Source organism: Dietzia aurantiaca (assembly GCF_021033825.1).
GTDB classification, from domain to species: Bacteria; Actinomycetota; Actinomycetes; order Mycobacteriales; family Mycobacteriaceae; genus Dietzia; species Dietzia aurantiaca.
Genome location: NZ_JAIFXZ010000004.1, coordinates 163,436 through 221,106 on the forward strand (window position 1 = coordinate 163,436; position 57,671 = coordinate 221,106).

Below are 57,671 nucleotides of genomic sequence, written 5' to 3' on the forward strand. Positions count from 1 at the left end.
CGCGGCCGACGACATCGTCACCGCGCGCCGGGACCTGCCCGCACTGATCGCCGAGGTCGACGAGGAGCTGGCGATCGCCGGCCGTCTGCTGGCCTCCACCGATGTCAGCGACGCCACCAGCCGTACCCTTTCCACGGTCGCGACGACAGCACGGGCGGCGGCTGATCAGGCGCGCGCGCAGGGCCAGTCGGACCCGCTGGGCAACTTCTCCCGGCTCATCGACGTGGACCGGAACCTCGACGAGGCCCTGGCCGCCGCAGGCCACGAGGCCGAGGCCGCCGGTCGCGCCCGCGCCGCCCGCAAGGCCGCGCTCACCCGCGCCCGGGGCGCCGTCCGCGAGGCCGACGACTTCATCGGTAGCCGCTCGGCCGTGATCGGACAGGCCGCACGCACCCGGCTCGCCGTGGCCAAGGACGCCCTGGCCACGGCCGAGGCGACCGCGGGCCCGGCCGCATTCCCCGCCGCCGATCGCGCACTGTCACTGGCCCGTGAGGCACTCCGTCTGGCGCAGTCCGACGCCTCCCGCCCCCAGTACGGCAGCGGTCCGTACGGCCGCGGCCCTCGAGGGGGCCGGGGCGGATCCAACACCGGCGCGATGGTCGGCGGGATGATCGCCGGCGCCCTGATCCAGGGCATGGCGCGCGGCGGCGGATCGAGCTTCGGCCGAAGCCGCGGTGGCTTCGGTGGCGGATTCGGCGGCGGCGGGTTCGGTGGCGGCGGCGGCTTCGGTGGCGCGGGCGGGCGATTCTGACGATGACGCGCCGACGCATCGCTCTGCTGGCACTTCTGGTCGTGATCGTGGTGGTCGCGGCTGCTCTCGTCGTCGTCGGATACATCTACCGACCGATGCTGCGCACCGGCACCGGGTACGCCGCGCACAACGCGTGCGCCGTCACCTTCCTCACCGGGCGCGCCGACCCGGAGACGGACCTGCCCCCCAACCCGTTGGTGCCGTACCTGCGGACCGATGTCGACGAGGAGGAGGGCACGGCCACCGTCTCGGTCCTGGGCGTGGCATTCCGGCAGACGGCGTACGTCTCGGAGTACGGATGCGCGCTCGGTGACCGTGTCGCCGGATCGCAGCAGTCCGCACCTCCCCCGGAGTTCATCGCACGGGGCCCCGAGGGCATCGATCTCCCCGTGGACGAGGAGTCCCGGGCTGACGTCGAGACCGCACTCGACGAGGCCGCAGCGCAGGAGGGAACGCGGGGTCTCGTCGTGGTCCACGACGGCCGGATCATCGGCGAGCGGTACGCGGACGGGTTCGACGCCGATACCCGGCAGCTCGGCTGGTCCATGGGCAAGAGCGTGGCCTCCACTCTCGTCGGACGCGCCCGACTCGAGCACCCGGACGCCGACCTCGACCCGGCCGGGACCGGGCTGCGCCCCGAATGGACCGACGAGCGCGCACAGATCTCGCTGAACGACCTGATGCGCATGACCTCGGGCCTGGAATGGGACGAGGAATACGACCTCGGCACCCCCATCACCCACATGCTCTTCGACGCGCCCGACATGGCCGCGTTCGCCGCCTCACAGCCACTCGCCCACGAACCGGGCACCTACCGCCAGTACTCCTCCGGTACCACCAACCTGATCTGCGACCTCCTGCACGAACGCACGGGCATGGGCCCCGGGATGGCCGAGGAACTTCTCTTCCGGCCCCTGGGGATGCGCAGCGCCGTGCTCGAGGCCGACGCCTCCGGCCGCTCCGTCTGCAGTTCATACCTGTGGGCCACGCCCAGGGACTTCGCCCGCTTCGGTCAGTTCGCGCTGGACGACGGCGTGGTGAACGGCGACAGGCTGCTGCCCGAGGGCTGGATGGAGTACTCGACGACCGTCGTCCCAGCCGACGGGGAGCCCGAGCCGTACGGAGCTCAGTGGTGGGTCAACGTCGCCGGAGACGGGACACCACCGCGGATGGACATGCCGGAGGACGCGTACTGGGCCTCCGGACACGACGGCCAGTACGTGGTGGTGGTCCCCTCGGCCGCCCTCGTGGTCGTGCGAACAGGGTTCACCCCCGGCGCCACCATGGACTCGCTCGAGGTGGACCACCTCGTCGACGTGCTCGCTCAGGCGGTCGGATAACCATGCCGGGTGTGATCGCCAGAACTCTGCATGCGCTCGAGGCGCGCGACCCGGCCCGGGAGAGACTGCGCAAGATGATCTCCGTGGTCACGGGAATCCTCGGCAGCCTCGCGCTGGGCTACGCGGTCGTGCACTTCCTCCACGTCGAGACCGGCATGCTGACCATCTCGGTGTTCCTGTCCATGATGTCCGGGCTCTTCATCAAGGACTCGACGGCACGGGCCCGGGTGGTGACCACCGCGCTCCTCGTCCCCACGGCCGTGGTCGTACCGCTGGTGGCCGTGTCCCTGTCCTCCCATCGCGTGATCCAACTCGCCGTGTTCGTCCTGATCTCCGGCGTCGCCGTATGGGTCAGGCGCTTCGGGCCGCGGGGGACCACGATCGGCACCTTCGGCTTCTTCGCCTGCTTCTTCACCTTGTTGATGCGGCCCACCCTGGCGGAGCTTCCGGCCTTCTGCCTGATCGCTGCCGGGGCAGCCACGTCGCAGTTGGTGGTGCAGCTGGTCCTGTGGGGCCGCCGACACCCCGAGCGTGAGCTCGGGGTGCTGCTCGGCGAGCTGCGGGTCGCCTCCGCCTCGGCGGTCGAGGCCGCCGCCTCGCCCGTCCACCCCCACGCACTGCGGGCCCGCCTCGCCCGGGTCGACTCGATGTGGCGCGCGATCACGGCGTGGCAGCAGAGTTTCCGCACCGCCAACTACACGGACTGGGACCACGAGACACTGGCAGTCCACGTGCTCGACGCGTGTGTCAACACCGACGAGGCCTGCCTCGAGTTGGCCGAGGACGGCGACGCGCACCACCGCGATTCCGCCGACCGTCGGCACGCCGTCTCCCAGACGCTGGCCGCGCTCGACGACCACGCCTCCCGTGCACGGCTCGCCGACGCCACATCGTGGGCGCAGGACGTGGTCGGAGACAAGAACCGGGGCGCAGACGCGCCATCCACCTACCGGCTCGCCGAGTGCGTGCTCGCCCACGCGCACCTACGGACCGTGGAACTGCACCGCCGACCTCCCGCCCGGCTGCTCGCCGGGCAGGCGACGTCGACGGTCACCCCTTCCACGGTGCCGGACCATCCCACGCCGGGGACTCCGCGTGCCGGGTCCTCTGCCGGTCGCCGCCCCATCCGGTGGACGCCGTGGCGACAGTGGGCTCCCACGAGCCGACTCGCGATCCAGGCCATGACCGCCACCGCGATCGCCTCGGCGGTCGGTGAGGCGATCTCCGCATCGCGGTGGTACTGGGCGGTCCTCACCGCATTCCTGGTGTTCTTCAGCACCACCACCCGCAGCGGAATTCTCACCCGCGCCTACCGACGGATCATCGGCACGGTGCTCGGACTGGCCGTGGGCATCGCTGTGACCTACCTGGCCCACGACGTCAAGATCGTTCTCCTGGCGATCTGCCTGCTGTGCGTCATGGGGATGATCTACTTCGGCCCGCTCAACTACATGTACCTGTCGTTCTTCGTCACGGTCCTGCTGATATCGCTCTACGCCGTCCTCGGCGTGCTCGACGGCCATCTCATGGAGGTGCGCCTCGAGGAGACCGTCGCGGGAGCCGGAATCGGTGTCCTGTGCGCCTATCTGCTCCTGTCGGCAACGTCACGGCCGGCTCTGGTCCAGAAGATCGACGCCTATTTCGACGCCGTCGACGCGCTGATGGCGGAGGCCTCCGACCTCGTGGCCGCGCCCGATCGCGATACCGCGATGCTCGACCGGGTCCATGCCGTGGAGGCAGCCCAGGCCGATGTCGACCAGACCATCTCGGCGATGTCCACGGCGTTCCTCTTCGCGGGGCGCGACCGCGTGGATTCGGCCATCAGCCTGATGTACCGCTCGTCACGGTCGTCGGTGCGTTTGGCGCAGATCGTGATGCTCGGCGCCGCTCACCCGGCCACGGCCGAGGGGCTGGCACGGGAACACGCCGTGGTGCAGGACGCGGTGGCCGTGGCCCGCGACGCAGCCGGCGGGGCTCGTCGCCGGATCGAGCGGCCGACGGAGCCCGCCGCCGGCCGCGACGAGCCGACCGATCAGTCCGCCGCGCGTCGGTCGTCCAACGGAGGCGATACGACCGTGACCGCGGCCCTGGTCGCACTGGACCGGTTCACCTGGGTCATGGGGCGACTCTGTGACGTCCTGGCACCGTCCGACCAGCGCGCGCGGGGCCGGGCCCGGACACTGATCCACAATCGTTAACCCCACGCCGCCTGAATGCCGGCGCTGGCCCGGTCGATCCGTTCGAGTCTGCTCTCGGTGTACAGCGCGATCTGGTCGACGATGACCCGCATCCGTGCGGCGTCGTCCACGGCGGCATCCCACAGCGGTCGTAGCACGGGGTCGAGCGCGGCGTGACCGGAATGTGCCAGGTACTCGGCCACCCGATGGATACGGTCGCGTTGGCGGTCCTGCCGGACCCGGTGGCCCGGGTCGCTCATCACGTAGCGCACGGCCATCGTCTTGAGCATCACCACCTCGGCCTCGACCTCCACCGGTACCTCCAGATCAGCGCTGTACCGGCCGTGCGGCGCCGCGCCGTGCACCTCGCGGGTGGTGTGGATGGCCGGCATGACGAAGCGCCCCACCAGTTCGCTGGTCAGCGCCTTGAGCGCCACCATGCCCCGGAAACTCTCGTCGAAGGGCTGGACGACCCGGACCACCTCCAGCGCGCCGAGTCGCTCGGCGGCCTGCTCCAACTGATCGGCGTCGGGGCCCCGGAATTCCGTTGCCCCCATCTCCGCGAGCGCGGCGACCTCCGAGGCGTCGGACAGCGAGCGCAGATCCAACCGTCCGGCGACGATCGCGTCCTCGACATCGTGGACCGAGTAGGCCACGTCGTCGGAGAAATCCATGATCTGGGCCTCCAGCGACCGGGTGTCACCGGGTGCCCCTCGCCGGATCCATTCCAGGATCTCGGCGTCCTCGGCGTAGGCCCCGAACTTGGTGGTGCCCTCGCGGGGCAACCACGGGTACTTGGTCGCCGCGTCCAGCGCCGCGCGGGTGAGGTTGAGCCCCACCCCCGTGCCGCGGTCGTCGACCACCTTGGGTTCCAGACGCGACAGGATCCGGATGGTCTGGGCGTTGCCCTCGTAACCGCCACAACCGCGCGCCACCTCGTCCAGGGCCCGCTCGCCGTTGTGCCCGTACGGCGGATGGCCGATGTCGTGGCTCAACCCCGCCAGGTCAGCGAGGTCGGGATCGCAGCCCAGGCCCGCGGCGATGCTGCGGGAGATCTGCGCTACCTCGAGCGAATGGGTGAGGCGGGTCCGCGGGGTGTCCCCGTCGCCCGGCCCGACGACCTGCGTCTTGTCCGCCAGCCGCCGCAACGCGGCCGAATGCAGGACACGCGCGCGATCCCGTTCGAAGGGGCTGCGCTCACTGGCCGAGGGCCGGGCTCGGCCAGAGTGCTCGTCGACACGGCGTTCCGCGTCCGCCCCGCTGTAGGCGTATCCCGTCATGCCGTCACTCCTAGTCGGGGAAGTCCACGTTGCTCCCGGCGAGCCGCTGGTACTGATACCAGAGCACCGCCCCGGTCTCCCGGATGATGCTCATGATCTGGTTCTCCCTGGTCCACACCGCGGGACCGTGTCGCGTCGGCGAGGTCCAGGCGTCGAGACCCACGTCGTGCGCCATCATCCGCGAACGATACGAGTGGGTGGGGTCACTGACCAGGACCACCGATTCGCCGCCCTGGTCCCGGACCGTCTGGGCGACTGCCTCCAGGCTTCCGACGGTGTTGGTCCCGGTCTCCACGGCGAGGATCGCCTCGGGCGGGACGCCCAGCTGGGTCAGGTAGGAGCGCCCCGATCCGGCCTCCGTGTACAGATCACCCGGCTGACTTCCGCCGACCGTGATGATCTGCGGCGCCACCCCCTCGTCGAAGAGCGTGGCCGCGTGCTCCAGCCTCGCCTGGAAGACAGGCGTGGGGATGCCGTTGTACTGCGCGGCACCCAGCACGACGATCGCATCGGCCGGCGTCCGGTCGTCTATGCGCGCCACATACCAGACGCGGAATGCGATGAAACCGGGAATGATCAGGCACGACAGCAGCGCGATGACCACGACCCATCCGAGGGCCCTGGTCATCGCGCTGCGTGGGGACCGGGTTCTACTCACCCGACCAGTGTGCCAGGAACCTGCATCAGCACCCGATGAGGCGCTGGGCGAGGTAACCCTCCACCTGATCGATCGCGACGCGCTCCTGCGCCATGGTGTCCCGCTCACGGATGGTCACGGCCTGGTCCTCGAGGGTGTCGAAGTCCACGGTGATACAGAACGGGGTGCCGATCTCGTCATGGCGACGGTAGCGGCGGCCGATGGCCTGCGCGTCGTCGAAGTCCACATTCCAGTTCTTGCGCAGCTGCGCCGCCAGATCCCGCGCCTTGGGCGACAGGTCGGCGTTACGCGACAGCGGTAGCACCGCGGCCTTGAAGGGCGACAGGCGACGGTCGAGCTTGAGAACGGTCCGGGTGTCGACGCCGCCCTTGGCGTTGGGCGCCTCGTCCTCGGTGTAGGCGTCCACCAGGAACGCCATCAGCGAACGGGTCAGGCCGAAGCTGGGCTCGATGACGTACGGGATGTACTTCTCGCCGGTGGCCTGGTCGAAGTACTGCAGGTCCTCCCCCGAGTGCTTCTGGTGCTGCGACAGGTCGTAGTCCGTGCGGTTGGCGATGCCCATGAGCTCGCCCCACTCGTTGCCCTGGAAGCCGAACTTGTACTCGAAGTCGATCGTGCGGGCCGAGTAGTGGGCGCGCTCGTCCTGCGGCACGTCGAAGCGACGCAGGTTGTCCGGGTCGATCCCCAGATCCACGAACCAGTTCCAGCAGTCCTCGACCCAACGGTCGAACCACTCCGGGGCCTCGTCGGGCTTGGTGAAGAACTCGATCTCCATCTGTTCGAACTCGCGGGTCCGGAAGATGAAGTTGCCGGGGGTGATCTCGTTACGGAACGCCTTGCCGATCTGGCCGATGCCGAACGGCGGCTTCCGGCGCGCCGTGGTCATGACGTTCTTATAGTTGACGAAGATGCCCTGGGCGGTCTCCGGACGGAGGTAGTGCAGGCCCTCCTCGTTGTCCACCGGGCCGAGGTAGGTCTTGACCAGGCCGGAGAAGAGCTGCGGCTCGGTCCACTTGCCCTTGGTGCCGCAGTTCGGACACGCGATCTCGGACATCGGGGCGTCCGCCGGGTCGTCCAGCTTCTTCTTGGCCGCGTAGGCCTCCTGCAGGTGGTCCTGACGCAGGCGGGTGTGGCAGGACATGCACTCGACCAGCGGGTCGGTGAACGTCTCGACGTGGCCGGAGGCCTCCCACACCCTGCGCGGCAGGATGATCGAGGAGTCCAGGCCCACCACGTCCTCGCGCGCGGTGACAAAGGTCCGCCACCACTGACGCTTGATGTTCTCCTTGAGCTCCGCACCGAGCGGACCATAGTCCCAGGCCGAGCGGGTACCGCCGTAGATCTCGCCGCTCTGGTACACCAGTCCCCGGCGCTTGCAGAGGTTGACGACGGTGTCGATGACGGAAGCTGAGGCTGCCACGTCGGGGGTTCTCCCTTTGGTGAGTCGGTGGGCGGAGGTGTCGGGGTGGATCACCTCGGCACGGGCCGGCGCCCGGGCACTTGTCCCCAGGGTATCCGGTACGGACTCCGGGTCTGGGATACTGGGGTCCCCTGCCCGAAACGACATCGGCTGCGACCTGCCGGTCGCCCAGTCCGGAGAGTGGAGAAGATGGCACCCGGATCACAGCGGACGGCCGGCGGAGAGCCGGTCACGGACGTGCACGAGTCCGGGCTCCACGCCACCCCAGTGCCGCTCCCGTCCGCGCCTGTGATGTCGGCGGCGGGCGATCTGCTCCGGGCCCTGTCCGCGCCGCTGCGGATCGCGATCGTGCTCCAACTGGAGGACGGCCCCCGCTGCGTGCACGAACTCGTGGACGCGCTGGGGGTGACCCAACCGCTCGTGAGTCAGCACCTGAAGGTGCTCAAGTCCTCCGGGGTGGTCTCCTCGCACCGGCAGGGCCGCGAGATGCGCTATGAACTGCTCGACGAGCACCTACTGAGTATCGTCGAGGCGGCGGTCGACCACGCCGGGGAAGGATGATCTCCAATGACCACCCCCGACAAACCGATCGGTGTGCGCTCCACCAGGCAACGCAGTGCGATCTCCGCCCTGCTCGACGAGTCCAAGGGATTCCGGTCCGCCCAGGACCTGCATGCGGAGCTGCGCGACAAGGGCGACGCGATCGGCCTGACCACCGTGTACCGGACGTTGCAGTCGATGGCCGATGCCGGCGCCGTGGACGTGCTGCGCACCGACTCCGGCGAACTGATCTTCCGGAAGTGCTCGGACTCGCACCACCATCATCTGGTGTGCCGGGAATGCGGCTTCACTGTCGAGGTCGAGGAGCCCAAGGTCGAGATGTGGGCGCGCAGCGCCGGCCTCGCCCACGGGTTCACCGACGTCACCCACTCCGTGGAACTGTTCGGCCTCTGCGCCGAGTGCGCCGCCCGGGCCGGCTGACCCGGTTCGGCCCGTGCCGGGCGTGATCGACCCGGGCCGACCACCGGGCGACCACGCCGGCCGGGGTCTCAGGGTGGGGTGACGCCGCCGAAGCGACGGTCGCGCTCGGCGTACTCCAGGCACGCGGCCCACAGGTCACGCCGGTCGAAGTCCGGGAACAGGGTGTCCTGGAAGACGAACTCGGCGTACGCGCTCTGCCAGAGCAGGAAGTTCGACGTGCGCAGCTCGCCGGACGGCCGCAGGAACAGGTCCACGTCGGGCATGTCCGGCTCGTCCAGGTACTGCGCGAAGTCGTCCTCGGAGAGGTCGTCGGGCGAGATCTCACCGGCCGCCACCCGTCGGGCGAAGGCCTGCGCGGCGTCGACGATCTCGGCGCGACCGCCGTAGTTGACGCACATCGCCAACGTCATCACCGTGTTGTCCCGGGTCAGCTCCTCGGCCTCCTCGAGTTCCGAGATCACCGACTTCCACAGTCGGGGGCGTCGCCCCGCCCACCGGACCCGCACCCCGAGCGCGTTCATCTCGTCGCGGCGCCGCCGGAGCACGTCCCGGTTGAAGCCCATGAGGAAGCGGACCTCCTCGGGACTGCGCTTCCAGTTCTCGGTGGAGAAGGCGTACGCGGACAGGTACGGGATCCCCATCTCGATGCACCCCTGGACCACGTCCATGAGGACGGCCTCGCCCCGCTTGTGTCCTTCGGTGCGTGGCAGTCCGCGCTCCTGGGCCCAGCGACCGTTCCCGTCCATGACCAGGGCGACGTGGCCGGGCACGAACTCCGCGGGGATCGCGGGAGGCGTGGCCCCGGAAGGGTGCGGCGTCGGCGGCCGGACGGCCGCGCGCTCCCCCGCGACCGCCGCCGTGGTGCCCGCGGTGGCGGAGCGCTTACGAAATCTGGGCAGTCCGGGCACTGGACTCCTCCCTGTGGTCACGGGCGATCGCGTGCGGCGCTGGGTGTCCCACGCCGCGGTCGACGAGGGGCAGGCTGCGCAGGTCACGCTCCAGATGCCACTGGAGGTGGGCCGCGGCGATCCCGGAGGCCTGCCGGACGACGGCGGGCGAGGACACCGCGACGGCGCCCCACTGCCCGGCCATCAGCGCCGCGAGATGCTCGGCGACGCCGGGCGAGAGCATCGCACATCCCTGCGGCCGGCAGTGCACGCACACGGTGCCGCCGGAGGGCACATGGAACGCCCGGTGCGGCCCCACCGCGCCGCAGCGCACGCAGCAGTCCAGGACCGGCTCCCAGCCGGACGCGGACATGGCGCGCAGAAGGAAGGCGTCGGCGACCAGCCCCGGGGAACGTCGCTGTTCCGCGAGGGAGCGCAGGGCGCCGACGGCGAGGCCGAGCAGCCGCGGGGTCGGAGCCCCCTCCTCGCCTGCGAGTCGTTCAGCGGTCTCGAGGACCACGCACCCGGAGGTGTACGAGGGATAGTCGGCCACGAGAGGGCGGGCCAGGGACTCCCGGCTCGAGGCCTGGCGGACCGTCCCCAGCCCACTACGGCCACGGCCGGGCGCGATCTGCACCTCCACCACGGCGAACGGCTCGAGACTGGCGCCCATACGTGAGCGGGTGCGGCGCACCGCCCGGGCGACCGCGCGGACCAGTCCGTGCTGCTCGGTCAGCAGCGTGACGACCCGGTCGGCCTCACCGAGGTCGTAGGTTCGCACGACGAGGCCGGTGTCGGTGAAGGGATGCATTCCGGTCTCCTCTCGGCATCGGTGGGGCGGCGCTCGGCGTCAGCGTGAAGGTTCATCATCCCACTGGCGGCGGCCGGAGCCTAGAAGCCGAGCCGCCCCAGCATCTTGGGATCTCGCTGCCACTCCTTGAGCACCTTGACGTGCAGGTCCAGGTAGACCCTGGTGCCCAGTAGCTTCTCGATCCCCGCGCGGGCCTGCGTGCCCACGTCGCGCATGCGGGCACCCTTCGGACCCAGGACGATCGCCTTCTGGCTCTGGCGCTCGACGTACACGGTCGCGTGCACGTCCACCATGTCGTCGCGGCCCTCGTGCGGCAGGACCTCTTCGATGGTCACCGCGATCGAGTGCGGCAGCTCGTCACGCACGCCCTCGAGCGCCGCCTCTCGGATGAGCTCGGCCATCCGGGACTCGTCGGATTCCTCGGTGATGATGTCGTCGGGATAGAACTGCGGCCCCTCCGGCAGCAGTGAGGCGATGACCTCGGCCACCACGTCGACCTGCTTTCCCGAGACCGCCGACACGGGGACCACCTCGGCGTCGGGGCCCAGGAACTTCGACACGGCGACGAGCTGCTCCATGACCTTCTGCTTGGAGACCGAGTCGATCTTGGTCACCAGGCCCATCACCGGCGTCGTGGGGCACAGGGTGCGGACCTGCTCGAGGATCCACTTGTCCCCGGGGCCGATCCGCTCACCGACGGGGAAGCACATCCCGATCAGGTCGACGTCGGAGAAGGTCTCCTCCACCAACGCGTTGAGTCGCTCGCCCAGCAGGGTGCGGGGCCGGTGCAGGCCGGGGGTGTCCACGAGGATGATCTGGGCGTTCTCCCGGTGCACGATGCCGCGGATCGCGTGACGGGTGGTCTGGGGGCGCGACGAGGTGATCGCGATCTTCTCCCCCACCAGCGCGTTGGTCAGCGTCGATTTACCGGTGTTGGGACGTCCGACGAAACTGACGAACCCACTGCGGAACCCCTCGGGCGTGCTCATCTGTTCTCCTCGTCGTCGTCACTACCGGTCTTCTCCACGACGGCGCGCTCGGCCACCACGGTCACCACTTTCACGCGTCCCCGCCGGTCGTGCCCGCCCTCGGCGCGCAGGTCGAGCCCCGTGGAGACCACGCGCGCGCCCGGCAGCGGGACGCGCCCGAGCTCCAGGGCGAGCAACCCTCCGAGGGTCTCGACCTCCTCGGTGACCTCGCCCGGGAACTCGATGTCGAACAGGTCGGCCACCTCGTCCAGGCCCAGCCGCGCCGACAGCCGGTACCGGCCGGCCCCGATCTCCTCCACAGGAGGCACCTCGGTGGTGTCGTACTCGTCGACGATCTCGCCGACGATCTCCTCGAGGATGTCCTCGATGGACACCAGGCCGGCGGTCCCGCCGTACTCGTCGACGAGGATCGCCAGGTGGTTATGGTCGCGCTGCATCTCCGAGAGCAGGTCGTCGATCCGCTTGGCGTCGGGCACGAAGACCGCCGGCCGCATGACCTCGGCGACCGGTGCCGCCCGGCCGTCCGGGTCGTCGAGGCGCGCCACGATGTCGCGCAGGTACACTACGCCCACCACGTCATCCGAGTTCTCGGTGTCCACCACCGGGATCCGCGAGTAGCCGGACTTGACCGTCAGGCGCGCGGCCTGGCCGACGGTCTTGTCGGACTCGATCCACACCATCTCGGTGCGCGGCGTCATGACCTCCCGCGCCGTGGTGTCGCCGAGTTCGAAGACGGACTGGATCATGCGGGATTCGTCATCCGCGACGACCCCGCGCTCCCGCGCCATGTCCACGATCTCGAGCAACTCGATCTCCGAGGCGAACGGGCCGTTGCGGAAGCCGCCGCCCGGGGTGACGGCGTTACCGACGCCGACCAGCAACCGGGCGACCGGCCCGAGGACGACCCCCACCACCGTCATGGGCACGGCCGACCCCAGCGCGATCGAGTAGGCGTGCTGGCGGCCGAGCGTGCGCGGCCCGACCCCGGCCACCACATAGGCCGCGACCGTGGTCACGGCCGCGGCGGTCACCAGTGCCCACGCCGCCGAGTCGATGACGTCGTTGAACACCACGGTGAACAGCACGGCGGTCGCCACCAGGCTCAGCACGTGGACCAGCACCGCCACGTTGATGTAGCGGGGCCGCTGCTTCAACATCGTGGACAGCCGCGCCGCCCCGTACCGGCCCTCCTTGGCCATCTCCTCCACGCGCGCCACCGACACGGTGCTCAGGGCGGCGTCGAGAGCGGAGAACAGACCGGCGGTGAGAATGAGCAGGACGGCGCCGACCGCCGCGAGGATCGTCTCGTCCACGACTCAGGCGTCCCCCGCCGGGCGTTCGTCCCGGTGGTCGTACCACTCGGCCAGGAGCTCGTTCTGCAGCCCGAACATCTCCCGCTCCTCCGCGGGCTCCGCGTGGTCATAACCGAGCAGGTGCAGGCAGCCGTGGACGGTGAGCAGCGCCAACTCGTGCGCGAGCGGATGCCCGGAGCTGGCGGCCTGGTCGGCGGCGAACGCCGGGCACAGCACGATGTCACCGAGCATGGCGGGCCCGGGCTCGGGCAGGTCCGGGCGTCCGCCGGGGGTGAGCTCGTCCATCGGGAAGCTCATCACGTCGGTCGGCCCGGGCAGGTTCATCCACGTCACGTGGAGATCGGCCATGGTGTCCTTGTCGACGAGCGTGATGGACAACTCGGCGGCCGGGTGGACGTCCATCCGGGCGATCACGAACGCGGCCACGTCGACGAGCTCTGCCTCGTCGACCTCCACTCCCGACTCGTTGGCGACCTCGATACTCATCGGCGGCGCTGCTCCCTGTTCCTGTGCGGCTCGGTGTTCCGGTGTGACCGGGTCTCGTTCTGGCCCCGTTCGAGGCGGGCTTCGTGCTTGGCGTAGGCGTCCACGATCCGGCCGACCAACGCATGCCGGACCACGTCCTTCGAGGTGAGCTCCGAGAAGTGGATGCCCTCGACCCCGGAGAGGATCTCGCGCACCACCTTCAGGCCGGAGCGCTGCCCGCCGGGCAGGTCGATCTGGGTGATGTCGCCCGTCACGACGATCTTTGACCCGAAGCCCAGGCGCGTGAGGAACATCTTCATCTGCTCGGGCGTGGTGTTCTGGGCCTCGTCCAGCACGATGAACGAGTCGTTGAGCGTGCGCCCGCGCATGTACGCCAGCGGCGCCACCTCGATCACGCCGGCCGCCATGAGCTTGGGGATGGTCTCGGGGTCCATCATGTCGTGCAGCGAGTCGAACAGCGGCCGCAGGTACGGGTCGATCTTCTCGTGCAGCGTGCCCGGCAGGTATCCGAGCCGCTCCCCTGCCTCCACCGCGGGCCGCGTGAGGATGATGCGGCTAACCTCCTTGGCGCGCAACGCGGCGACGGCCTTGGCCATGGCGAGATAGGTCTTACCGGTGCCGGCGGGGCCGAGCCCGAAGGAGATGGTGTGCTCGTCGATCGCGTCGACGTACCGCTTCTGCCCGAGCGTCTTGGGCCGGATCATCCCGCCACGGCGCGAGAGCACGTCGGTGCCCAGCACTTCCTCAGCGGTCAGCGGACCGGACCCGGCGAGGATCTCGACCGACCGACGCACAGAGGCGGGGGTGATCTCCACGCCCTTGCGGGCCTGGCGCAGCAGGTCCGACACGACGCGAGAGGCGGTGTCGACCGCCTCCGGATGGCCGGAGACGGTCATGGTGCCGCCCCGGACGTGCAGGTCGGCGTCGAGAAGTTCCTCGAGGGTGCGGAGGTTGGTGTCGGCGGCGCCGAGCACCGCCATCGCCAGGTCGGGGTCGAGCTGGACCGCCGTGCGGACGGTATCGCTGTCTGGGGTGCTTACGTGGATCACTTCCCGTGGTGTGGTGCGGTTGACCCGAGTGTAGTACCCGCGCCGGCCCACCTCGGGGTGAGAACGCCGAGCGCCCCCAACGCGACGGCCGCGGCGGTGGAGGTGCGCAGGACCTCCGGTCCCAGCACGACGGGGCGTGCGCCGGCGCCGGTCAGTGCCTCCAGCTCGGCGTCGGAGACGCCGCCCTCGGGCCCGACGACGACGAGGACGTTCACCGGCCGCCCGTGGGCCCCGGGAGTCGGGGCGGTCACCGCGTCCGCGAACGGCACGGCCCCCTCCTCGTGCAGGATCAGCACGCGTGTCCCGGCGGCCGCTTCCTCGGCGACGACCCGGGCCAGGGCTGCCGAGTCGAGCAGCTCACCGATCTCGGGCTCGTGGGCCCGCCGCGACTGCTTGGCGGCGGCCCGCGCGGCGTTCGCCCACTTGGTGCGGCCCTTGCCCACCTTGGCACCGGCCCAGCGACTCACGCAGCGCTCGGCCTGCCAGGGAACGATCCGGTCCGCGCCGGCCTCGGTCGCCAGCTCCACCGCCAGTTCGGAGCGTTCCGATTTGGGCAGCGCCTGGACGACCGTGACCTCCGGGACGGGGCGCGGGACGTCCGTCCGGGTGCCGACCTCGGCCTCGACGACGCCGGGGCTCGTCGTCGTCACCACACAGTCGGCCACGGCCCCACGGCCGTCACCGACGCGGATCGGTTCCCCCGGGCGGAGCCGCAGCGCGCTGCCGGCGTGACGCCCCTCGGGGCCGTCGAGCACGACGGTCTCACCGATGCCGGGGACGGCCTCCACCCGGAACAGCGACGGGGTCACGGAACGTCAGTGCCCGGCGACCGCGTCGCGCAGGCGGGAGAACAGACCGCCGCGGCGGGCGGTGTCCTCGCTGACGACCTCGGCCGAATCGCCGTCCAGGCGACGCAACTGCTCGACGAGGTCGCGGCGCTTGCGGTCGAGCTTCTCGGGCACCACGACCTCCATGTGCACGGTGAGGTCGCCTGCGCCGCCACCTCGGACGCGCGGCATTCCGCGGTCGGTGAGGGTGACGGTGTGGCCGGGCTGGGTGCCCGCCGGGATCTCGATCTCGATCGGGTCGCCGATGACGGTCTCGAGCTCGACGGTGCCGCCGAGCATCGCGTCGACCACCGGGACCCGCACGGTGCAGTGCAGGTCCTCGCCGTCGCGTACGAACACCGGGTGCGTGCGCTCGTTGACCTCGATGTACAGGTCGCCGGCGGGCCCGCCGCCGGGGCCCACCTCGCCCTGGCCGGACAGCCGGATCCGCATGCCGCCGCCGACACCGGCGGGGATCTTGGCGGAGACGGTGCGACGCTTACGGACGCGGCCCTGACCGGTGCAGTCACCACACGGATCGGTGATGATCTCGCCGGTCCCGGCGCACGTCGGGCACGGGCGGCTGGTCATGATATTGCCCAGCAGCGAGCGCTGCACGGACTGGATCTCGCCCTGGCCCTGGCACATGCCGCAGGTGGCGGGCGGCGCATCGGAGGCCGAGCCCTTGCCGTGACAGGTCTCGCACAGCACCGCCGTGTCGACCTTGATCTCCTTGGTGACGCCGGTCGCGCACTCGTCCAGGGTCAGGTTCACCCGGATGAGCGCGTCCGAACCGGGCTGGACCCGGCTGCGCGGGCCCCGGCCGCCGCCTCCGCCTCCGGCACCACCGAAGAAGGCCTCGAACACGTCGCCGAGGCCGCCACCGAATCCACCGCCGAAGCCGCCGCCGCCATATCCGCCACCGCCGCCGCCGCCGGAGTCGAGCGGATCCCCGCCCATGTCGACGATGCGTCGCTTCTCCGGGTCGGTGAGGACCTCGTAGATCGCGGTGATCTCGCTGAACCGCTCACGCGCCTCGTCCGACGGGTTGACGTCAGGGTGGAGCTCGCGGGCGAGCTTGCGGTAGGCGCGCTTGATCTCGGTCTCCGAGGCGCCCCTATCGACCCCGAGGGTCCCGTAGTAGTCGCGTGACACGTCTGACCTTTCGTTCAAGAAGACTGTTCGTGCTCGTGGTGCCGCCTGCTCGACGCCGCGGCTCCTGGAAGAGAGTACGGGGGTCAGCGCCCGCCGAGGATCTCGCCCACGTAGTGGGCAACAGCGGCGACCGAGGCGATTGTTCCCGGATAATCCATCCGGGTGGGTCCCAGCACCCCCATGCCACCGAACGCGTGGCCCTCCGCGCCGTACTGCGAGGAGACCACCGACGCGCCGCGGATCTCGGCCGACTGGGTCTCCGCGCCGATCTGCACGGTGACCCCGCCCGGCCCGCCCGCACCCACGGCCTGGGCGGCGGTGAGCAGACGCAGGATCACGACCTGCTCCTCCAGCGCCTCCAGCACCGATCGCAGTGAGCCGTCGAAGTCGGCGGCGCTCCGTGTGAGGTTGGCGGTGCCGCCCAGCACGATCCGGTCGTCCGGGTGCTCGACGAGCGTGTCCACGAGCACGGTGACGCAACGCTCCACCGCGTCGCGGTACGCCGGCCGGGCCTGCTCCCCCGTGGCCGTGAGTGCCGCGGAGGCGTCCGCGAGACGCTTGTCGGCCACGGCCTCGGAGAGCAGGGTCCGGATCTCGGCGAGGTGCTCCTCGGTATGCGGGGCCGCGAGCTCGACAGTTCGCTGGTCGACGCGGCCGGTGTCGGTGATGAGGACCAGGAGCAGCCGCGTGGGGGTCAGGCTCACCACCTCGAGATGCCGCACGGTCGAGCGGTCGAGGACCGGGTACTGGACCACCGCGACCTGGCGGGTGAGCTGCGACAGCAGACGAACCGCCCGTCGGAGCACGTCGTCCAGGTCGAGCGCGCCTTCGAGGAAGGCCCGGATGGCCTTGCGCTCGGCTCGCGAGAGCGGCGTGATCTCCTCGATCGAGTCGACGAAGTGGCGGTAGCCCTTCTCCGTGGGCACGCGCCCCGAGCTCGTGTGGGGCTGCACGATGAACCCCTCCGCCTCCAGTACCGCCATGTCGTTGCGGATGGTCGCGCTGGACACTCCCAGTGCGTGCCGGTCGACGAGCGCCTTGGAGCCGACCGGTTCGTGGCAGGCGATGTAGTCCGAGACGATGGCCCGCAGGACGTCGGTCCTACGGTCTGATGCGCTCGACATGGACCGCCCTCCTTCCAGTTCTCCGGTGCTGTGTGTCTACGACTTCACCCGCGGAACGGGCCCGATTCACCCGCCGCATGGGCCCGATTCTAGGCGAGCCCGGGCGTGTTCTCCTCAGAGGAGGATGTCGCGGACGACTCCGTCAGCCAACAGTCTGCCCGCCTCGGTGAGCGCGAAGCCGGGCCCGCCCGGGTGATCGGTGCCGCGCCGCCGCAGCAGGCCGGCCGCGACCTGCTCGCCCGCGCGTGCCCGCTCCTCGGCCGTGAACGCCTCGTCCCCGAGCCCCTCGGCCAGTCGGAGCGCGGTCATGATCAGTTCGAGGTGACGGTCCTCGTCGGTGAGCCTCTCGCCGCCGTCGACGGGGAGATCGCCGGCATCGCAGGCGGCCGCGTACCGGGCGGGGTGCTTGAGGTTCCACCAGCGCGCGCCGGCCACGTGGGAGTGGGCTCCCGGCCCGACGCCCCACCAGTCGCCACTACGCCAGTAGCCCAGGTTGTGGCGGCAGTATCCGGATTCGCCCGTCGCGAAGTTTGAGACCTCGTACCAGTGGAAGCCGGCGCGCGACAGTCGCTCGCTCACCTGCTCGTACCGGTCGGCCAGGACGTCGTCGACCGTATTCGGCAGCTCGCCGCGACGGATTCGTCGCGCGAGGGCCGTGCCGTCCTCGACGATGAGCGAGTAGGCGGAGACGTGGTCCACGCCGGCATCGACCACCGCATCGAGAGTGCGTGCCAGATCGTCCTCGCGTTCTCCGGGCGTCCCGTATATGACGTCGAGGTTGACGTGCTCGAAACCCGCCCGGACGGCCTCGGCGACGGCCTCCTGTGGGCGCCCCGGGGTGTGCGCGCGGTCGAGGATCTGCAGCACGCGCGCGGAGGTCGATTGCATGCCCAGCGAGATGCGGGTGAATCCACCCTCCCGCAGCGTGGTGAAGAACTCCGGCGAGGTGGACTCGGGGTTGCTCTCCGTGGTGACCTCGGCGCCGGGCGCCAGACCGAACGCGGAATCGATGCGGTCGAGCAGACCCACCAGGACATCGGCCCCGACGAGGGAGGGGGTGCCGCCGCCCACGAATACCGTGTCCACCTTCGGCGCGGTGCCCGAGCGGGCGAGCACCTCGGCTGCCCGTTCGATCTCGATGGCCGCGGCCCTCTCCCAGTCGACGGGCGAAGTGGCGGAGCCCAGTTCGCCCGCGGTGTAGGTGTTGAAATCGCAGTAGCCACACCGCGTCGAGCAGAACGGGACGTGAAGGTAGATCCCGAACGGCGAGGCGGGATCGCGTTCAGGCGGGGCGAGCGCGAGTCCCGCCGGGTCCACGCCGGCGGTCACGCCTGACCGGCGTCGGGGGTCGAACCGGTCTCACCTCGAGCCTCGGGTCGAGCCGACGCCGCGGAGGGCGCCACAGACGACGAGGTCGCGGCCGGTGCCGCGCCGGTCGGCTTGGAACCGGTCGGCTTCTGCGCGGCGGGAGTGGTGGGAGTAACCGACTTCGATGCGGGCTCCGCGGCCGCGGGTGCGGACTGGCCGGGTTTCCCGGCAACGGATTTGGCCTCGGCGGTGGTCTTCTGCGCGGCAGGTGTGGCCGCGGGCGCGGACTTCTGCGCCACCGGCTTGGACTCGGACACCTTCTTGGGCTTTTTCGTGGCGGCGGCCTTCTTTGCCGGGGTCTTCGTGGCGGCGGCCTTCTTTGCCGGGGTCTTCGTGGCGGCGGCCTTCTTCGCCGGGGTCTTCGTGGCGGCGGCCTTCTTTGCCGGGGCCTTCTTTGCCGGGGCCTTCTTGGCGGGTGCCTTCTTGGCGGGATTGTTCTGCGCGGTCTCCGCCCTCGTCGAGTCCTTCGCCGACTGGCGAGCCGCCTTTCGCTGCGCACGACGGTCTGCCGCCAACTCTGTAGCCGTCTTCTTCTCCACGGCGGGAGCGCCGCTGCGCTGACGCTCGGCGGCGGCCTCGACGAACTCCGCCAATGCCTCCGTGACGGCGTCGGCGAGTGGCCACGGATCGGGTACGGAGCGCTTGCAGGCGATGAACCCGAAGTGCAGTCTGCCGTCCATCGACATCACCGTGCAGTTCAGTCCCGCACCGTGGAAGACGGGACCCAGCGGCAGCATCTGCTCGATGCGGGCACCCAGGAAGTAGAGCGGGATGTTGGGCCCCGGCACGTTGGAGATGACCAGGTTGTGCACCACCGGGTGACGCTCGGACAGCCGCAGCCGCGAATACATCCGCACGGCCGACCCGAACACCGAGGGGGCGGCGAACTGCGCCCAGTCGGTCAGCAGATTGGCATCAAGTGCGTTGGTGTGGTCCTTGGCCACGATATTGGCGTCGCGGATGGCCTCGAGGCGCTCGACCGGGTCGTCGATGTCGGTGGACAGCGACATGAACATCCCGGACACGCGGTTGGTGCCGGGGCGGGACTCCGCAGCGTGGACGGACATCGGGACCATCGCGATGAGCGGCTTCGCCGGCAGCGCGTTCTGCCCGTCGAGGTACTTGCGCAGGGCCGTGGACGTGATGGCGAGCACCACGTCGTTGACGGTGGTTCCGAACGCGTTCTTGACCCGCTTGATGTCGTCCAGGTCCACGCTCGTGAACGACATGGTGCGGTGGCCGGTGATCGTCCGGTTGAACGGGGTCCGCGGGGCCGTGAACGGAGCCGGCATCGCCAGCCCCTTGCGGGCGCGGCTGATCCAGGACGGAAGCACGCCGAGCGTCCCGGGCAGCAGGGAGGCGAGTCGCCACGGGGTGGCCAGACGCGAGAGGGCACCCCCCACCGCGAGCTCAAGCGCCCCCGAGCCCCCGGCGGTCTCCTTGACCAGGTCGGCGTCCAGCGCCGGGTCCTCAGGGGTGAGCGTGCACAGCTGCGACATCATATTGGCGCCCGTGACGCCGTCGACCGTCGAATGGTGCATCTTGGCGAACACCGCGACCCGGCCGTCGGACAGACCTTCGATGACGTACATCTGCCACAGCGGCATCGAGCGATCGATCGGCTGGCTGGCCAGGTGCGCGCACAGTTCGGCGAGCTCATGATCGTCCCCCGGCTCGGGCAATCCGACCCGCTGGAGATGATGATCGATGTCGAAGCTCTCGTCCTCGACCCACACCGGGTGGTCGACGTTGAGCATCGAATCATGCAGCTTGCGCCGGAACGCAGGCATGCCGGTGATCCGGCGCGCGAGTTCGGTACGCAGCTTGTCGAAGGTGTATCCGCCAGGAACCTCCGAGACGTCCAGAACGATCAACCCACACACGTGGAGAAGCTGAGACCGGGTCTCGAAATACAAGAAACTGGCGTCAAGTCCACTCAAACGCTGCATGACGGGAGTGTACTTCCGGAATCGACTCCACGGCGGTGGTCCGACCGACCGCCGCGCAGGGTCAGAGAACCTCGATGAGGAACCAGGCGATGACGACGAAAACGATCAGCAGGATCAGAGCGAGGGTGACACGTGACCGGGGCATCAGCGAACCTCCTTCCCGGTCTCGGCGGGCCGGGACGTGACGAGCACCCGGAACCGGTGCACGAGGACGTCTGCGACCTTCTCGACCAGCACCGCGGTGGCCAGGAACAGCGGGATCCCCATGGCGAGCATGATCACCACCTGCAGCGGAAAGGGCAGGGTGACGAGCCAGAGCTCGACCCTGTCCCAGAACTGCAGAAACGCTGACACGTGCCGATCCTACGACCGCCCTGCGGCGGCGGCCTCACGGCCACCGACCACGGAGGAGTCCAGTCCGCGACGACGCAGCAGGGCCGCCGGATCCGGGTCGCTCCCGCGTAGGCTCCGATAGGCGTCCAGGAAGTCGATGGCACCGCCACGCGAGAGCACCTCGCGGCGCATCGCGTCACCGGAGGAACGCTGCAGTCCCCCGCTCTCGACGAACCACTCGGCGGCATCCGCGTCGAGGACCTCGGCCCAGAAGTACGAGTAGTAGGCCGCCGAGTAGCCGCCGGCGAACACGTGTTGGAAATAGCGGGACCGGTAGCGCGGTTCGATCCCCGGCACGTCGAGGCCCGCATCTGCCAGGACCTCCGACTCGAACGCATCGACGTCGGTGACCTCGCGCGCCTGCTCGAGGGTCAACGAATGCCACGCCAGGTCGAGCAGCGCGGCCGCGAGGTACTCCACGGTCGCCTGCCCCTCACCGAAGCGCTCCGCCTCCCGCATCCGTTCGACCAGCTCCGCCGCGATGGGCTCGCCGGTCTCCCGGTGCCGGGCGTAGTGGGCGAGCATCTCGGGACGACGGGCCCACATCTCGTTGACCTGGGAGGGGAACTCCACGAAGTCGCGGGGCACGGACGTGCCCGAGAACACGGGGTACTCCACGTCGGAGAGCAGTCCGTGCAGGGCGTGCCCGAACTCGTGGAACATCGTGGTGACCTCGTCCATCGTCAGCAGCGTCGGCTCCCCTTCCGCCGGACGGGACAGGTTCATGACGTTGACGATCACCGGGCGGGAGTCGAGGAGCCTCGACTGGTCCCGGAACGAGGTCATCCAGGCTCCGCCACGCTTGGTGGGTCGCGCGTAGTAGTCCAGCAGCAGCAGGCCGATGCCGGCGTCCCGCTCGGACCGCTCGTCGTCGAACACCTCGACCACCCGGACGTCGGGCAGGTAGCCGGCCAGGTCGGGCCGCTCGGCGAAACGCAGGCCGTACAGCTGCTCGGCGGAGAACATCACCGCGTCCCGCAGCACGGTCTCCAGCTCGAAGTAGGGGCGCACCGTCGCGTCGTCGACGCTGTAGCGCTCGGAACGAAGACGCTCCGACTCCCAGGCCCAGTCCGCCGGGTCGAGAGAACGGTCCTCGCCGCCGAGCAGGTCCTTGGCCTCGTTGCGGGCGTTGGTCACCGCGGCGTCCACCACGTCCATCAGCAGCCCGCGGGCGGCCTCGGGTGTCTCGGCGGTCTCCACCGCGAGCACATGGTCGGCGTGGCAGCGCAGGCCCAGCAGCTCGGCCCGCTCGGCTCGCAGCCGGACGATCTCGAGGACGATCGGGGTGTTGTCGTGTCCCACGGTCGAGCCCCGCTTCAGCGATGCCTCCATGACGCGTCCGCGCAGTCCGGCGTCGTCGAGCCACGCGCTGATCGGCTGCACCGTGGGCAGGCCCAGCGGGATCAGCCAGCCCTCGTGACCGGCCTGCTCTGCGGAGGCGGCCAGCGACGCACGCATGGATTCCGGAAGCCCCGCGAGCTCGGACTCGTCGGCGACCGGTACTGCCAGTTCCGTGGTGGAGGCCAGGAGGTTCTCGCCGAACTCCGTCGTCAGTTCGGCCAACCGCGTGTCGATCGCGGTCAGGCGGGCGCGGGCCCCGTCCTCGAGGGCCGCCCCGGCACGGAGCAGGTCCCGGTGGTGGCGCCGGATGAGGCGGGCCGTCTCGTCGTCGACCTCCAGCTCTCCCGACTCGAGCGCCGCGACGACCGCATCGACACGGGCGTAGAGGACCGGGTCCGTCATGACCGCCGAGTGATGCGCGGCCAGCAGCGGGGACACCACGCGGTCCACGTCGAGCCGGGCGGGAGTCGCGTCGGTCCCGAGCAGCCCGTAGAACACCGACAGCACGCGGTGCAGCGCCTGTCCCGAGCGTTCCAGCGCGATCACCGTGTTCTCGACGGTCGGCGCCTCCGGGCTCGAGCAGATGGCGGCGACCTCGGCCGCGTGGTCGTCGATCGCGGCCCGGATCGACGGCTCCAGGTCCTCGTCCCGGACGGCGGCGAAGTCCGGCAGCCCGTACGGCAGTGACGACTCGTCGAGCAGCGGGTGGAGCGGGGCATCGGGGCTCGGGGTGGTCATGACCGCGAGTCTACGGACGGCGCGACACGGGCTCACACCCACGTGGACACGGTGTCCCAGGCGAGCCTGGCCCCGAGGATCACGATGACCAGCAGGAACACCCTTCGGATGAACTCGTTGCCATGGCGCATGGCCATCCGCGCCCCGAGGAAGCCGCCGGCGAGATTCGCCACCGCCATGCAACCGCCGATCACCCACAGCAGTTCTCCGTGCAGCCCGAACACCAGGATGGAGGCGATGTTGGTGGTCAGGTTGGCGAGCTTGGCCGCGACGGTTCCCTGCAGGAAGCCGAAGCCCAGGAACGCCACGATCGCGATCACGAAGAACGAACCCGTGCCCGGCCCCAACACGCCGTCGTAGAACCCGATCACCAGCCCGATCACCGCCGAGCGCCAGGCCCTGGCCCAGCCGCTGTAGCGCTCGGCATGGGTGCGGCCCAGGTTAGGCTTGAGCCACGTGTAGGTACCCACCACGATCACCGCGACCAGCACGATCGGCGTGAGCAGCTCCTTGGGGATGAAGCGTGCGACCGAGGTTCCTGCGGCCGAGCCCGCGAATGCCGCGGCAACAAGTGGAGCGACCATGGCCACCGGTACTCGGATCTTGCGCAGGTAGGTCAGGGTGGCGACGAGCGTACCCGCCACCGAGGACAGTTTGTTGGTCCCCAACACCTCGGGCGTCGAGACGTCGGCGGGCAGCGCGATGACCAGCGCGGGCAGCTGGATCAGCCCGCCCCCGCCGACCACCGAGTCGACCCACCCGGCAACGAAGGCCGCCAGCACGAGCGCGAGCAGCACCCAGACCGGGATGCCGAGCGCCGGAGAGGCGGCGAACTGCGCGAAGGTCAGGGGCATACCGACAACTGTGCTGTAATCGGTTTGTGTATATCAACCCTTACGGCGGCGACCCGGTCACCCTGGCCGCCGACCTGGCCAACCGCCGCCCCCGAAGCGCCCGCGAACTCGTGGACCGCTGCCGGGAAGCCGGCGTGACCATCGACCGTGAAGCCCGGGAGGAAGAACTCGCGGAGGTCGACGAGTTCCTGGACGGATGGCTCGTCGTCGTCGACACCACCGATCCCCGTGCCCGCGCCGAGGCGCTCAACACCCTCCTCGCCGAGCACGCCGGGCCGCCCCGCCTGACCGACCACGACGGACACTGGCACGTCCACTACCGCGCCGACGACGCCAGCTTCGCCCGCCTGCTCACCGCCATGTTCTCCGTCGGCACGGCGCTGCACCTCACCGAGCGCGGCATCGACCGGCTGTCCCGGTGCGCTGCGGACGACTGCGAGGACGTCTTCGCCGACACCACCCGCAACGGACGCAAAACCTACTGCTCGCCGCGGTGCAACAACCGATCGGCAGTACGCCGCCACCGCGCCCGGGGATGACCGGCGCGGCGACGACGAGGGGTTCGGCTACTTCTTGTCGGAGCTCGAATCCGCGGACAGGGCTGCCACGAAGGCCTCCTGCGGCACGTCCACGCGGCCGATGGACTTCATGCGCTTCTTACCCTCCTTCTGCTTCTCGAGCAGCTTGCGCTTACGGCTGATGTCGCCGCCGTAGCACTTGGAGAGCACGTCCTTGCGGATCGCGCGGATGTTCTCGCGGGCGATGATCTTGGAGCCGATCGCGGCCTGCACCGGCACCTCGTACTGCTGGCGCGGGATGAGCTCCTTGAGCTTGACGGTCATCTTGTTTCCGTAGCCCTGCGCGTAGTCACGATGCACGATCGCGCTGAACGCGTCCACGGCCTCGCCCTGCAGCAGGATGTCGACCTTGACCAGATCCGCCAACTGCTCGCCGGCCTCCTCGTAGTCCATCGACGCGTAACCCTTGGTGCGGGACTTGAGCGAGTCGAAGAAGTCGAAGATGATCTCGCCCATCGGCAGGATGTACCGCAGCTCGACACGCGTCTCGGACAGGTAGTCCATGCCCTTCATCTCGCCGCGCTTGGACTGGCACAACTCCATGGTCGTGCCCACGAACTCGCTCGGCACGATGATCGTGCACTTGACGATCGGCTCATAGATCTCGCGGTGCTTACCCTCGGGCCAGTACGACGGGTTGGTCACCTGGTGCTCCGAGCCGTCCTCGGCTATCACCCGGTACACCACGTTCGGTGCGGTCGAGATGAGGTCGAGGTTGAACTCGCGCTCGAGCCGGTCGCGGGTGATCTCCATGTGCAGCAGGCCGAGGAAGCCACAGCGGAAGCCGAAGCCCAGGGCCACCGACGTCTCCGGCTCGTAGTCCAGAGACGCGTCGTTGAGCCGAAGTTTGTCCAGCGCGTCCCGCAGAACCGGGTAGTCGGAGCCGTCGATCGGGTACAGGCCCGAGAACACCATCGGGTTGGGCTCGGCGTAACCGGGCAGCGGCTCGGTCGCGCCACCGCGGGCACTGGTCACCGTGTCGCCGACCTTGGACTGGCGGACGTCCTTCACGCCGGTGATGAGGTAACCCACCTCGCCCGGCCCCAGCCCCTTGGTCGCCTTGGGCTCCGGCGAGATGACGCCGATCTCCAGCAACTCGTGATTGGTGCCCGTCGACATCATGGTCAGCTTCTCGCGCGGGGTGAGCGAGCCGTCGACCACACGTACGTAGGTCACGACGCCGCGGTAGGTGTCGTAGACGGAGTCGAAGATCATCGCGCGGGCCGGGGCGTCGGGATCCCCCACCGGGGCCGGGATGGTCTCGCAGAGCTTGTCCAGGAGCGCCTCGACACCCTCGCCGGTCTTGCCCGACACGCGCAGGACATCGCCGGGCTCGCAACCGATGATGTGGGAGATCTCCTCGGCGAACCGCTCCGGATCGGCGGCCGGCAGATCGATCTTGTTGAGCACGGGGATGATCTCGAGATCGTTCTCCATGGCCAGGTAGAGGTTGGCCAGGGTCTGCGCCTCGATCCCCTGGGCGGCGTCCACCAGCAGGATCGCACCCTCGCACGCCTCCAGCGCGCGGGAGACCTCGTAGGTGAAGTCCACGTGGCCGGGGGTGTCGATCATGTGCAGGACGATCTCCTCGCCCTCGTGCGCGCCGGAACGTGGCACCCACGGAAGGCGGACGTTCTGCGCCTTGATGGTGATGCCGCGTTCGCGCTCGATGTCCATCCGGTCGAGGTACTGGGCGCGCATGAGGCGCTCCTCGACCACACCGGTCAGCTGCAGCATGCGGTCGGCCAGGGTCGACTTGCCGTGGTCGATGTGCGCGATGATGCAGAAGTTCCTGATCCTGGCCGGATCGGTGAACGTCGTCTCTGCGAAGTTGGGAATCTCGATCACTCCTGGAGGCGGGCCCGGGTGCGGCTGGATTGCGGTACGTCCGGACGATCACCCCATTGTCACACGACCGGGCCAGGAACACTCATCACGTATCGGCCCGTGGGCACCGCATCGACGGTGTTGTCGTACAGGAAGCGACCGGTCGAGGCCGTCATGGCCCGGGCGTCGGCCGTTACCCTTGTCCGCATGGCTATCGACTGGGCCCGCGTGGGTCGCAAGGCAGTCCACATGGGACGTAAGTACGGGCCGACGGTCGCCCAGGCGGTCCGGAAGCAGCTCGACGAACGCGGGGGATCCCCCGCGTTGGGGTCGCGGAACGCCGAGGCGGGGCGGCCCGCGACCACCACCACCGCGCCCACCTCCAGCCGCGCCCGCACCCTGGCCTACGCCCCCGACCTGGACGGTCACGCCGATCCCGGCGAGATCGTGTGGACGTGGGTGGCGTTCGAGGAGAACGACGGTCGCGGCAAGGACCGTCCGGTCCTGGTGGTGGGTCGGGACGGGGATCGTCTGCTCGGCCTCCAGCTGTCGTCCCGGTCCAAGCGTGACGACGACAACGGTTGGCTCGGACTCGGTAGCGGACCCTGGGACTCGGAGGGACGCCCCAGCTGGGTGCGTCTCGACCGCGTGCTCGATGTGCCCGAACAGGGCATCCGGCGCGAGGGCGCGATCTGCCCCAGGGACGCGTTCGACCGCGTGGCGGACCGGCTCCGTAGCGACTACGGCTGGCGCTGACGCCGCCCCGGTCGCGTTTTGGCCGGTGACGCGCCCGCTGGTAAAGTGGGCCGTCGGTGTCCACCGGACGGCGTTCAGCGCGTCCACACGGACAAAGACGACAAGACATCCGATCGGCGGGATCCCCTCGTGGAGCCGTCGACACACGACAAAAAGGTGTGACGAGTGGCCAACATCAAGTCCCAGATCAAGCGGAACCGCACCAACGAGCGCAGCCGCCTCCGCAACCAGTCGACCAAGTCGGCTCTGCGTACCGCCATCCGCAGCCTCCGCGCCGCCACCGAGGCTGGCGACAAGGAGAAGGCCGGCGCCCTGCTCGTCGCGACCTCGCGTCAGCTCGACAAGGCGGCCAGCAAGGGTGTCATCCACCAGAACCAGGCCGCCAACAAGAAGTCGGCGCTTGCCAAGGCTGTCGACCAGCTCTGAGGCACCCCGGTCCTCTCCGGATGAGAGGTCCCCAGCCCCGCGTCGGCCAGCGCTGACGCGATGCGGCTCCGAGGGCCCACCAGCATCGTCACTGATGCGCGGTGGGCCCTCGTCGTGTGTGAAGAGCCTGTCGCTGCTGGGACGCTACGCGCCTCCCCCACCGCTGGACTCTGTATACAGATTGACGTTCGGATCGAACTCGATGTCGTGTGCGGTGTCCGGCTCGACGAGGATCGACTGGTTCACGGCCGCCGCGCGTCGGAGCCATCGCCGGCGCACCGGATTCGGTCCGGCGCCGGGGGACTCCGGCGAAGCGACGATGACGACCACCGCCGTCCCCGGCAACGGCACCCGTGTGGGCCACGTGGTCATCCTCACCGTGACATGCCGCAGGTCGTCATATACGCCGAATCGCACCGTCACGTCGAATTGGCACATCCCGGCAACTCGTTCATGACGGTACTCCACCGTGTCGAGCGTGCCGGCATAGCGGGTTCCGGTGGCGCGGATCCGCGCGATGCGGCGCTGCTCCGATGTCGCCTCGGCCGCGGCGAAGGGCAGAACGAGCTCGCAGAACAGTACGAACGCGGCAGCGGCCGACACCGCGATCGCCAGGATCGTCACATCAACCTTCTCCGCGTGCCTGTCACCCACCGGGATCGGACCGAGATGCGCGATGACCATCCGCCGATGGATCTCCGCGGCGATTCCGGCCCCCGAGGCAGTCGCCATTCCCGTGGCGAGCGACGGCGCGAGGGTCTGTCCGTAGTGGCCGAGCAATCTGGAGTACATCCCGAACGTGCCCGCGAAGGCGGCGACCACGAGGAAGAAGCCCGCGGTCAGGACCCAGAACCACCAGCTCTCACTCATCGCCACCGCTCGGGGGGCGGCCGCCCCGGGCAGAATCCGAGGAAGGATCAGGTATCCGCCACAGCACCACAGTGAGAACCGCGCGGGGCCATATGTCCACCGGCCATACGGCCGGGTTCGGCACCCGGCTCAAGAGTGGTGATGCGGGATCCCCGATGCCGGGACGAGAAGACCGGCCCTTCAGCGCCCAATGGAAAGTACACCCCATGTGGATGCAAGCATCCTAGCGCGCACACTTCGCCGAAACCTCAGCGGACCTGTCCGTCGGCGACCGATATCCTGGAGTCATGCCGGATACGAAGCAGAACCTTCGCGGCAGATTGACGCAGGCATTCCGCTGCGCCCCGCTCGCCATCACCACGGCTGGGAGGCATCGCAGTGCCGTCCGCCGATAGGCTCGGACCGTTGTGGCGTCTGACGCGGCGTCCGCCGGACGCGAAGGAGGAAACACGCGGTGAGCGGGACATCGACGCCGGCCAAAAAGTCAGCGAAGAAGGCTGCCAACAAGGTCGCGGCTGCCTCCGCAGCCAAGGCAAAGGCAGTCGTTCCCGAGCCAGTACCGATTCCGATCCCGGCAATCCTCGCCCTGGCGACTGCGGGCGCTCAGGGCGACAGACTTCACGCCTTCGCGGACGCCGCGCTTGACGACGCTGGCATTGGCGGGGTTTGTCGCTGGCATCACGCGAAGGTTCTGGCCTTACCTGATGACGAACGTGCCGCGATCGCCTGGATCGTGGCGCAAGCGGTCATGCGGAGCCGCACCGGAGGCGGTAACGCCCTCGACATTTGGCACACGGCCATCACCACCGAGACGAAGCTGTCGGGGAAAGACGCCAGGCTGGTCGAACTGTTCATCGACGACGTCTTCGGTCTGCCCGGCGGCATCAAGCCCCCTGCGGACCATCTACTCGGACACGTGGGCGAATGGCTCTGGTACCTCCACCTGTCCGAGTTCGCCGAGGACCACCGTGCGATTTTGAACCTGGAGTCACCGAAGTTCGGCGTGACTGAGCAGGGAGCAGACGGTCTGGCGCTGTACGAGTCCCTGACCGGGGGAGACACATCCTTCTGCCTCTGGGAGATGAAGAAACTCACCGGAACAGCCCCGATGTCCGGAACCACAGGGAAGGCCTACCGCCAGCTTCGTAAGAAGGGCGGCAAGTATCTAGCGAAGCTCACCAAGAGCTACGCCGACCAGCCTGGTCTGGTGGGACAGTTGGGCAGCGAACTCGCCGAGCTGTGGGTGGAAGAGAGTTCGCGGGCCGGCGTTGGAGTCAGCGTGGCAACGGATCGGGTCCCGCCGGAAGCTGCGCCGTTCACCACGATGGGCACCCATTTCCCTCAGTTCGACAATCCAGGCCAACTCGAAGGCCTGCTGTTCACCGTCGAAGACCTCTGGCAGCTCGCCGTCACCGTTCGGGAGTACCTGTGGACCGCGCTCTAAGACCAGAGTTCGTCGCCGAGGCGCTCGGGGAGCACGCCGAAGGGATCCTGCTGCCTACGGTCGAACAGCTCATCGACCTCATCGCAGCAGTTGAGGTAGGCGCCTTCGCCAGGGCGGACGACGTCGACGAACAGCTGCTCGAAACGGCCTGGTACCTGCACGGCGTCGCCTCAGCCTCCCTGGCGGCAGAGCTTTACACGGCCGCCAGGCAGCAGCGTGCCTTCGCCGTCTCCGCCCACATCTTCGATCTGGCACTGAACACGTCGAACCTCAGCCTGATGGACCGGTTGAACTTCGCGTTCGCTGCACAGGTCGGATACCGCCGCGCAGATCTGGACCCGAACGCCACCGCCATCTGGCGGCGAGTAGACGCCGACCTAGACGACAGTCCGCCACAAGGTCCGAACGCCGGGGAAGCACAGAGCGTCCCAACGGAGGAAAACTCGGACGACGAAGCGAATCGGTTGGGCGAAGACACCGAGCCGGATACCGAGGCCATCATCTCAGGCATCGGCCTACCCCGCGGCAGTGCCTTCTCCCTTATGGCGCTGCGGGCAGGTATCGCGTTCTTGGGCCTGGACATCGGTCGTGTATCCGAACTGCTGACAACCTGGCGGGCAAACGTCGAGGATGTGCGCGACATCTTAGGTACAGACTCCCTGGTCCCGACCATGTTCGGGCCCGCTGAGCAGGTTGTCCTAGCCATCGAAAACCTCGTCGACTACCTCCGCTACGGGCAAGGCACGAGGCTGGAGACTGCACGGGCCGCCCTGCAGTCGGTTGTCGACCTCTCAGCAGGACAAGGAGACACAGACTCACGCTGGGTAGCGGCCCACCTCCTGACCATCGCCGACGGGTTGGAGGACTCCAGCATCTGGAGCGTGCTGCCGCCCGACAGCCCGCCCGAACTCGCGCAGGCCTTTACGATCGGCACACCCCCGGTTCTCACCCTCTGGCCTCCACAACGGGAACTATTGCGCCGCACCGAACTCAACCCTCTCGACCCGGCGACCAAGAGGCTGCTACTGTCCGTGCCCACGAGCGCCGGCAAGACGCTGCTTGCCCAAATCATCATGTGTCACCACCTGGCCACGGCATCCGGCGACGTCTGCTACGTGTCGCCGCTGAGAAGCCTCGGACGTGAGATGCGCCAAGCGCTGTCCAGCCGACTCCGGATCCTGCACAAGAGCCTCGGTGATGACCTCCCCGACTTCGGGTCGATGAACCTGAACGACCTGCTCGCATTCTTCAGCGAGACGACCAGCGCAGCCTCGGTTGAAATCATGACCCCTGAGCGGCTCTCACACCTTCTGCGCCGCGACCCGGATGGCGCCCTCGGGCGCTTCACGATGTTCGTCATCGACGAAGCGCACCTCGTTGCTGAACCGCACCGCGGGTTCCTGCTCGAATCAATTCTCAGCGTCTTGGGCACGTCCGATGCTCGCCTGATCCTGCTCTCCGCGGTGATGGGAAACGCGCAGCAAGTCGCCTCCTGGCTCGACGACAGCAGCCCCAACACTCTGTTCTCGTCCGACTGGCGCGGCCCCCGCAGGCTTCACAGCGTCCTCAACAGCGAGATCGTGTGGGACAGCGAACGCGACCTGAAAACAAGGTCGGTCGCCTACCCCGTCCGCAAAGAGTTCGACGTGGTCGGCAAACTCCGAATCAAGCCAGCTGAAGCTGCGACCAAAGTCCTGTGGACCCATCGCGAGCGCCCGCTCGGCGTCAAGCGACTCGAGTACCCGGCCGGCGGCGGCAAGGCCCGGGTCGGCAAGTCGACTGCTTTCTACATGATTTGCGCCAAGACAGCCCGTGCCTTCCTGCCCGCAGGAAGCCTTCTGATGATCGTCACCAGGCGTGACTACGCACGAAACGCCGCGACAGTGATGGCGGCTGGGCTTCCGATCAGCGACCGGGCCGGGAAGCTGATCGACTTCCTTGTCGAACGCCTCGGAGTCGAACACCCCCTCATCGAGTGCGTCAGGTACGGGGTCGGCTACCACCACGCGGGCCTTCCCGTCGACGTTCTGGACGCGCTTGAGCAGGCCATCCGCTCGGAGAATCTGCTCGCACTCGTGGCCACGTCGACGTTGACCGACGGCGTGAACCTGCCGGTCCGGACGGTCCTTATTGCCGAGACCTCCTATCCGACCCAGGACAGGTCGCAGCACTACGACGCCGCTCGGCTGCTGAACGCGGTGGGCCGGGCGGGCAGGGCAGGTCGCGAGACCGAAGGCTGGATCATCCTCGCACTGCAACAGGAATCGAAGACTTCGGATTTTGACAAGCTCCGCCCTACCGTCGACGACCTGCTCATCGAGTCGACTCTCACCTCGGACGAGGCGTTGGAGGCCCTGGAGGGAGCCGAAGCGCTGCTGGCATCCAGCGCCGACGAACTCTTCACGCTCGCCGATTCCGCAGCAGCAAGCTTCGCGTCGTTCGTGTGGTTCGTCCTGTCAGCCCACCAGAGGCTGGAGGAACTGGCCACCAGCAACAACATCATCGCCTCCGTTAAGCGACTCCTCGCCTTCGACCAGATGTCGCCGGATTTGGCCGCCCGATGGATGGCGTTCGCCCAACGGATCGCCGGAATCTACGAGCAGACACCCGCCGACAGCCGGCACCGCTGGGCGATCGCGGGAACCTCCCTGGGTAGTGCTCGCGAACTCGAACGGCTCGCTACGCGCGTGGCTGACCTGGTCGCGGCGACCTACCCCGACCCGACCGACGACGGCCTCGCACGCGTCCTCACCCTCCGCGAGGCGCTCGAAGTGCTCGACGAAGTCGCAGCCTTCGACACCCTGCTCGCACTCCCCGAAAGCGGAAAGGTGTGGACCTTTAAGGAGACTCCCGCAAAGCGCGAGACCCTGGAAATTAAAGTCGCACCTTTCTTGCAGGGATGGCTCGAAGGTCTCGACATGCCCTCGCTCGCAGCAGCGACACAGCCCATGGTCTCCGACGCCGCCTGGCGCCTTGAGCAGACTGTCGACGCCATCAGCCGCGCCATCGAGCACTTCTTCAGCTGGACCATCGGAGTCCTCGTCGAACAGGCAAACCGCATCCTGAGCGAGACCGACGCACCGGTCCGGCTACCCCAGGATCTGCCACTGATGATCAGGTACGGCGTGGACACCCCGCAAGCCGTCGCGATCCTGAGTCGCGGTGTCCGCTCAAGGCGCCTGGCCCACACCGTCGGCCGCAAGGCCGCGGGCAGGGGGCTTCTGCTTGACGAGACGATCCCTTGGCTCCGCATGCTGCACATCGCCGGCTGGGTTGATGAGTTCGACGCAACGCCGCGCGAAATCGAGGACCTGGCAGACCTCACACGCGATGTGTCCGCCACCAGCCTGCTGCGACAGCTGCTTTCCTCCGCTGAAGCAACGGCCAACCTGCACCAGCCCATGGACCCGTACCCGCCGTCCGAGATTCCTGTCTCGCTGAGGGCGGACGGAGCAGCTGAACCCATCGAAGTGTGGACCGTCGGCGAAGCCTCCTACAGGATCGGTCTTGTTGCCGCTGAGCATCATGCGGACTACATCGCACTGGTTGAGGCGGGTCTGTCGTTCTCCGTGAGAACCAAGGGAGGCGTCCTCGCCATTCGCGCTGACAGCTGACGGGCGCGCCTGGCTGCGAACTCGGGCAGCCGCAGGCTGGTTTCAGATGTCGGAGCGATGCGCCTCGGAAGCTCGGCGGGCATTCGTAGCTACGCCCTCATCTCGACAGTTCTGAATCCGCGTCATTCTGGGCGGTTTTACACCTGTTGGCCCGCCGGGAGGGTGCCTCTACACCGATGCCAGCGGGGTGTAGTTGTCATCTCGGGAGCCTCGGTCCACCACTTCTCCCTCCACGACTCCACGGCGTCGCTCCGGGGTTCCGGTTGTGTGATCGGTATGTCCATTGCTACCTCCCGGCCCGGGCACCTTGTGGGCACCGACGTGGGTACACGCCCCGCCGGGCGGAAACCGCACAGGTCAGACGGCATCGCGCGCCGGGTTGGTAGATCATAATCCATGCCTCGCAACGCGAGTGGAATCATTCAAAACGCCGACCGGCCACGGACTTCTCAGGCAACCCGCCCCGGGCTCACGTCGTCAGGCGGAGGCCGCCAGCGTGCCGACCTGACGCACCGCCCGTTCCAGGGCGTACGAGGTGTCCTCGGCCATGCCCTTGACCTCGCCGTTGAGCCGCGAGACCACCTGCAGTGCGGTGCCCAGGGTGTCGATGGACCAGAACCGGGTCTGCGCCTGGACCTTCTTGACCTTCCACGGGGGCAGGCCCTGCCGCGCGAGATCCCCGGGGGCGACTCCCCGCTGGGTGCCGACCAGAGCGAGGGAGTTCACCGCATCCGCCAGCGCGTCGGCCAGCACGACGTGCGGGACCCCGGTGTGCATCGCCCACTCCAGTGCCTCGATGGCCCCCGCCACGTCGCCGACCACGGCCCGCTCGGCCACGGTGAAGCCGCTGACCCCCACCACACCGGAGTGGTAGCGGCGAACAGCCTCGACGTCCACCTTGCCGCCGGTGTCGGCCACCAACTGGTCACATGCGGAGGCGAGCGAGCGCAGATCCGTGCCGACCGCCTCGACGAGCGCCTCACACGCCTCGGGGGCCACACGCACATTCAGCCGGCGGAACTCCGACCGGACGAAACCCATCACCTCTGTGTGCCGGGTGATCTTGCCCGCCGCGTGTTCCTCGGCACCGGCCTTGCGCAGGTCCGCAGCCAGGGTCTTGGCCCTGCCCCCTCCGGTGTGCTGCACGATCAACACTGTCTCCGTCGGCAGGTCCCGAGCCGCGTCCAGCACGGCAGCGACGGCGTCCTTACCCAGCTCCGCGGCCCCGGTGATCACCACGATCCGGGCCTCACCGAACAGGGACGGTGAGAGCAGCTCGAACAACTGGGCCGCCGTGACCTCCGGTCCACCGAGCCGGGAGACCACGGGTGGGTCCTCCCCCGTAGGTGTAGCGGCCCGAACCGCCGAGACGACCCCCATCGTGGCGCGCTCGGTGAGGAACTCGTCCTCGCCGAGCACGAGATGAAGTGGAGCCGGTGCGGGGCCTGCCGCCATGGGGAGAACTCCTCGTCGTCGTGATCGTCGTCGTTGTCGTCGACATCACCGTTGCCGTCGTCGTCCCCGACATCGTGCCACGTCGCACTGACAAGCCCACGGCCCCGTCACATGCGAGCCGGCACCTCACGGCCGGCGCTCGGCGTCCTCCATCACCATCCGCTCGCGAGCGTCACCGTGGAGGGTGGTGCCCCCGGCGACCGGCTCGTGGAGGGCTCCGGAGGTGTGCGGAACCGCGGAGCCCTTCTCGATCTCGGACTCGGAGAGCGTGCCGGAGAACCTCTCGGTCAGTTCGCGGAAAAGCCGGTGCGAGGCCTTCGCTGAGCGCGCTTTGGGTCCGACCGGCCGCTCCTGCTGCGGGTCGGTGCAGGCGTCGACGATCGCCTCCACCACGATGTCGGGGGCGTCCAACGCGGCCAACCGCGGCGCGTGTCCGGTGTAGTTGCCGACATGCTCCCACCACGGCGTGTCAGCGGCCCACGGCAGGATCGTGCTGACCTTGATCGCCTCACCCAGCCCGGCCAGCCGCAACTCCTCGTTGAGCGAACGGCCCAGGCTGGAGATCCCCGCCTTCACGGCAGCGTAGCTGGCCTGGTAGGCCAGCGGCACCTCCCCGGCGACCGACCCGACGTTGATGAGCACCCCCTCGCCACGCGCACAGAAGCGGCGCAGGGCCACGTGCGACCCGGACAGCATGCCCTTGAGGGTCACGTCGACGAGCCGGGTGTGGTCGGCGAGCGGAACCTCCCAGAACAGACCCATGACGCCGACGCCGGCGTTGTTGATCCACACGTCGATGTGGCCGGTGATTTCCTCGGCGCGCACGGCGAGCCGCTCGACGGCGTCCGCATCGCTGACGTCCGTGGGCACGGCCAGTGCGCTACCGCCGGCCTCGGTGATCTGCGCGCCCACCTCGTCGAGCAACGCGGAACGTCGGGCGGCGACGACAACGTGGGCGCCCCGCGCACCGAGCGCCAGTGACGCGCCGCGGCCGAATCCGCTCGATGCGCCCGTGATGACGATCGTCCGTCCCGCCAGGCTTTCCCGAGTGCCCACGATGCCCCCCTCCCGGTCGGACCCCCGCGGGTCCGGATGTGCGCACCATGGTCCACCGCGGACACCTACCGTGCATCCGGTACGCCCATACCCCGAGCGGCTGGGGTGTGCGCGGTGGGAGCCCCCGGGCGATGCGCCTACGCTCGGCGGTCCGGGGCCATCCCACTGCGGGCCGCCCGGCCGCGGACCGAGAGGACAGACACGTGACGACGACCCAGGGCGAGGCCACCGATCCCGGTGAGATGGCACGCCGCGTCTTCGGGTGGGACGGGTTGCGCCCGCCACAGGCCGAGGCGATCGAGGCGGCGATCGCCGGCCGGGACGTGCTGGCGGTCCTGCCTACCGGGTACGGGAAATCGGCGATCTATCAACTCGCCGGGATGATGGCCGAGGGGCCCTGTGTGGTGGTCTCGCCACTCATCGCATTGCAGACCGACCAGTGCGAAGGCCTGAACTCGCTCGCCGACCGCGCGCCCACCCGGTCGATGGCGATCAACTCCTCGCTCGGGGCCCGCCAGCAGGCTGATGCGTGGGACGAGGTCGTGGCCGGTCGCGTCGACTTCCTCTTCCTCACCCCCGAACAGCTGGCCAAACGGGAGGTCCTCGACCGGGTCCGTGAGGCCGGGCCGAGTTTTCTCGCGGTCGACGAGGCGCACTGCGTCTCCGCCTGGGGACACGATTTCCGGCCCGACTACCTGCGGCTGGGCGCCGCGCGGCACCGTATGGGGTCGCCGACCGTCATCGCCCTCACGGCGACCGCGTCGACGCCGGTGCGCGAGGAGATCGTCGACAGGCTCGCCATACCCGACGCCCTGGTGCTGGCCGGCGGGTTCGACCGGTCCGAGCTCCACCTGGCGGTGCGGCGTCACGTCGAGGACGACGACAAACAGGACGCGGTCGTGGAGCGGGCAGTCGAGTTGGCCGGCCCCGGCCTGGTCTACGCCGCGACGCGCCGGTCCACCGAGGAGTACGCCGAGCGGATCGCCGCACTCTCGACCGAGGCGGGCCGGCCGCTGAGCGTCCGCGCCTACCACGCCGGACAGCAGGCGGCGGTGCGCGAGGAGACACTCGGCGCCTTCGTGGACGGTGGGCTCGACGTGGTGGTGGCGACCAGTGCGTTCGGTATGGGGATCGACAAGGAGGACGTGCGGTTCGTCCTGCACGCGGACATCCCCGACTCACTCGACACCTACTACCAGGAGGTGGGGCGGGCCGGCAGGGACCGGGATCCGGCCACGATTGAGCTGCACTACCGCAGCGAGGACCTGGGCCTGCGCAGTTTCTTCTCCTCGCACAACGCGGACGAGGAGGTCATCAGGTCGGTCATTGCCCACCTGCGCCGCGCCGACGGCCCGGTGCGGCTGACCCATCTGAAGAAGGCCCTCGACGTCGGTGCGAAGCGTGTCACGGGCGCGGTCAATCTCCTGGAGGCGGCGGGCGTGCTGACCTCCGGTCGCCGGGGGGTGGCGTTGGCGGAGGACGTGAAGACCGGGGAGGCGGTGCGTCGGGCGGAGGAGACGTCGGACACGCTTGAGCGCATCGAGCGCTCACGGATCGAGATGATGCGCGGCTACGCCGAGACCGACGGGTGTCGACGCCAGTTCCTACTCGGCTACTTCGGCGAGGAACTCGCCGACCCGTGCGGGAACTGCGACACCTGCGACGCCGGCACAGCCGTCGACATCACCCACGACGCGGACGACTTCCCCCTGCAGGCAGCGGTGGTCCACCGCGAGTGGGGTTCGGGAATCGTCATGAGTGTCGACGACGACCGGCTCACCGTGTTCTTCGCCGAGCAGGGCTACCGCACGCTGTCGCTGGACCGGGTCCGCGAGCAGGATCTGCTCATCCGGGCGTGACCGCCGGCGAGCCCGGCAGCCCCGCCGCGATCCCGGCGACCGTGTCGAGCCACCACAGGGCCGGTGCGCACGCCGCCGCGAGCAGCACCGCACCGTCCTCCCACACCGGCCCCACCGCGGCCGCGAGGGTTCCCAACACCGTCACCATCGGCACCGCCGGTGCCACGGCGACGTTCGCCGGCAGCGCCCACGGGCCGGTCTCGAGACCGGACGCGGCGAGCACCGGCAAGGTCGCCACGTGCGCCACGACGCACACCGCCAGCACGTCCGCGACCCGGCCCGGCATCCACGTCCGCCGGATCCGCTCCGCGACCGGGCGCGCCGCGAGCACGAGCGCCGCGGTGGCCGCCACCGATAGCACGAACCCCGCGCCGGTGGCGGTCATGGGGTCGAGCATCGCCACCAGCAGCACGATCGCCGCCAACGCCGCGAGCGGCCGGCCGGTGCGGTGGGCGGCCAGGGCGGCCAGGCCGATCGCCCCGGTCCCGGCCGCGCGCAGCACCGCGGGCTCCGGCCCGACCACCGCCACGAATGCCGCCAGCGCGAGCCCGGCGGCCACGATGCGGCCACGCCGACCCACCCCGACTCCCGCGGCCACGAGCAGCACCGCCCCCACGACGTAGGTCGTGTTGGCCCCGGACACCGCCGCCAGGTGGGACAGCCCGGCCGCGCGGAAGTCGTCCCTCGTCTCGGTGGACACGCCTCCCTCGTCGCCCAGGACGAACGAGGGCAACAGGCCGACCGACTCGCCCTCCAGGGCCCGCGCAGACACCTGCCGCATCCGTTGGCGCACCGCCGCCGGGACCCGACCCGCCGCGCCCGGCTGCCCGATCACCGTCGGCGGGGTGAGGGCCCGCAGCGCTGGTGGATCTCCCGACGACAGTGGCTCGAGCACCGCCACAGACGCCCTCACCCGGGTGCCGGGCGGAAGCCCGCGCCAGCCCTCACGGGCGAGCAGCACCACGTCGAGATCGGCCTGCCTCGCCGACCGGCCCGACCCCGTCACCTCGACCCGCACCGGCACCATCACGCCCCCGGAACGCACCGGCCGGTCGAACCCGGTCACCTCGGCCTCGATCCCGGTCCGCTCCCCCACCGCCGCCGGCAACGGGTGGGCCGCCAACGCGTGTGCCCGGGCCGCCTGTACCCCGGCCGCGACCGCTCCCACAGCGCAGACGACCGCCAGCACCCCCAGCGCAGGATGGTCCGGGCCGCGCTCGACCCCTCCGGACGCCGACCACACCAACGCCACCACCGCGCCGACCAGCAGCACCACCGCCACCGCGAGCGCCATCGACGGCCGGACGCCGACCGTCGCGGCGGTGACGACGAAGACCGCCAGCGTCGGCGATACGAGCCGCAGGTCTCGGATCGCCGGGACCCGCGGCCCCGCTTCGCCTTCCCCACCCGGCCGCGCCGCGCCACCGGGCGCGGGCGGATCCGTCGCCCCCACGCCGCGGTCAGACCGTCACGAGCGGTCGGAGCTTGGCCAACGTGGCCGGGCCTATACCGTCCACCTCCGCCAACTGGTCGACGCTCGCGAACGACCCGTTCGCCGTGCGCCAGGACAGGATCGCGGACGCCGTCACCGGCCCGACCCCCGGAAGCTCGTCGAGTGCGGCGGCGTCGGCGGTGTTGAGATTGACCGGCCCCGGGGTACCCGATGCCTGACCGCCCGCCTCCCCGGCCGGCGGCGCCCCTCCCGCCTGCGGGGTCTCGGAGCCCGGGCCCACGATGTCGCTTCGCGGGCCCCGCGGCCCGTCCGGCCCGGGCGCCACGCCGACGAGGATCTGCTCGCCGTCGACGACCTTCCGCGCCAGGTTGAGACCATCCCTGTCACCGCCGTCCAGGACCCCGCCGGCGTGGTCCAGCGCGTCGGCGACGCGCGACCCCGCCGGGAGGGTGACCAGCCCACTGCGCCCGACCATCCCGACCACCGCGACGACGACAACGCCGTCTCCTGCCTCCGCTACGGCGGACACCGCGGACGACGTTCCGCTCCCCGGCGCGGAGGATGCTCCCGGCTCGGTCGACGCTGCCGTGTCGTCGGCACCGACCGTGACGCCCGGCGTCGCCAGTGGGAGCTGCGGCACCGGAGCGGCCTCGGGCACGGTGGACAGCAGACGGTGGACCGAGAACGCCCCGAGTCCCACCACGAGCACCACCAGTGCGATTCCGGCCAGGCGGTCGGGGGCCCAGCGGATCCGGCGCCACCACGGCGGGTCCGCCCACGAGGACAGGTCCGGTCCGACGGGCGGGACTCGCTCGGGGCGATCACCGTCGGGCCCGGGCGCCGCCCACGGTGCGAGGGGGGTCGCGGCCGACAGGTCGGCAGGTGGCACGACAACGGGGAACTGCTCGGTCGGCGCGGGGCTCGCGACATGACCCGGCATCGGCCTCTCGTCCGACGCGGCCACCGTATCCGCGGACGGCTGCAGGGCGCCGGCCAGACGCTGCAGGGCCGCCGCTCTCGTCGGGTCCCGTCCCGCGTCGGCGGAGGCGACGGAATCGACCGGGGTGGCGGGCCGGGCCCGGGTGTCGGATCGCATGGCGCCGACGCTAGACCGGGGCGGGTCGCGCTTCCGGCCGTGGCGGGGTGATCAGTCGGTGGCCTGTGGAGAGGGCGAGGGGATGGGGAATTCCGGATCCTCGAGGTCCGTGACGGACACTCCCACTGTTCCGGGCCCGAGATGCCAGGCCAGCACCTCGTCGAACTCGACGATCAACACGCGCTCCGGAAACTGGGTCTCCTTGCGGATCTCGGTGGCCATCTCCTCGGCCCGATCCCCGGCCTGGTGATGATGGACCACCACCAGGACGTCACCGCGGTCGACCTCGTCACGCAGGAGCGTCCGAAGCCGCTGATGCGCCTTGGAGGTGGTCCGGGCCTTGGCCGCGAGGTCGACCGAGCCCTTGCGCAGCACGATCACCGGGCGCATCGCCAGTGCACTACCGAAGATCGCGGCGACCGCGCTGATCCGGCCGCCCCGGCGCAGATGTTCGAGTGACTCCAATGCGGCGAAAGTCGACGCGCCCCGGCTGAGGCGCTCGGCCAGCTCGTACACGCCGGACAGTCCGAGCCCGTTCTGGGCAGCCCACGCGCACTGGGCCACAGCCGCACCGAACGCCATGCCGGCGCACCGGGAATCCGACACCAGGACGCGGCCGCCGAACCTGGTGGCCGCGTCGACCGCGGACTCCCACGTGCGCGACAGCTCCCGGGACAGGTGCACCGAGACGGCCCCTGTGCACTCCGGGTCGGCCAACAGCCGCTCATAGATGGTGGCCAGCTCGTCGGGACTCACCGCCGCCGTGGACACGGCGCGCTCCTCTTCCTCGACGACGTGCAGGGGCACGACGGTGATGTCGAACGCGCGCACCCAGCTCTCGGGTAGATCGGAGGCGGAGTCGGTGACGAGACGGATGGTCACGGGGCACCCACCGGTGGGGTGACGCCTGCATTCCACTGGTCCAGTCGCCACAGCAGACCGCGGGCCGTGTCGGTTCCGGGGGGAACGTCGAGGTCGGCGGACGGTCCGTCGGATTCCTCGGGTCGACGATGCGCGGAGAGTTGCACCCAGCAGGTGTTGCCCAGTCCGTTGAACATCGGGTACTGCTCCACCGGAAGCTCCAGCAGCGCGGCGGTCATCGCCGCGATGGCACCGCCGTGGGCGACGATCACCGCGGGGCGCTCGCTCCACTCCGGCTGCTGTTGGACCAGCTCGTCGACGACCGCGCGGGTCCGACGCGCGACGTCGATCCGGCTCTCCCCCTCCGGTGGCGACCACCGCGGGCTGCTGCGCCACCGCAGCCGCGCATCAGGCCATTGCCCGTCGACCTCGGAATGACTCATCCCCTGCCACGTACCCAGGTTCGTCTCACGCAGCCGCGGGTCGGTGTGCACGTCCAGTCCCACCTCGGTGGCCAGCGCCGCCGCGGTGTCGCGGGCGCGTCGCAGGTCCGAGGAGAGGATGGTCCACGGACGGCGCGGAGCGAGAACCCGGCCGACCGCGTGCGCCTGCCGGATACCCAGCTCGCTGAGTTCGGTGTCCAGCTGGCCCTGCATCCGGAACGACGCGTTGTAGTGCGTCTGTCCGTGTCGCAAGAGGATGAGACGACGAGTCACCGTGAGTCAGAGCTCCTGATCTCGCCGCGGCTCCTCCGGTGCCAGCGCGTCCTCGGCGGCACCGGACGAGCCGGCGCCGGCCGGGCGGGTGCTGGTCTGCACCCCCTCGATCTCCACGACGGGGCAGTCCTTCCACAGGCGGTCGAGCGAGTAGTAGTCGCGCTCGTCGACGTGCTGGACGTGCACCACCAGCTCGTTGTAGTCCAGCAGCGCCCACCGCCCCTCGCGGGTGCCCTCACGACGCAGCGGCTTGTGGCCGGCCTCGCGGAGCTTGTCCTCGATCTCCTCGACGACCGCGTTGACCTGGCGTTCGGTCTCCGCGGACGCCAGGACGAAGGCGTCGGTGATGACGAGTTGGCCGGAGACGTCGAGGACGACGATGTCGGTCGCCAGCTTGTCGTCTGCGGCACGGGCCGCGATGGCAGCCATGTCCAAGGCCTCGGGGCTAGCGGTCACTGGGGGATCTCCTCATGGTGGGGGTCGATGGGGACGGGCTCCCGGTGTACCGGGGCCGTCACTGCGGGGGTGCCGTCGAGGCGGGTCGAGCCCTCCGGCCGATACAGGTTGCGTTTGGCGATGTACTGCACGACCCCGTCCGGAACGAGATACCAGACGGGCGCACCGGCGGCCGCGCGGCGGCGGCACTCGGTCGAGGAGATCGCCAGTGCCGGGATCTCCAGCAGGTGGACCCGGCCGTCGTCGATCTGGGCGAGATGCGTGTCGGACAACTCGAACCCGGGGCGGGACACCCCGACGAAGCTCGCCAGTCCGAACATCTCCTCCCATCCGTGCCACGTGAGGATCTTCTCCAGTGCGTCGGCGCCGGTGATGAAGTACAGGTCGATGTCCGGCTGCTGGCGCAGCAGGTCCTTGAGCGTGTCGAGCGTGTAGGTGGGCCCGTCACGCTCGATATCGACACGGCTGACCGAGAAGCGTGGATTGGAGGCGGTGGCGATGACCGTCATCAGGTAGCGGTCCTCTGCCGGCGAGACCCGACGGGTGTCCTTCTGCCACGGCTCGCCGGTGGGCACGAACACCACGTCGTCCAGGTCGAAACGGTGGGCCACCTCGCTGGCCGCCACCAGGTGCCCGTGGTGGATCGGATCGAACGTCCCGCCCATCACTCCGATGCGGCGACGCGCGCCTGAGGCGGCTCCGGTCGTGGTCATGGTGGTCGAGTCTATCGGGCGGCTGTCACGCTCGGTCGCCACCCGCATCGCCTCCGCCCGTCACACCGGCAGCAGGCCCGCGACGACCGCCGTGAGCTGTTCCACATTGCGGCACTCGTGCATCGGTACGTACTGGGAGTAGAGCCTGGCCGCCGAGTCGCCTGTCCCCCATTGGCGCTTCGGTTCCGGGTTGAGCCAGTGGGTGTGCCCGACGCGCTCGCTGACGAACTCGAGCGATGCCACGGCCGGGTCCCGGTAGTTGTTCCGCCCGTCCCCCAGGATCAGCAGCGAGCCGGTCCTGGTGAGGGTGTGGGCGTAGCGGTCGGCGAATCCGGACAGCGCATGCCCGTAGTCGGAATGCCCGTCGTAGGTGACGATCTCGGCCTCGCGGACCATGCGGGCCATCGCCGACCCCAGGTCGGATCCGGTCTCGAAGAACGACGTGACCTCGTCGGTGGTATCGACGAAGGCGAACACCCGCACGCGCGAGAACTGCTCCCGTAGCGAGTGCACCAGCTGCAGGGTGAAGTGGCTGAAGCCGGCTACCGAGCCGGAGACATCACACAGCACCACGAGCTCGGGGCGGGCCGGCCGGGGCTTGCGCAGCACCAGTTCGACCGGAACGCCCCCGGTGGACATCGATTTGCGCATGGTCTTGCGCATGTCGATCGCCCCGTGCCGGTGGCGGCGGCGCCGGGCGGCGAGCCGGCTACCGAGCTGCCGGGCCAGCGGTCCGACCTTGCGTCGCAGCACCTGGAGGTCCTGATCGTTCGCCCGAAGGAAATCGACCTGCTCGGCGGCCTGCCCGACCGCGTACTGGGCGACCCGGTCGCGACCCACCGTCTCCGCCGTGCGGCGGCGGGTCTCGTCGGCGACCTCGCGGAGGAAGCCGCGCACCATGTCCGCAGCGGAGTTGGCGGCGGCGGACTTCTCGGCGTGCCGCTTGGCCCCGTCCGGGTCGAAGGGGTCCGCGCCGAGGAGCCCGTCGAGGACCTTCTGCATGATCGCGTTGGTGTCGAGCGGGCTGAGCGCCTGGTACGCGGAGAAGCGTTGGCCGCCCGCCGAGTCGTAGGAACCGAGCTGCTCCACGAGGAGCTCGGCCAGTGCCCGGGCCTTGGCCCGGGACTCGTCGGTGTCCTCGAGCAGCAGTGAGGCGATGAGCTCGTTGAGCGCCTCCGGGTCGACCCGGCCGTCCTCATCGGTCGGGATCTCCACCTCCAGCGTCACCGCGTCCCCCGGGGACCTGCCACCGATCGCGGCGGGGAACCACAGGTCGAAGAGCTGGTCGAATACGCCGCGGTGGGTCGGCTTGTGCAGGATCGTCGACGCGAGCGCCTCACGCAGGGCGGCACGATCGAGCAGGTCGATGTGCACCATCGCCGACGCCGCGTCCACGGCCTCACTCGGGCCGACGGGGATCCCCTTGCGTCGCAGCGCGTCGACGAAGTCGACGAGATGCCCGGACATCCCACCCGGTGACTTCTGGATGTTCGACGCCTCGCTCATGGTGCCCACCTCCCGATCGGCGTGTCGTGCCCGGACTAGTTGAGCCGCAGCTCGGCGGCCGCCCGCAGCTGGTCGGACTGATGCTTGAGGACCACACCGAGGGTCTGCAGGACCACCTCGTCGTCGATGGTGTCCAGACCCAACGCCACGAGGGTGCGTCCCCAGTCGATGGTCTCGGACACACTGGGCACCTTCTTGAGCGCCATGGCCCGCAGCACGCCCACCACACGGACGAGCTGCTCGGCCAGCCGGTCGTCCAACTCCGGGACGCGGGAGGCGAGGATCTTGCGCTCGAGCTCGGGCGTCGGGAAGTCGAGGTGCAGGTAGAGGCATCGCCGCTTGAGCGCCTCGGACAGCTCGCGGGCCGCGTTCGAGGTCAGCACGGCGAACGGGCGCCGGGTCGCCTCGATGGTCCCCAGTTCGGGGATCGTCACGGCGAAGTCGCTGAGCACCTCGAGCAGCAGGCCCTCGATCTCGATGTCGGCCTTGTCCACCTCGTCGACGAGCAGCACGGTGGGCTCACTGCGCCGGATGGCTGTGAGCAGCGGTCGTGAGAGCAGGAACTCCTCGGAGAACACGTCGTCGCGGGTGGAGTCCCAACCCTCGCCCTGCCCTGCCTGGATCCGCAGGATCTGCTTGGCGTGGTTCCACTCGTACAGCGCACGGGCCTCGTCGACACCCTCGTAGCACTGCAGGCGGATGAGTTCGGCCTCGGTGGCCGCGGCGACGGCCTTGGCCAGCTCGGTCTTGCCGACGCCCGCCGGCCCCTCGATCAGCAGCGGCTTGCCCAGCCTGTCGGCCAGGTAGACGACCGTCGCGGTGGAACGGTCGGCGAGGTAGCCCTGCTGTCCCAGCGCCTCGATCACATGGTCGATGCTCTGGAACGCCGGTCGCTGGGCGGTACGGGCGCGGTCCATATGGTGGATCCTTCCGGTCGGGGGTCGTCGATGGCGGGCGGCCAGCTGGCGGCCCGGGCGGTGCGCTCGGCTACGGGCGCACGTGCCCCTTGCCGTGGGCGATCCACTTGGTGCTCGTGAGCTCCTCGAGGCCCATGGGTCCGCGAGCGTGCAGCTTCTGGGTGGAGATGCCGATCTCGGCGCCGAAGCCGAACATCTCACCGTCGGTCCAGGCGGTGGAGGCGTTGACCATCACGGCGGCGGCGTCTACCCGGGCGCAGAACTCCTCGGCCACGTCGATGCTGCGGGTGGCGACGGCCTCGGTGTGCCCCGAGGACCAGCGCGCGATGTGCTCGATGGCCTCCTCGACCCCGGCGACGACCTTCAGCGCGATGTCCATGCTGAGGTACTCCTCGCCCCAGTCCACGTCATCGGCGGGGATCAGGCCCTCGCGGTCTCCGTGGACGACCACGCCGGCGGCTTGTAGCGCCCCCACGACACGATCCACGGCGGCCTCCCCCAGCGCCGAGTCGAGCAGCACCGTCTCCGTGGCATTGCACACGCTGCAGCGGCGGGTCTTGCCGTTGAGAAGCAGCTCGATCGCCTCGTCGAGATCAGCGTCTCCATGGATGTAGAGGTGGCAGTTCCCGGTGCCGGTCTCGATCGCCGGTACCTTCGCGTTCTCCACCACGGCCTGGATCAGTCCGGCGCCGCCGCGGGGGATCACCACATCCACGAGTCCGCGGGCCTGGATGAGGTGGGTGACAGACGAGCGGTCCTCCGACGGCAGCAGCTGTGCCGCATCGACGGGCAGGTCGTGCTCGGCGAGCACGCCACGCAGTACCTCGACGAGCGCCTCGTTCGAATTGCGCGCCGACCCGGATCCACGCAGCAGTGCGGCGTTTCCGGACTTGAACGCAAGCCCGAACGCGTCCACGGTGACGTTGGGTCGCCCCTCGTAGATCATGCCGACCACGCCGAGCGGGACCCGGATCTGGCGAAGCTGCAGCCCGTTGGGGCGGACCGAACCGCGGATGACGGCGCCGATCGGGTCAGCCAGCCCCGCGACCTGGCGGAGTCCGCCGGCGATGCCCTCGATCCGTTCAGGCGTCAGGCGGAGCCGGTCCAGCATGGCCTCGCCGGTGCCCTCCGCGGCCTGCTCGGCGATGTCGCGGGCATTGGCCTCGAGGATCCGCGCCTCGGCGGCGACCAGCGCGTCCGCGGACGCGAGCAACAGCGCGTTCTTCCGGTCCGCGGTGAGCAGCGCCAGCTCGCGCGACGCGGCACGGGCCCGGCGGGCGGCATCGAGCACGGCCTCGCGCACCGGGTCCGCGGCGGCCTGCGCGGCGTCGGCGAGGTCGGTACGTACGGGGGCGTCGAGATGGCTGGAGGTCATGCGCCCCAGCTTACCTATGGGATATGGCGCGGCAGCGGGCGCCGCTCGACCGCTCACGCCGCCCTCGCGGGTGTGCCGGGCGGGATCCAGAGCGGTCGGCCCGGCCGGGCCGGATCGGGCACCGTCCGCCACGACTCGGGACCGACGCCGATCCATCCGTGATGGATCGGACACACCAACGCCAGGTTGGGCAGGGTCGTGGGGCCGCCCACGGCCCACTCCACGACGTGGTGCGCCTGGCAGCCTGCCGCGGGCCGTTCGCATCCGGGGTGAGTGCACCCGCCGTGGGCCGCGTAGAGAACGAGCCGTTGTATCGCGCTGGCCAGCCGCCGGTCCCGGCCCCGGTCGATGTCGATCCGCCGTAGCTCCTCGCGCCCGTCACGCAGCGCCGACAGGAACCAGGAGCGGCGGCCGGCGAGGGAGACCGCCTGCGCCGCGCTCAGCTGAGTACCGCCATCGGCCTCGACCAGCCCGCCCTGCTCACCGGATTCCACGGCGTCGAGCTGCTCGGGGGTCAGCCGGACGACGATGGCGGCCACGCCGCGGGTCGCGCCGGACTCGACGGCCAGCCCCAGCGAGAGCACGTGACACAGCGCGTCGTAGGCCCGCTGCCCACTGGTGCGCGTATCCGCCTGCGCGATCTCGTCAGGGTCTGCCACCTCGCCCGTTGCCGGGTCACCCGGCACCGAGATGCACTGGCCCGGCGCGCCGAAACGGGCGATCACCGCGGCGAGGAGAGCCTGCAGCCGCGGTTCACACGTGATCCCCACAGTGGCGAGTCCGTCGAGTCCTGACCGGTGCGCACGCAGCTCGCGGCGCTTCTGCTGCTGCTCCTCGAGCCTGTCGAGTCGGCCCGGGTCGACTGTCACCAGTTCCTGCGCCGCTGCCGCGGTGAGCGCACGCACGCTCGCCCCGGCCTCCGCCAATGCGGTGAGGTGCCGGGAGAAGTCGCGGCGAGCCTCGTCCGGGGTGCCCTCTGGCAGCTCGGCGACCGCCTCACCGATCGCGCGTTCCTGCCCGGCGGTGATCCGGCCGCACCGGTGCGAGTCCATGGCCGGGGAGCCCTCGCGACGCCCCGCCTCGATCCGAGCCCTGCACTGCCCTGCGGTCAGTCCGAGCTCCTTGCCGAGACCGGTCGCCGCTGACGAGACCGGCTTCCCTGCGCGTTCGGCCCGGGCCGCCGCCTCCGCCGCCCCTGCGGCGTTGATGGCATCAAGCCGGCGGGAGAGTTCCTCGAGTCGCCGCAGCACCCCGGGGAGCTCCGAGGCGTCCACCTCGGCCCAACACACGGCTGAGAGCTCGCACACGCTCGTCGTCGTCGCCCCCACCAGGTCCTTGATCATGACCCCATGCTACGGCCACGATAGAACGCCAGTTCGAGCACGCGATATCAATCAGATAACCTACTTAGCTATCCTACCTGCACTTACGCTGCCGCTGAGCGCGCCAGGACGGCCACCATGAACCCATTGTCGTCGGTGAAGGGTCGTAGATCCCACGTCGACCAGCGCTGCTCCATCCGCAGGCCCGCGCGCTCGGCCTCGGCATCGAACTCCTCGCGGGTCCAGCCGCGATCCAGGCCGAACCCCACGACGAGCCTCCCCACCGCACCGCCTGACCCCTCGCCCGCCGGCGCGATCCGCGCGGCGAGGTTGGTCAGCACCGCGGGTCGGTCGGCGGGGTCGACGAACGCCAGCACATTGCCCGCCGACACCGCCAGATCGAACGGTCCGGCCGCCCAGCCGTCGTCGGCGAGATCGGCGACCACCCACGTCGCCTCCGGACAGGCCTCGCGCGCCCGCTCGATGAGGTACGGATCCAGGTCGACTCCCGTCACCCGGTGGCCACGCGCGTGCAGGTAGATGCCCATCCGCCCCTGCCCGCACCCCACGTCGAGGATCCGGGCGCCGCGCGGAGCCATGGCGTCGACGAGCCGCGCCTCACCGTCGATGTCCACCCCCTCCGCGACCATGTCGTCCCAACGCTGCGCGTAGTTGCGCGAGTGCTCGGGGTTGGCGGCCACGATGTTCTTCCAGGTCTGTGTCATGTCGCCAGTATGGACCCGCACGAGGGTGCGGCGCGCTCGCGCGGGTGAGCGCGGCCGGAAGAACAACACGGGGCGACGACGACAACGCCGTCCACACACCGGCCCGACACTGTCGGAGGTCTGGGGCACGATGGGCGTCATGACCTCCACCCCCGCCTCCGCCAGCACCACCGCCCCCGACCGCGCGGCCCTGCGTTCCCGGGCGGACGAGCTTCTGTCCGCCCTCGCGGGTCCGGGCGCGACGCTGCGCGAGGACCAGTGGACGGCCATCGAGGCACTGGTCGCGGATCGGCGTCGTGCACTGGTCGTGCAGCGCACCGGCTGGGGCAAGTCGGCCGTGTACTTCATCGCTGCCCGCCTGCTGCGCGAACTGGGCTCCGGGCCGACGGTGATCGTCTCGCCGCTGCTGGCGTTGATGCGTAACCAGGTCGAGTCCGCGGCACGGGCCGGGGTCCGGGCGGCCACCATCAACTCCGCCAACATGACCGAGTGGGACGAGGTCCGGGCGTCGGTGCGGGCCGGCGAGGTGGACGTGCTGCTCGTGAGCCCCGAGCGGCTCAACAACCCCGATTTCCGGGACACCGTCCTGCCGGCGCTGGCCGCCGATGCGGGGCTCGTGGTGGTCGACGAGGCGCACTGCGTGTCGGACTGGGGTCACGACTTCCGGCCCGACTACCGGCGGATCCGGACACTGCTGGCCGACCTCCCCGAGGGCGTGCCCGTGCTGGCCACCACCGCCACGGCCAACGACCGGGTGGTGCGGGATGTCGCCCAGCAGCTGGGCGTGGGTACGCCGGGGGCCACGGGTTCGCCGGGCCACCCGGACACCCTGGTGCTCCGCGGCGGTCTCGACCGCGAGTCGCTGCATCTCTCTGTGGTATCGATCGACGACTCGGAGAAGCGGGCCGCCTGGCTGGTGGAGAACCTCGAGACACTGCCGGGCAGCGGGATCATCTACTGCCTGACCGTCGCGGCGGCCCAGGATATGGCCGAGCTCCTCACCTCGGGCGGACACCGGGTGAGCGCGTACACCGGACGCACCGATGCGGACGAACGCGAAGAGTTGGAACGCGCGTTGTTGGACAACGAGGTCAAGGCGCTCGTGGCCACCTCCGCGCTGGGGATGGGCTTCGACAAGCCGGACCTGGGCTTCGTGGTGCATCTGGGAGCGCCGCCGTCGCCGATCTCCTACTACCAGCAGATCGGCCGTGCCGGCCGCGCCGCGGACCGCGCCGACGTGGTGCTCATCCCCGGGCCGGAGGACCGCGCGATCTGGAACCACTTCGCTTCACTGGCGTTCCCGCCCGAGGACGTCGTGCGTCGGGTGCTCGACGCGCTCGCGCCGGATCGGCCACAGTCCACGCAGGCCCTCGAACCGGCCGTGGACCTGGGACGGACACGCCTGGAGATGGTGCTCAAGGTTCTCGACGTGGACGGCGCGGTCCAGCGGGTGCGCGGTGGCTGGGTGGCCACCGGGCAGCCATGGGAGTACGACGCCGAGCGATACGCGGGACTGGCGGAGGCACGGCAGTCCGAGCAGCAGGCGATGCTCGAGTACATCCGCACCGCCGGCTGCCGCATGGACTACCTGCGCGCTGAACTCGACGATCCCACGCTCGACCCGGCCGCCGGCGGGTGTGGACGCTGCGACAACTGCACCGGGCAGCGGCGCGAGACCACCGTCGAGGAGGGCGCGCTGACCCGGGCACGGGAGGCGCTCGAACGTCCCGGCGTGGTGCTCCCACCGCGACGCCAGTGGCCCACAGGGCTGGCGAAGCTCGACATCCCGCTCAAGGGCAAGATCGCTGACGGGCCCGCCGAGGGCCGTGCGCTCGCGCGATTGACCGATCTCGGGCTCGGGCAGAAGCTGCGGGCGCTGCTCGCCGAGCAGGACCAGGACGCCCCGGATTGGCTCGTCCGGGCCTGCGTTCCCGTGCTGCGCGAGTGGGGCTGGGATGAGCGGCCCACCGGCGTCGTCGCCCTCCGCACCGGCGAGCATCCTCTACTCGTGTCGAGCCTGGCCCGCGCGCTGTCGCAGATGGGGCGGATGACCTACCTCGGCGAGCTCACCCGCGACGAGGCACTGCCGCCGGTGACCGCCCAGAACTCGGCCTACCGGGTGGCCCAGCTCTGGGGCACGCTCGCCGGGCCGGCCACCTCGACGCAGGGTCCGGTCCTGCTCGTCACGGACGTCCTCGACACGGGTTGGACCGTCACCGAGGCCTCCCGCCACCTTCGCGAGGGCGGCGCTTCGGTCGTCCTCCCCTTTGCTGTGGCCGCGGCGACCTGACCGTATCCGGAGAAAATTCTCCGGACTGGATGTCGATTCCGGGCAGAGTCGATCGTCATCATCCGAGCCGGTCGAGAGTCGACCGATCACGAGGAAGGATCACCCCATGCGATATTCACTTATTTTCCATGCCCCGGAGCTCGACGAGAGTGGGCCACGCCCCACCGACGAGCAGATCGCCGAGATGCAGCAGCTCATGAACGACTACGTCACGGCACTCACCGACGCCGGTGTCCTGATCTCCGCCGAGATGCTCGAGCCGACTTCCGCGACGACCACCGTGACCCGACGGACCGGCTCGACTGTCATCGAGGACGGCCCATTCGCCGAGGTCAAGGAATCGCTGGCCGGGGTTTTCGTACTCGAAGTGGCGGGCCACGACGCCGCGTTAGCCTGGGCGGAGAAGTTCCCCGGAGGCTCCTACGGGGTTGTCGAGATTCGCCCGGTCGCAGTTTTCGCGGACCACGATGGCTGGCAGACTCCCTGCTCCCCGGAATGATCGCGCACCTCGTCCGGAACGCCCGACCACGCTTGCTCGCCATCCTCGCGGCCCCGGACGGAGACCTCACCGCGGCCGAGGACGAGTTCGCCGACGCCGTGGAGAAGGCACTGCGCGAGTGGCCGACGACCGGCGTACCCGCCAATCCCGAGGCGTGGCTGTTCACTGTAGCCCGGAGCCGACGTCGCGACGGGCGGCGGGGAGCTGCACGGACGAGGTCGCGGATTGACAAGCGCGGAGAGTTCGTACCACTCGACCGTCAGGACACGACGACATGGCGACGACATGGGACCTCCGCCGAGGCCTACGCCCGAGCAATCGCCCTGACGACAGAGCCGACTGCGCGGCGGCACCTCGAAGCCGTTCGCGCGACTGGCCTCCGCTACCGGCGACGACGCCTCTGCTCCGGCCATGTGACCGTGCCGGCCGCGGCGAAGCGGCGGACCGAAGTCCCAATGAACGCTCCCGGCGCCATACTCGGTCGGTCGACCGATGTCGGAACCGCGCACGAGCATGCCGGCCGCTACGGGAGCTGCCGCAGCCACGATCACATCGTGCAATCGCTCAGAACTCGCGGGCCATCGCGCGGCCGGCCTTGAGCCCCGAGAAGATACAGCCGCCGAGGAACGTGCCCTCGAGCGAGTTGTAGCCGTGCACGCCGCCACCGCCGAAGCCGGCAACCTCGCCCGCCGCATAGAGCCCCGGGAACGGTTGCCCGTCCTCGGACACGCACTGCGAATCGAGCGTGGTCTCGATCCCGCCGAGCGTCTTGCGGGTCATCAGGTGCACCTTGACCGCGATCAACGGCCCACCGGAGCCCGCCGCGGACCCCTTGCCCGGCCCGGAATCGGCGAGCAGACGATGTGGCTTGGCCATCCTTGTGAGCTTGTCGGTGAACACACGACGGGCGTTGTGGATCGCCTGGACCTGAGCGTCCTTGGCGAACGGGTTGTCCATCTGCCCGTCCATCGCCAGTACGAACTCTCGGACCTTCTCCAGATCCAGCTCGGGCTCGTCCTCGTTCACCAGCTCGTTCATCCCGGCCACGAGTTCCTCGATGGAGTCGGCCACCACCCAGTCGACCCCCTTCTCGGTGAAATCGGCGATCGACGGCGGCAGCCCGCTTCCTGCCTTCGAGGCGAACTTCTTGAGACTCTTGTCGGTCAGCTCCGGGTTCTGCTCGGACCCCGACAGGATGAACTCCTTGCCGGCGATGGACGAGTCGAGGATGAACCACGAGTAGTCGTGCCCGGCTCTGCGGATGGCCTCGATGGAGGCGGTGGTGTGGTAGCCGGGGAACAGCGGCACGGGCATGCGGTCGCCGTTGCCGTCCAGCCACAGGGTGGACGGGCCGGGAATGATCCGGATGGCGTGCGAGGGCCAGATGGGCGCGAAATGGGCCACGCCCTCCGTGTAGTGCCACATGCGGTCCCGGTTGATCAGGTTGGCGCCGGCGTCCGCGGAGATCTCGAGGATCCGCCCGTCCACGTGCTCGGGGACGCCCACGATCAGGTCTCTCGGTGCCTCGCCGAGCTTGGCGGTGGGCCAGTACTTCCGCACGAGATCCGGGTTGCCGCCGATACCGCCCGACGACAGCAGCACCGCTTTGGCGCGGAACTCGAACTCGCCGGTCTCTTCGCGGGGGGAGGCCACGCCGCGGTCGAGGTCGCAGGGCACCAGCGTCGCGCCGCGCACGCCCACGGCGCGGCCGTCTTCGACCACGATCTCGTCCACCCGGTGTCGTACGGCGAACCGGACCCGACCCTCCCGGGCGGCGTCGCGGACGGGCTCCTCGAATACGCGCACCACCTCCGGGCCGGTCCCCCAGGTCACGTGGAAGCGCGGGACGGAGTTGCCGTGGCCGTCGACCTCCCCGCCGCCGCGCTCCGCCCAGCCGACGGTGGGGACTATCCGCAGCCCCAGATCGTGGAGGTACCGGCGCTTCTCTCCGGCCGCGAACTCGACGTAGGCGCGCGCCCACTCGAGCGGCCGCGCGTCCTCGGGGCGGTCGAACGCGGCGGAGCCGAGCCAGTCCCGCCAGGCGAGTTCGAGGGAGTCTTTGATCCCGATCCGACGCTGTTCGGGGGTGTCCACCATGAAGAGCCCGCCGAGCGACCAGAAGGCCTGGCCGCCGAGGTTCTTCTCGTTCTCCTGGTCCACCACCAGCACCGTCTTGCCCGCACGGCTCGCCTCGTAGGTGGCGACCAGCCCGGCGAGCCCGTGCCCCACCACGATGATGTCCGGCTCGAACCCCGGCTCGGGCGCGGGCAGCGGGCCGGCGTTGGCCGCGCGCGACGTCGACGGCGGCTGCCACGCGGGGTAGACGGGGTGGACGGGCCTGGCCTCGCCCGTGGTCCGGCCGGGGCGGGATGCGGAATTGGTCATGGGTCCAGTGTGCCCCGTCACCCCAGCAGATACCGCAGGTATCTCTCCGGCGCCTCGAGATACCTGCGGTGGTGGTCGACCATCGCCAGGTCTTCCCAGCGGGCCCGGTGCATCCCCGAATCGGAGAGTTCGTAGACGGCGGCGCCGGGCACGGAGGCGAGGATCGGCGAGTGGGTGGCCATCAGCACCTGCGCACCCCGACGGTCGGCCAGTTCGAGCAGCAGCGCGACCAACCTGAGCTGCGCGTCGAACGACAGTCCGGCCTCGGGCTCGTCCAGGACGAACAGTCCGCCGCCATCAAAACGCGAGGTCGAGAGGATGTCCCAGAACGACTCCCCGTGACTGCGAGCGTGGAAATCCCGCTCCGGGCCGCTGGACTGCAGATAGGTGAACATGCCGTGCATCGTCTCGGCGCGCAGGAAGTACCCCCACTTCGACGCCGACCCGCCCCGCACCAGTCGCAGGGACTCGTGCAGCGGCGACTCCGAGGCCCAGGTGACGTCCCTGCCGTTGACGGATCCGCCCTCGGCGCCCAGCCCGTACGCCATGGCCACGGCCTCGACGATCGTCGACTTACCGGTCCCGTTCTCGCCCACCAGCACGGTGAGGTCGTCGAGTTCCAGACCGTCGCGAAGCAGGTGCACTACGGCGGGGATCGAGTACGGCCAGCCCTCCGTCGGGACCGCGAGACCCGGGGCTGCCGAGACGGACACGACGGGCCGGGGGTCCAGCACGGAGTCATGGCGCACGTGGCCACGGTACCGTTCCTGCCATGCGTATCCACCAGCTCAACTGCGGCACCATGGCGGGCATCTCCCCCACTCGCGTCCTGCTGGTGGAGGCGCCGGGCGGGCTGGTGCTGGTCGACTCCGGCATCGGTCTGCAGGACATCGCGGATCCGGCCGGTCGGCTGGGTCCGCTGCGGCACCTCGTGCGACCGGCGCTGGATCCGGCGGAGACGGCTGTACGCCGCATCGGGGCGCTGGGCCTGGACCCGCGCGACGTCCGACACATCGTGCTGACGCATTTCGATGTCGACCACATCGGCGGCCTGGCCGACTTCCCCGACGCGACCGTGCACGTCACCACGCAGGGTCTGACCCGGGCGGTGCGCCTGCCGCGGTTCGTCGAGCGTCGCCGGTACCGCCGCGCCCAGCTGGCGCACGGGCCGACCTACGCCGAGTACGAGTTCGGGTCCGACAGGTGGGAGGGGTTCCGCATGCTGCCTCTGGACCACATCGCCGAGGGGATGAAGTTCGTCGATCTGCCGGGCCACACCACGGGTCACGCCGGCGTGTTCGTGCCGGGTGGCGCGGGCGCCGGCCACGATGACGACGACGAGACACCCGTCGGCAAGGACATCCTTCACGCGGGCGATGCCTTCTATCACCGCGGCCAGATCGACCTGTCGGTCCGGACACCTGCGGTGATTCCCCTCCAGGAGCGGGCGTTCGCTCTCGAGCCGGGCGCGATCGCGATGACGCACTCCGGGCTGGCCGCACTCGCGCGGCGACGGGCCGACTCCCTGGACGTGGTGTGCGCGCACGACCCCTCGGGGCCCGGGGGCTTGTGATGGTCAGGGTCCGAGAGACCGCCTGGACCCCCGCCGAGCGCACCGCCCCGGACCGCGATCCGGCCGAGCGGGCCGCCGCCCTGGCCGGGTTGATGCGGGGCCGCCGGACGGTGATCGTGACCGGCGCCGGGATCTCCACCCCGTCCGGGATCCCCGACTACCGGGGCCCGGACTCCCCCGGCCGCACCCCGATGACGTACCAGCAGTTCGTGGGCGATCCCGGCTTCCGCCGTCACTACTGGGCCCGCAACCACCTGGGCTGGCGCCACATGGAGGCCGCCCGCCCTAACGCGGCACACCTGCTGCTGGCCGACTGGGAGCGTCGTGGCCTGGTCTCGGGCGTCATCACCCAGAACGTGGACCTGCTGCATCTCAAGGCGGGCAGCCGCCGGATCGTGGACCTGCACGGCACGTACGCGGTGGTCACCTGCCTGAACTGCGGGGCCCGCCGCAGCCGGTGGGCGCTGCACGATGACCTCGAGGCCCTCAACCCGGACTTCGCCGAACGCGTAGCGTCACGCGGTGCGATCGAGGTGGCCCCCGATGCGGACGCCGTCCTGGACGACACCGCCGACTTCCGGATGGTGGACTGTCCCGGCTGTGCGGGGATGCTCAAACCGGACATCGTCTACTTCGGCGAGAACGTCCCGGCCGCCCGTGTGCAAGAGGCGAACGCTCTGGTGGACGAATCCGACGTTGTCGTCGTCGTCGGATCGTCTCTCACCGTCCGGTCCGGATACCGGTTCGTGCGGTGGGCGGTGACCACCGGCAAGCCCGTCGCGGTTCTCAACCGCGGGCGCACCCGTGCGCACGACGAGGCAACCCTGACCATCGACGGCGACTGCGTGGAGGTCCTCGAGCTCACCGATGCCGCCCTGCCGGATCCGGCGTGACCGGCGAGGAGCACACTAGGGGTATGCAGATCGCGACGACACCCGAGACAGCACTGGCACGACTCCTCCGCGGAAACGCCCGCTACGTGGCCGGAGAGAACCTCAACGAGCACCAGGCGCCCTCGCGCCGCGCCGAGCTCGCCGGACAGCAGAACCCGTTCGCCCAGGTCTTCGGCTGCTCCGACTCGCGCGTGCCCGCCGAGGTCGTGTTCGACCAGGGGCTCGGCGACCTGTTCGTGATCCGCAACGCCGGCCACATCGTGGACCCGTCGGTGCTCGGGTCGGTCGAGTTCGGGGTCGACGCGCTGCGCATCCCGCTGACGCTGGTGCTGGGCCACACCTCGTGCGGCGCGGTCGGCGCGACGATCAAGGCGGTCGACACGCACTCCACACCGTCGGGCTATCTGCGTGACGTGGTGGAGCGCATCGCGCCAGCCGTGTTCGAGGCGCGACGTGACCCGGAGGCCGGGTACCAGGACATCGTGATCGAGAACGTCCGTCAGACCGTCACCGCGATCCGCGAGAAGTCGGCCGCTGTCGACCGCGCGATCACCGAGGGCCGCACCGCGATCGTCGGTGCGCTCTACAACCTCGAGGAGGGCACGGTGACCCCGGTCCACACCGAGGGACAGGTCGACGGGCTCTGAGAATCAGAGGGCGACGAGGTCGTCCGCGTGCACCAGGGGGCGGCCCTGCCCCGCGGCGGCGCCGGACTCCCGCTCGGCCAGCCGGGCCCGGACCTCGATCGAGTCGTACTGGGCGATGCCCCGGGCCACCGCTCGACCGGCCTGGTCGTGCATCTCGATCACGTCCCCGAAGTGGAACAGGCCCTCGACCCCGGTCACGCCGGCCAGCAGTAGCGAACGGCGTGCTCCGGTGATCGCCCGCACCGCACCGTCGTCGAGCGCCACGGAGCCGCTCGTGTCGGCGGCGTGACGCACCCAGAACCGGCGCGCCGACATCCGCTCGGGGCGCGGCGCGAACACCGTGCCCACTCCCGGTTCGGCGGCGAGGGCCTCGGCGGCACGCTCGGCGGCCGTGAGAAGGACGGGCACCCCGGCGTCGGCCGCGAGGCGGGCTGCGGCGAGCTTCGAGGCCATCCCTCCGGTGCCCAG

51 protein-coding genes and 1 pseudogene (2 of these 52 running past the window's edge) are annotated in these 57,671 nt (G+C 69.9%); 17 read left to right on the forward strand and 35 right to left on the reverse strand.

Annotated features, from left to right (window positions below; genetic code table 11):
* The 3 genes in view from K3888_RS07070 to K3888_RS17825 are tightly spaced (at most 11 nt apart) and all read left to right on the forward strand, a layout consistent with a single transcriptional unit that may run on beyond the window.
* Positions 1-751, forward strand: the 3' end of a protein-coding gene (locus K3888_RS07070; protein ID WP_230929546.1) for a TPM domain-containing protein. The gene continues 1,292 nt to the left of window position 1, outside the view; only the last 751 of its 2,043 coding nucleotides appear in the window; its start codon lies off the left edge, out of view; the stop codon is at positions 749-751.
* A gap of 2 nt (positions 752-753) precedes the next feature.
* The gene (locus K3888_RS07075) at positions 754-2,091 is read left to right on the forward strand and encodes a serine hydrolase domain-containing protein (RefSeq protein WP_230929547.1); all 1,338 of its coding nucleotides are present in this window, start codon (positions 754-756) and stop codon (positions 2,089-2,091) included.
* 11 nt (positions 2,092-2,102) lie between these two features.
* Positions 2,103-4,289, forward strand: coding sequence for an FUSC family protein (locus K3888_RS17825; protein ID WP_230929548.1), 2,187 nt, complete (start codon positions 2,103-2,105; stop codon positions 4,287-4,289).
* Here K3888_RS17825 and K3888_RS07085 read toward each other — a convergent pair.
* The 3 genes from K3888_RS07085 to K3888_RS07095 are packed head-to-tail and all read right to left on the reverse strand — an operon-like array spanning position 4,286 to position 7,626.
* Positions 4,286-5,548: a deoxyguanosinetriphosphate triphosphohydrolase gene (locus K3888_RS07085; protein ID WP_230929549.1), complete on the reverse strand. Its 1,263-nt coding sequence runs from the start codon at positions 5,546-5,548 to the stop codon at positions 4,286-4,288. The two genes, K3888_RS17825 and K3888_RS07085, sit on opposite strands and share 4 nt — an antisense overlap.
* Before the next feature lie 10 nt (positions 5,549-5,558).
* On the reverse strand, positions 5,559-6,176 hold the full coding sequence (locus K3888_RS07090) for a YdcF family protein (RefSeq protein WP_230929602.1): 618 nt from the start codon (positions 6,174-6,176) through the stop codon (positions 5,559-5,561).
* Between the two features lie 55 nt (positions 6,177-6,231).
* On the reverse strand, positions 6,232-7,626 hold the full coding sequence (locus K3888_RS07095) for a glycine--tRNA ligase (protein ID WP_230929550.1): 1,395 nt from the start codon (positions 7,624-7,626) through the stop codon (positions 6,232-6,234).
* Positions 7,627-7,815: 189 nt separating this feature from the next.
* On the opposite strand from K3888_RS07095, the gene K3888_RS07100 reads away from it, so the two are divergent.
* Positions 7,816-8,187 carry an ArsR/SmtB family transcription factor gene (locus tag K3888_RS07100; RefSeq protein WP_230929551.1) on the forward strand — a complete coding sequence of 124 codons (372 nt, stop codon included), beginning with the start codon at positions 7,816-7,818 and terminating at the stop codon, positions 8,185-8,187.
* A 6-nt stretch (positions 8,188-8,193) separates the two neighbouring features.
* Complete coding sequence (locus tag K3888_RS07105; RefSeq protein ID WP_230929552.1) at positions 8,194-8,607, forward strand: Fur family transcriptional regulator; 414 nt, start codon at positions 8,194-8,196, stop codon at positions 8,605-8,607.
* A gap of 68 nt (positions 8,608-8,675) precedes the next feature.
* On the opposite strand, the gene K3888_RS07110 is transcribed toward K3888_RS07105, so the two are convergent.
* From K3888_RS07110 to K3888_RS07175, 14 genes and pseudogenes are all read right to left on the reverse strand, one after another.
* Positions 8,676-9,515 (reverse strand): isoprenyl transferase, encoded by an 840-nt coding sequence (locus K3888_RS07110; protein ID WP_372459539.1) that lies wholly within the window; start codon positions 9,513-9,515, stop codon positions 8,676-8,678.
* The gene (recO, locus tag K3888_RS07115) at positions 9,490-10,305 is read right to left on the reverse strand and encodes a DNA repair protein RecO (protein ID WP_230929553.1); all 816 of its coding nucleotides are present in this window, start codon (positions 10,303-10,305) and stop codon (positions 9,490-9,492) included. Before recO ends, K3888_RS07110 begins: the two co-directional genes overlap by 26 nt.
* Positions 10,306-10,385: 80 nt before the next feature.
* On the reverse strand, positions 10,386-11,294 hold the full coding sequence (gene era, locus K3888_RS07120; protein WP_230929554.1) for a GTPase Era: 909 nt from the start codon (positions 11,292-11,294) through the stop codon (positions 10,386-10,388).
* Positions 11,291-12,607 (reverse strand): hemolysin family protein, encoded by a 1,317-nt coding sequence (locus K3888_RS07125; protein ID WP_230929555.1) that lies wholly within the window; start codon positions 12,605-12,607, stop codon positions 11,291-11,293. Before K3888_RS07125 ends, era begins: the two co-directional genes overlap by 4 nt.
* A gap of 3 nt (positions 12,608-12,610) precedes the next feature.
* Positions 12,611-13,093, reverse strand: coding sequence for an rRNA maturation RNase YbeY (gene ybeY, locus K3888_RS07130; RefSeq protein ID WP_230929556.1), 483 nt, complete (start codon positions 13,091-13,093; stop codon positions 12,611-12,613).
* Positions 13,090-14,073: a PhoH family protein gene (locus K3888_RS07135; protein ID WP_230929604.1), complete on the reverse strand. Its 984-nt coding sequence runs from the start codon at positions 14,071-14,073 to the stop codon at positions 13,090-13,092. Before K3888_RS07135 ends, ybeY begins: the two co-directional genes overlap by 4 nt.
* A 65-nt stretch (positions 14,074-14,138) precedes the next feature.
* Complete coding sequence (locus K3888_RS07140) at positions 14,139-14,951, reverse strand: 16S rRNA (uracil(1498)-N(3))-methyltransferase (RefSeq protein WP_230929557.1); 813 nt, start codon at positions 14,949-14,951, stop codon at positions 14,139-14,141.
* Positions 14,952-14,957: 6 nt separating this feature from the next.
* On the reverse strand, positions 14,958-16,124 hold the full coding sequence (dnaJ, locus tag K3888_RS07145) for a molecular chaperone DnaJ (RefSeq protein ID WP_230929558.1): 1,167 nt from the start codon (positions 16,122-16,124) through the stop codon (positions 14,958-14,960).
* A gap of 83 nt (positions 16,125-16,207) precedes the next feature.
* Positions 16,208-17,248: a heat-inducible transcriptional repressor HrcA gene (gene hrcA / locus K3888_RS07150; RefSeq protein ID WP_230929559.1), complete on the reverse strand. Its 1,041-nt coding sequence runs from the start codon at positions 17,246-17,248 to the stop codon at positions 16,208-16,210.
* Positions 17,249-17,362: 114 nt separating this feature from the next.
* Positions 17,363-18,565, reverse strand: coding sequence for a radical SAM family heme chaperone HemW (hemW, locus tag K3888_RS07155; protein ID WP_230929605.1), 1,203 nt, complete (start codon positions 18,563-18,565; stop codon positions 17,363-17,365).
* Positions 18,566-19,176: 611 nt separating this feature from the next.
* Positions 19,177-20,565: pseudogene (locus K3888_RS07160) on the reverse strand (WS/DGAT/MGAT family O-acyltransferase); the annotation flags it as partial.
* A gap of 144 nt (positions 20,566-20,709) precedes the next feature.
* Positions 20,710-20,919, reverse strand: coding sequence for a hypothetical protein (locus K3888_RS07165; RefSeq protein ID WP_230929560.1), 210 nt, complete (start codon positions 20,917-20,919; stop codon positions 20,710-20,712).
* A 9-nt stretch (positions 20,920-20,928) separates the two neighbouring features.
* Positions 20,929-23,037, reverse strand: a complete 2,109-nt coding sequence (locus K3888_RS07170) for a M3 family metallopeptidase (RefSeq protein ID WP_230929561.1) — start codon at positions 23,035-23,037, stop codon at positions 20,929-20,931.
* Positions 23,038-23,069: 32 nt separating this feature from the next.
* On the reverse strand, positions 23,070-23,891 hold the full coding sequence (locus K3888_RS07175; protein WP_230929562.1) for a TSUP family transporter: 822 nt from the start codon (positions 23,889-23,891) through the stop codon (positions 23,070-23,072).
* A gap of 26 nt (positions 23,892-23,917) precedes the next feature.
* Between K3888_RS07175 and K3888_RS07180 the strand changes: the two genes are divergently transcribed.
* Positions 23,918-24,430: a CGNR zinc finger domain-containing protein gene (locus K3888_RS07180; RefSeq protein ID WP_230929563.1), complete on the forward strand. Its 513-nt coding sequence runs from the start codon at positions 23,918-23,920 to the stop codon at positions 24,428-24,430.
* Between the two features lie 27 nt (positions 24,431-24,457).
* Here the strand turns inward: K3888_RS07180 and lepA are convergent, their stop codons facing one another.
* Complete coding sequence (lepA, locus tag K3888_RS07185) at positions 24,458-26,317, reverse strand: translation elongation factor 4 (RefSeq protein ID WP_230929564.1); 1,860 nt, start codon at positions 26,315-26,317, stop codon at positions 24,458-24,460.
* Between the two features lie 186 nt (positions 26,318-26,503).
* On the opposite strand from lepA, the gene K3888_RS07190 reads away from it, so the two are divergent.
* Together K3888_RS07190 and rpsT are read left to right on the forward strand one after the other, a co-directional pair.
* Positions 26,504-27,052, forward strand: coding sequence for a type II toxin-antitoxin system PemK/MazF family toxin (locus K3888_RS07190; RefSeq protein ID WP_230929565.1), 549 nt, complete (start codon positions 26,504-26,506; stop codon positions 27,050-27,052).
* Between the two features lie 165 nt (positions 27,053-27,217).
* Positions 27,218-27,478 (forward strand): 30S ribosomal protein S20, encoded by a 261-nt coding sequence (gene rpsT, locus K3888_RS07195; protein ID WP_230929566.1) that lies wholly within the window; start codon positions 27,218-27,220, stop codon positions 27,476-27,478.
* Between the two features lie 144 nt (positions 27,479-27,622).
* Here rpsT and K3888_RS07200 read toward each other — a convergent pair whose 3' ends face one another.
* On the reverse strand, positions 27,623-28,348 hold the full coding sequence (locus K3888_RS07200; RefSeq protein WP_230929567.1) for a hypothetical protein: 726 nt from the start codon (positions 28,346-28,348) through the stop codon (positions 27,623-27,625).
* Positions 28,349-28,802: 454 nt separating this feature from the next.
* Between K3888_RS07200 and K3888_RS07205 the strand changes: the two genes are divergently transcribed.
* Together K3888_RS07205 and K3888_RS07210 are read left to right on the forward strand one after the other, a co-directional pair.
* Entirely contained in the window at positions 28,803-29,792 is a 990-nt protein-coding gene (locus tag K3888_RS07205; protein WP_230929568.1) for a hypothetical protein, read from the forward strand.
* Positions 29,777-33,406, forward strand: coding sequence for a DEAD/DEAH box helicase (locus tag K3888_RS07210; RefSeq protein ID WP_230929569.1), 3,630 nt, complete (start codon positions 29,777-29,779; stop codon positions 33,404-33,406). Before K3888_RS07205 ends, K3888_RS07210 begins: the two co-directional genes overlap by 16 nt.
* A 477-nt stretch (positions 33,407-33,883) precedes the next feature.
* Here K3888_RS07210 and holA read toward each other — a convergent pair whose 3' ends face one another.
* A complete protein-coding gene (holA, locus tag K3888_RS07215) occupies positions 33,884-34,861 on the reverse strand; it encodes a DNA polymerase III subunit delta (protein WP_230929570.1) in 978 nt (325 codons plus the stop codon).
* Between the two features lie 126 nt (positions 34,862-34,987).
* Positions 34,988-35,917, reverse strand: a complete 930-nt coding sequence (locus K3888_RS07220) for an SDR family NAD(P)-dependent oxidoreductase (protein WP_230929571.1) — start codon at positions 35,915-35,917, stop codon at positions 34,988-34,990.
* Between the two features lie 203 nt (positions 35,918-36,120).
* Between K3888_RS07220 and K3888_RS17610 the strand changes: the two genes are divergently transcribed.
* The gene (locus K3888_RS17610; RefSeq protein WP_308281916.1) at positions 36,121-37,776 is read left to right on the forward strand and encodes a RecQ family ATP-dependent DNA helicase; all 1,656 of its coding nucleotides are present in this window, start codon (positions 36,121-36,123) and stop codon (positions 37,774-37,776) included.
* Here the strand turns inward: K3888_RS17610 and K3888_RS07235 are convergent.
* The 11 genes from K3888_RS07235 to K3888_RS07285 all read right to left on the reverse strand — a co-directional run bounded on the left by K3888_RS07235 (position 37,763) and on the right by K3888_RS07285 (position 48,916).
* The gene (locus K3888_RS07235; RefSeq protein WP_230929572.1) at positions 37,763-39,229 is read right to left on the reverse strand and encodes a ComEC/Rec2 family competence protein; all 1,467 of its coding nucleotides are present in this window, start codon (positions 39,227-39,229) and stop codon (positions 37,763-37,765) included. The two genes, K3888_RS17610 and K3888_RS07235, sit on opposite strands and share 14 nt — an antisense overlap.
* A gap of 7 nt (positions 39,230-39,236) precedes the next feature.
* The gene (locus K3888_RS07240) at positions 39,237-40,325 is read right to left on the reverse strand and encodes a ComEA family DNA-binding protein (protein WP_230929573.1); all 1,089 of its coding nucleotides are present in this window, start codon (positions 40,323-40,325) and stop codon (positions 39,237-39,239) included.
* Between the two features lie 51 nt (positions 40,326-40,376).
* Positions 40,377-41,207: a DegV family protein gene (locus tag K3888_RS07245; protein ID WP_230929574.1), complete on the reverse strand. Its 831-nt coding sequence runs from the start codon at positions 41,205-41,207 to the stop codon at positions 40,377-40,379.
* Positions 41,204-41,902 carry a histidine phosphatase family protein gene (locus K3888_RS07250; protein ID WP_308281918.1) on the reverse strand — a complete coding sequence of 233 codons (699 nt, stop codon included), beginning with the start codon at positions 41,900-41,902 and terminating at the stop codon, positions 41,204-41,206. Before K3888_RS07250 ends, K3888_RS07245 begins: the two co-directional genes overlap by 4 nt.
* A gap of 6 nt (positions 41,903-41,908) precedes the next feature.
* The gene (gene rsfS / locus K3888_RS07255) at positions 41,909-42,358 is read right to left on the reverse strand and encodes a ribosome silencing factor (RefSeq protein WP_230929575.1); all 450 of its coding nucleotides are present in this window, start codon (positions 42,356-42,358) and stop codon (positions 41,909-41,911) included.
* Positions 42,355-43,071 carry a nicotinate-nucleotide adenylyltransferase gene (nadD, locus tag K3888_RS07260; protein WP_230929576.1) on the reverse strand — a complete coding sequence of 239 codons (717 nt, stop codon included), beginning with the start codon at positions 43,069-43,071 and terminating at the stop codon, positions 42,355-42,357. Before nadD ends, rsfS begins: the two co-directional genes overlap by 4 nt.
* Before the next feature lie 60 nt (positions 43,072-43,131).
* On the reverse strand, positions 43,132-44,577 hold the full coding sequence (locus tag K3888_RS07265; protein WP_230929577.1) for a vWA domain-containing protein: 1,446 nt from the start codon (positions 44,575-44,577) through the stop codon (positions 43,132-43,134).
* Positions 44,578-44,612: 35 nt separating this feature from the next.
* Complete coding sequence (locus tag K3888_RS07270) at positions 44,613-45,494, reverse strand: AAA family ATPase (protein WP_230929578.1); 882 nt, start codon at positions 45,492-45,494, stop codon at positions 44,613-44,615.
* A gap of 70 nt (positions 45,495-45,564) precedes the next feature.
* Positions 45,565-46,869, reverse strand: coding sequence for a glutamate-5-semialdehyde dehydrogenase (locus tag K3888_RS07275; RefSeq protein ID WP_230929579.1), 1,305 nt, complete (start codon positions 46,867-46,869; stop codon positions 45,565-45,567).
* A gap of 53 nt (positions 46,870-46,922) precedes the next feature.
* Positions 46,923-48,212 (reverse strand): HNH endonuclease signature motif containing protein, encoded by a 1,290-nt coding sequence (locus K3888_RS07280; protein ID WP_230929580.1) that lies wholly within the window; start codon positions 48,210-48,212, stop codon positions 46,923-46,925.
* A gap of 83 nt (positions 48,213-48,295) precedes the next feature.
* A complete protein-coding gene (locus tag K3888_RS07285) occupies positions 48,296-48,916 on the reverse strand; it encodes a class I SAM-dependent DNA methyltransferase (RefSeq protein WP_230929581.1) in 621 nt (206 codons plus the stop codon).
* 130 nt (positions 48,917-49,046) lie between these two features.
* Between K3888_RS07285 and K3888_RS07290 the strand changes: the two genes are divergently transcribed.
* From K3888_RS07290 to K3888_RS17970, 3 genes are all read left to right on the forward strand, one after another.
* Complete coding sequence (locus K3888_RS07290; RefSeq protein ID WP_230929582.1) at positions 49,047-51,206, forward strand: RecQ family ATP-dependent DNA helicase; 2,160 nt, start codon at positions 49,047-49,049, stop codon at positions 51,204-51,206.
* 106 nt (positions 51,207-51,312) lie between these two features.
* Complete coding sequence (locus K3888_RS07295) at positions 51,313-51,705, forward strand: YciI family protein (RefSeq protein WP_230929583.1); 393 nt, start codon at positions 51,313-51,315, stop codon at positions 51,703-51,705.
* Positions 51,702-52,304, forward strand: a complete 603-nt coding sequence (locus K3888_RS17970; protein ID WP_372459540.1) for a sigma factor — start codon at positions 51,702-51,704, stop codon at positions 52,302-52,304. Before K3888_RS07295 ends, K3888_RS17970 begins: the two co-directional genes overlap by 4 nt.
* Here the strand turns inward: K3888_RS17970 and K3888_RS07305 are convergent.
* Both K3888_RS07305 and K3888_RS07310 read right to left on the reverse strand, forming a co-directional pair.
* Positions 52,270-54,090 carry an FAD-binding dehydrogenase gene (locus K3888_RS07305; RefSeq protein ID WP_230929584.1) on the reverse strand — a complete coding sequence of 607 codons (1,821 nt, stop codon included), beginning with the start codon at positions 54,088-54,090 and terminating at the stop codon, positions 52,270-52,272. The two genes, K3888_RS17970 and K3888_RS07305, sit on opposite strands and share 35 nt — an antisense overlap.
* Positions 54,091-54,107: 17 nt before the next feature.
* Positions 54,108-54,839, reverse strand: coding sequence for an AAA family ATPase (locus K3888_RS07310; protein ID WP_230929585.1), 732 nt, complete (start codon positions 54,837-54,839; stop codon positions 54,108-54,110).
* A 23-nt stretch (positions 54,840-54,862) separates the two neighbouring features.
* Here K3888_RS07310 and K3888_RS07315 point away from each other — a divergent pair, with 23 nt between their 5' ends.
* The 3 genes from K3888_RS07315 to K3888_RS07325 are packed head-to-tail and all read left to right on the forward strand — an operon-like array spanning position 54,863 to position 57,203.
* A complete protein-coding gene (locus K3888_RS07315; protein WP_230929586.1) occupies positions 54,863-55,663 on the forward strand; it encodes an MBL fold metallo-hydrolase in 801 nt (266 codons plus the stop codon).
* Complete coding sequence (locus K3888_RS07320) at positions 55,663-56,556, forward strand: Sir2 family NAD-dependent protein deacetylase (protein ID WP_230929587.1); 894 nt, start codon at positions 55,663-55,665, stop codon at positions 56,554-56,556. The genes K3888_RS07315 and K3888_RS07320 overlap by 1 nt, the downstream gene beginning before the upstream one ends.
* 23 nt (positions 56,557-56,579) lie before the next feature.
* Positions 56,580-57,203: a carbonic anhydrase gene (locus K3888_RS07325; RefSeq protein WP_230929588.1), complete on the forward strand. Its 624-nt coding sequence runs from the start codon at positions 56,580-56,582 to the stop codon at positions 57,201-57,203.
* A 3-nt stretch (positions 57,204-57,206) separates the two neighbouring features.
* Here the strand turns inward: K3888_RS07325 and proB are convergent, their stop codons facing one another.
* On the reverse strand, positions 57,207-57,671 hold the final stretch of the coding sequence (gene proB, locus K3888_RS07330) for a glutamate 5-kinase (protein ID WP_230929589.1). 648 nt of this gene lie beyond the right edge of the window; the window shows 465 of its 1,113 coding nt (coding positions 649-1,113); the start codon falls outside the window, past its right edge — the gene reads right to left on this strand; the stop codon is at positions 57,207-57,209.

Excerpts from the sequence above, each read along its gene's own strand:
- K3888_RS07075 (WP_230929547.1), top strand. The coding sequence starts at position 754 with ATGACGCGCCGACGCATCGCTCTGCTGGCACTTCTGGTCGTGATCGTG.
- K3888_RS07085 (WP_230929549.1), bottom strand. The coding sequence starts at position 5,548 with ATGACGGGATACGCCTACAGCGGGGCGGACGCGGAACGCCGTGTCGAC.
- K3888_RS07090 (WP_230929602.1), bottom strand. The coding sequence starts at position 6,176 with ATGACCAGGGCCCTCGGATGGGTCGTGGTCATCGCGCTGCTGTCGTGC.
- K3888_RS07100 (WP_230929551.1), top strand. The coding sequence starts at position 7,816 with ATGGCACCCGGATCACAGCGGACGGCCGGCGGAGAGCCGGTCACGGAC.
- K3888_RS07105 (WP_230929552.1), top strand. The coding sequence starts at position 8,194 with ATGACCACCCCCGACAAACCGATCGGTGTGCGCTCCACCAGGCAACGC.
- recO (WP_230929553.1), bottom strand. The coding sequence starts at position 10,305 with ATGCATCCCTTCACCGACACCGGCCTCGTCGTGCGAACCTACGACCTC.
- era (WP_230929554.1), bottom strand. The coding sequence starts at position 11,294 with ATGAGCACGCCCGAGGGGTTCCGCAGTGGGTTCGTCAGTTTCGTCGGA.
- ybeY (WP_230929556.1), bottom strand. The coding sequence starts at position 13,093 with ATGAGTATCGAGGTCGCCAACGAGTCGGGAGTGGAGGTCGACGAGGCA.
- K3888_RS07135 (WP_230929604.1), bottom strand. The coding sequence starts at position 14,073 with ATGGCGGTGCTCGGCGCCGCCGACACCAACCTCCGCACCCTCGAGGAA.
- hrcA (WP_230929559.1), bottom strand. The coding sequence starts at position 17,248 with ATGTCGAGCGCATCAGACCGTAGGACCGACGTCCTGCGGGCCATCGTC.
- K3888_RS07170 (WP_230929561.1), bottom strand. The coding sequence starts at position 23,037 with ATGACCACCCCGAGCCCCGATGCCCCGCTCCACCCGCTGCTCGACGAG.
- K3888_RS07175 (WP_230929562.1), bottom strand. The coding sequence starts at position 23,891 with ATGCCCCTGACCTTCGCGCAGTTCGCCGCCTCTCCGGCGCTCGGCATC.
- K3888_RS07190 (WP_230929565.1), top strand. The coding sequence starts at position 26,504 with ATGGCTATCGACTGGGCCCGCGTGGGTCGCAAGGCAGTCCACATGGGA.
- K3888_RS07200 (WP_230929567.1), bottom strand. The coding sequence starts at position 28,348 with ATGAGTGAGAGCTGGTGGTTCTGGGTCCTGACCGCGGGCTTCTTCCTC.
- holA (WP_230929570.1), bottom strand. The coding sequence starts at position 34,861 with ATGGCGGCAGGCCCCGCACCGGCTCCACTTCATCTCGTGCTCGGCGAG.
- K3888_RS07240 (WP_230929573.1), bottom strand. The coding sequence starts at position 40,325 with ATGCGATCCGACACCCGGGCCCGGCCCGCCACCCCGGTCGATTCCGTC.
- nadD (WP_230929576.1), bottom strand. The coding sequence starts at position 43,071 with ATGACCACGACCGGAGCCGCCTCAGGCGCGCGTCGCCGCATCGGAGTG.
- K3888_RS07265 (WP_230929577.1), bottom strand. The coding sequence starts at position 44,577 with ATGAGCGAGGCGTCGAACATCCAGAAGTCACCGGGTGGGATGTCCGGG.
- K3888_RS07270 (WP_230929578.1), bottom strand. The coding sequence starts at position 45,494 with ATGGACCGCGCCCGTACCGCCCAGCGACCGGCGTTCCAGAGCATCGAC.
- K3888_RS07275 (WP_230929579.1), bottom strand. The coding sequence starts at position 46,869 with ATGACCTCCAGCCATCTCGACGCCCCCGTACGTACCGACCTCGCCGAC.
- K3888_RS07280 (WP_230929580.1), bottom strand. The coding sequence starts at position 48,212 with ATGATCAAGGACCTGGTGGGGGCGACGACGACGAGCGTGTGCGAGCTC.
- K3888_RS07285 (WP_230929581.1), bottom strand. The coding sequence starts at position 48,916 with ATGACACAGACCTGGAAGAACATCGTGGCCGCCAACCCCGAGCACTCG.
- K3888_RS07290 (WP_230929582.1), top strand. The coding sequence starts at position 49,047 with ATGGGCGTCATGACCTCCACCCCCGCCTCCGCCAGCACCACCGCCCCC.
- K3888_RS07295 (WP_230929583.1), top strand. The coding sequence starts at position 51,313 with ATGCGATATTCACTTATTTTCCATGCCCCGGAGCTCGACGAGAGTGGG.
- K3888_RS17970 (WP_372459540.1), top strand. The coding sequence starts at position 51,702 with ATGATCGCGCACCTCGTCCGGAACGCCCGACCACGCTTGCTCGCCATC.
- K3888_RS07305 (WP_230929584.1), bottom strand. The coding sequence starts at position 54,090 with ATGACCAATTCCGCATCCCGCCCCGGCCGGACCACGGGCGAGGCCAGG.
- K3888_RS07315 (WP_230929586.1), top strand. The coding sequence starts at position 54,863 with ATGCGTATCCACCAGCTCAACTGCGGCACCATGGCGGGCATCTCCCCC.
- K3888_RS07320 (WP_230929587.1), top strand. The coding sequence starts at position 55,663 with ATGGTCAGGGTCCGAGAGACCGCCTGGACCCCCGCCGAGCGCACCGCC.
- K3888_RS07325 (WP_230929588.1), top strand. The coding sequence starts at position 56,580 with ATGCAGATCGCGACGACACCCGAGACAGCACTGGCACGACTCCTCCGC.